The sequence below is a fragment of the Streptomyces sp. NPDC098781 genome (assembly GCF_044759995.1).
Classification (GTDB): Bacteria; Actinomycetota; Actinomycetes; order Streptomycetales; family Streptomycetaceae; genus Streptomyces.
Genome location: NZ_JBIWAK010000001.1, coordinates 598,449 through 655,920, shown reverse-complemented (window position 1 = coordinate 655,920; position 57,472 = coordinate 598,449). Strand labels below are relative to the sequence as shown.

Here is a 57,472-nt window from a genome sequence, read left to right as displayed (position 1 = left end):
CGTCGCGTGGTCCGGCGCGGGCAGTGCTCTGGCGTCGATCTTGCCGCTGGGGGTGACGGGCAGCGTGTGCAGGGGTACGAACGCCGACGGAACCATGTAGTCGGGCAGCCACTCGGCGGCGTGCGCGCGCAGCGTCCGCATCAGCGCGGTCACGTCACGGAAGGGCGCGGGGCGGTTGGCGTGGGGGTAGGCGCCCGCGGTCCGGTAGATGCCGGTGCGGGGCTCGTCGAGGGACAGTACGGCGTCGAAGGCGCCGTCGTCGGCACGGCCGTTCCAGGTCAGGGCGGCCCGGTAGCCGTGCCGGGCGGCCAGGGCGTGCAGCTCCCGCGGGTCCGCTCCCGCGGCCGTCTCGCCGCTGCTGCCCTCCAGCCGCCACAGGTCGGCCAGGTCGTCGGCGAGGCGGGCGTTGGGCACGCCGGTGATCCGCAGCCGGCCGGGGCGCTGCGCGAGCAGGGCGGCGAGGTCGCCCGCGTCGGCCCAGGAGACCTCGCGTTCCTCGGGGTGGGGAGCACGGGCCCCGGGGTGCAGGACGACGTCGTACCGGTAGCGACTCAGTTCGTTGTGGTGCTCGGCCGACTTGATCCTCAGGTCGGCGTCGAAGCCGTCGAGGGCGGCGAAGTAGTCGGGGTCCAGGAGCAGTTCGCCCTCCCAGCACACCGACTGCTCCACGGCCGCGCGCAGCGCGCTCTTGTCGTCCACGCCTGTGCGTGCGGCCTTCCGTGTCTCGACGGCCGCCCGCAGGGTGCGCAGCAGCCGCAGGTTGCGCACATCGCCCACGAAGATCCGCCCGCCGCGGGCGAGGAGTGCGGAGGCCTTGCGCAGGACGTCCGTGAGGTACTCGGCGTTCGGGAAGTACTGGGCGACGGAGTTGAGGACGACGACGTCGAAGTACCCGGCGGGCAGCCCGGAGACGTCGTCGGCGGGCTGGGCGCGCAACTCGACCTTGGCCGCCAGATCCGCGTCCAGTTGGGCGCCCAGGGCCGCGATGGCTTCGGCGGACAGGTCGGTGCCCCAGTAGGCCTCGCAGTCGGGGGCGAGCCGGGACAGGATCAGTCCGCTGCCGACGCCGATCTCCAGGACCCGTCGCAGGGGGCCGCTCTCACGGATGCGTTCGACGGTCGCCTCCCGCCACTCGCGCATCTCCTCGACGGGGATGGGCAGGCCGTCGTACATGCTGTTCCAGCCGGCGAAGTTCGCCCCGAAGCTCTCCGAACCGGCGGCGCTGTAGAGCAGTTCGTGGACCTGCTTCCACTCCCCCACCCGGTCGTCCGGTGCGTCGAGGGCGGGGACGACGTAGGCGGCGAGGCGCCGGTCGCCGGGGCGGTCCTCGCGGGCGACCACCGTGACCTGGTCGACCGCCGGGTGGCCGCGCAGCACCGACTCGATCTCACCCGGTTCGATGCGGAAGCCGCGGATCTTGATCTGGGCGTCCACGCGGCCGAGGAACTCCAGCCGGCCGTCGGACCGTCGGCGGACCAGGTCCCCCGTGCGGTAGAGCCGCTCGCCGGGCGCGCCGAACGGGTCGGCGACGAAACGTTCGGCGGTCAGGTCCGGGCGGCCGAGATAGCCGCGCGCCAGGCCCGCGCCGCCGAGGTAGAGCTCGCCGGTGACTCCGGCGGGGACCGGCCTGAGGTAGGCGTCGAGGACGTAGGCGCGGGTTCCCGGGTCGGGGACGCCGATCGGCACGATGGCTCCGGCGGGGATGTCCGGATCGCACAACCCCAGCGTGGAGTTGGTGGTGGCCTCGGTCGGGCCGTAGGCGTTGAACATCATCCGCCCGCGCGCATAGCGCCCCACCAGTTCCGGCGAGACACGTTCGGTGCCCGCCAGCAGGGTGGCGGCGGGCGGGAGCCGGACGTCGTCCGCCATGGCGGCGAGGAGGGCCGGCGGCAGGATCATGAACGTGATGCCGTGCGCGTTCGCGTAGTCGGCGAGCGGCGCTCCGGGTACGCGGCGCTCGGCCGGTACGACGACCAGCCGGCCGCCGGAGAGCAGGCCGAGGCACAGGTCCCAGAAGGCGACGTCGAAGCTGGGCGAGGCGAACTGGAGCACCCGGCTGTGCGGACCGATGCCGAACCGCTCGCTCTGGGTGGCCACGAGCTTGGCGACACCGCTGTGGGCGAGGACGACACCCTTGGGGCGCCCGGTCGAGCCCGAGGTGTAGATGACGTAGGCGGCGCTCAGGACGGTCAGGGGTGCGCCGCGATCGGCGTCGGTGGGGTCATGGGCGGGGCGGCGCGCCAGCTCGGCGGCGGTGGCGGACGCGTCGAGTGACAGCAGATCCGTCTCGTCGCTCTGGGGCAGGTCCCGCGCGGTCTCCTCGGTCGTCACCATGCAGACGGGGGCCGCGTCGCGCAGCATGTACGCGATGCGGTCCGCCGGGTAGTCGTGGTCGATCGGCAGATAGGCGGCGCCGGACTTGAGGACGGCGACCTCGGCCACGATCAGCTCGGCGGAGCGCGGCAGGGCCAGCGCGACGATGCGTTCGGGGCCGGCGCCCCGGGCGATCAGGGCGTGCGCGAGCCGGTTGGCCCGCTCGTCCAGTTCGGCGTAGGTGAGTTCCTCCTCCTCGAAGACCAGGGCGACCTCGTCGGGGCGCGTCCTGACCTGCTCGGCGAACATGGCCGGCCAGGTGTCCGGCGGGACGGTGTGCTCGGTGGCGTTCCAGTCGAGGACGACCCGCCGGTACTCCGCCGGGTCCATCAGGTCGAGCCGGGCCACGGGTGTTTCGGGCCGGGCGAGGGCATCGGTGAGCAAGGTGCGGTAGTGACCGAGGATCCGGTCGACGGTCGCGGCGTCGAAGAGGCTGGGGTCGTAGGTCGCCCGCGCCTCGCCCTCGTCCACCTCGATGAGCAGGTCGACGGGTCCGGGGAGCGTCCCGGCGGGTCGCCGGGCCGTGCCGAACGCCGTGTTGCAGAACAGCCCGCCGCCACGCGTCGCTCTGGGCCGCACCTCGTCGATCAGCAGGGCGAGGGGAACCCGATGGGCTTCGGCCGCTTCCCACGCTTCGGTGACGCGCCCCAACAGTGCCTGGAAGGAGGGCTCGTGGTCGGCGGACACCCGGACCGGGAGCCCGTCGTGGCCCACGGTCAGGTCCACCGCCGCGCTGTAGCGGTGCAGCAGGGCGACGAACGCCGTGAGCAGCACGAGGTCGGGGGCGTCCGGCAGGCCGGTCAGCGTGCGGGTCGCCCGGTCATGGACCGGCTCCGGCGGATGGGGCCGGTCGACGGGCAGCGAGAGTTCCAGGGGCAGCGGAGTGAGCAACCTCCGCCAGTGGACCAGGACTTCCTCGGAACCGCACACGGCAGTCCGCCTCCCCAGCAGGTCGGTCCCGGGCCTGCCGGGAATCGCGGCCATAGTAAGGTAAGGGTTACCTAATTTCACAGACTCATCACAGATTTCCGCAAGGGGATGGGCCCACAGACCCACTGGTCTTACAGTCCGTGACAGGTAAGGCAAGGCTGACCGAAGGAAGTTGATACGTGGGGACCTCGGCGGTCCGGGCGGCGAAAGGCCCCCGCGCGGTACTCCTGCTCGCGTTGTCCTGCGCGGCGCTCCTCGTGCTGTGCGCGCTGTCGATGGCCTTCGGCGCGCTCGGCGTTCCACTCGACCAGGTCTGGCACACCCTGCTCGGCGACCCGCCCAACTCCCGTATCGACAGTGTGATCTGGTCCGTACGGCTGCCGCGCACCGCCCTCGGCCTCGCCACCGGCGCCGCTCTGGGCCTGTCGGGGGCACTGATGCAGGCACTGACCCGCAACCCCCTCGCGGATCCGGGCATCCTGGGTGTCAGCGCGGGGGCCGCCTTCGCCGTCGTCCTCTCGGTCGGGCTGCTCGGAGTCGGCTCGGTGTACGGCTACATCTGGTTCGCCTTCGCCGGGGCACTGGCCGCGAGCGTCCTGGTCTATTTCCTGGGCGGGCTCGGGCGGTCGGGTACGACCCCGGTGAAACTCGCCCTGGCCGGCGTCGCGGTCACCTCCCTGCTGTTCTCGCTGACCAGTGCCGTCGCGCTCACCGACCCCGACGCCCTGAACCGCTACCGCTTCTGGTCGGCGGGTTCGCTGGCGAACCAGAACGACGAAGTGGTGCTGCGGGTGCTGCCGTTCCTCGCCGTCGGCGCCGTCCTCGCGCTGGCCTGCGCGCCCGCCCTCAACAGCCTCGCCCTCGGCGACGACGTGGCGAAGTCCCTGGGGCTGAAGCTCGGGCTGATCCGGGTGCAGGGCGTGGTGGCCGTCACCCTGCTCACCGGTGGGGCCGTCGCCGTGATCGGGCCCGTCGTCTTCGTCGGCCTGGTCGTACCGCACATCGCCCGTGTGCTCGCCCAGTCGGCCGGGGTCGGCCCGGACCACCGCTGGCTGCTGCCCCTGTCGGCGGTGCTGGCCCCCTGTCTGCTGCTGGCCGCCGACATCGCCGGGCGTCTGATCGCCCGGCCGGTGGAGATCCAGGCCGGAATTCTGGTCGCCTTCATCGGAGGCCCGTTCTTCATCGCGCTGGTCCGCCGGCGCCGACTCGCGGAGCTGTGAGCCATGACGGACGTTCCCCCACACGGGGCCTTGAGCCCGATCGCACCGGACCGCCCACCCCGACTCACGCAGCCGCGCCCCACCACGGACGCGCCCTTCCACGGAGCCGTGAGCCCATGACCACCGAACTTGCCGCCGCCCCGGGCCCGAAGGATCCCGCGGACCGGCCGCCCGGGCCCCGTGCGGCGCACCGGATCGCCTTCCGCCTCACCGCGCCGCCGGTCTCCGGGATCCTGCGGCCCCGCATGCTCGCCGTGTGCCTGGCGCTCGCCGTGCTCGCCTTCCTGGCGTTCTGCGTGGAGACGTCCGTCGGGGACATCTCCCTGCCCCTCGGCGACGTGATGCGGGCCCTGGTCGGCGCGGGCGACCCCGGCACCGAGCTGATCGTCCACGAACTGCGCCTGCCGCGCTCCCTGGCCGGACTGCTCGTCGGCATCGCGTTCGGCGTCTCCGGCGCCCTGCTCCAGGCCATGACGCACAACCCGCTGGCCAGCCCCGACATGATGGGCATCACCCAGGGCGCCGGAGTGGCCGTGGTCGCCGGCATCGTCCTCGGCTGGGACGGCGGCCTGAGCACCCAGGCGCTCGGGCTGCTGGGCGCGTTGACCGCGGCCCTGCTGGTGTACGTCCTGGCGTGGAAGCGGGGCACCACCGGCTACCGGATCGTCCTGGTCGGCGTGGGCATCGCGTGGATCTGCACCAGCGTCACGGACTACCTCCTGGCACACGGTCAGCGCTTCCAGGCCCAGGCCGCGCTGGGCTGGCTGGTCGGCAACCTCAACGGCCGCACCTGGCAGCAGATCACCCCGCTCGCCGTGACCCTGGCCGTGCTCCTGCCGGTCGCGCTGCTCCTCGGGCGGCTGATGCGGACCCTGGAGCTCGGCGACGACGTCGCCCGGGGGCTCGGCACGCGGGTGCAGACCGTGCGGGTGGCGGTGCTGCTCGTCGCCGTCGCGCTGGTGGCGTTCGGGACGGCGGCCGCCGGGCCGGTGGCGTTCGTGGCGCTCGCCGCCCCGCAGGTCGCCCAGCGGCTCACCGGCACGTCGTCCCCGCCGCCCGTGGCCGCCGGACTGACCGGCGCCGTGATGGTGCTCGTATCCGATCTGGCCGCCCGGAAGCTCATCCCGGACACCGAGCTCCCGGTCGGGATCGTCACGGGCGTGCTCGGCGCCCCCGTACTGCTGTGGCTGCTCGTCCGCGCCAACCGCGCCGGTTCAGGAGGCTGAAGACGTGACATCGAAGTACCAGACGGCGTACGGGAGTTCCGGCGAGGGCCCCGAGCTGCGCGCCGAGGGCCTGCGGCTGGCGTACGACGACCGGGTCGTCGTCGAGGATCTCGATCTGACGGTCCCCTCCGGCCGGATCACGGTGATCGTCGGCGCGAACGCCTGCGGCAAGTCCACCCTGCTGCGTGCACTCGCCCGGCTGCTGACCCCCAAGAGCGGCGCCGTCCACCTCGACGGACGCTCGATCCACTCGATCCCCACCCGGGCCCTCGCGCAGCGGCTGGGCATCCTGCCGCAGTCGCCGGTGGCCCCCGAGGGACTGACCGTCATCGACCTGGTGGGACGCGGCCGTTCACCGCACCAGACGTGGTGGCGGCAGTGGTCGTCCACCGACGAGGAGGCCGTGCACGAGGCGCTGCGTGCCACCGCGATGAGCGACCTCGCCCACCGGCCCGTCGACGAACTCTCCGGCGGGCAGCGGCAGCGCGCCTGGATCGCCATGGCCGTCGCGCAGGGCACCCCGGTGATGCTGCTGGACGAACCGACGACCTACCTCGACCTCGCCCACCAGATCGACGTGCTCGACCTGGTGACCGACCTCAACCGGCATCAGGGCCGCACCGTCGTGATGGTGCTGCACGATCTCAACCAGGCCTGCCGGTACGCCGACCACATCGTCGCCATGAAGGCGGGCCGTATCGTCGCCGAGGGCACCCCGGCCGAGGTCGTCACGGCGGCGACGGTCGAGGAGGTCTTCGGGCTGCGGTGCGTGGTCGGCGAGGACCCGGTCAGCCGTACGCCGATGGTGGTGCCGATCAGCCGCCACCACGAGGGAGCCGACCCGGCCGCCGTTGCCGTACCGGGTGCCGCCGGCTGATCCGGAGGCACCCCGGATTCGGGTGCCTCCGGACGACGGCCGCCGTCGGGCGTCGAGTGCCCTGCCGGACTACGGACGGGCGGTCAAGTAGCCGCCCATGGTGCGGAAGTAGTCCGTCGCGGCGTGCTCGGTCCCGTCCTCCGTGCGCACCCGCCTGACCACCAGGCCGGGCAGCCGCCCGGAGCGTGCCTCGGCACCGGCCACGATGACGACCCCGTCGCCCTCACGGATGAAGATCCGCCCCGGTGTGCCGCCGTAGCGTCCCTCGGAGACCGCTGCCGAGACGATCCGCAGGCGCTCGCCCCGGTGGAAGGTGAAGGCGTTGGGATACGGGTCGGACTGGGCCCGGACGAAACGCTCCAGGTCCTGCGCCGGCCACGTCCAGTCGATCCGGCTGTCCTCCAGCGACCGCTTGTGGAAGAAGCTCGACCTGGAGCGGTCCTGCGGGGTCCACACCGCCTTGCCGGAGGCGATCAGGTCCAGTGACTCCTTGACCAGCGGGCCGATGAGGTCGACCGTGCGGTGGAAGAGGTCCGTGGCGGTGTCGTCGGGGCCGACCGGCACCGAGCGCTGCACCAGCACGTCCCCCATGTCGAGTTCACCGTCCATGCGGTGGGCGGTGACACCCACCTCCCGCTCGCCGTTGATCAGCGCCCAGATCAGCGGGGAGAACCCGGCGTAGGCGGGCAGCAGCGAGTCGTGGATGTTCAGCGTGCCCTGCGGTGGCAGGTCGAAGATCTCCGGCGGCAGCCAGGTGCGCCAGTTGTTCGCCACGATGAGGTCCGGCGCGGCCTCCTTGAGCACCCGCAGCAACTCGTCGTCGCCCGGCCGGTTGCGCAACAGCACGGGTACCCCGTGCTTTTCGGCCAGGTCGGCGACCGAGTCGCTCCAGATCCGCTCGTACACGTGGTCGCTCTTGGGATGGGTGACGACCAGGACCACGTCGTGCTCGGAATCGAGCAGAGCTTGAAGAGTCCGGTGACCCCACGTCTGGTAGCCGAACATGACGACCCGCATATGAGCCCTCCTCAGCCATTGCTAGGTAAGGCTAACCTTATCTAGCATGTGCCTGCTTGGGGAGCCTGTGTTCCTTCTGAGGAAAACCTGTGCTCTCCCTCAACAGGAGGCGATGACGCGGTGACGAAGCTGCTCAGTGGGCCGGACTCCATCTACGACGTTCTCGGTATCGGCTTCGGCCCATCCAACCTCGCGCTGGCCATCGCGCTGCACGAGCACGGTGCGACACCGGCTGAAGGAGCGGGCCTGCGCGCCGGATTCCTCGAACGGCAGCCGCGGTTCGGCTGGCATCGCGGCATGCTGATCGACGACGCCACCATGCAAGTGTCCTTCCTCAAGGACCTGGTGACGATGCGTGACCCGGCCAGCGACTTCAGCTTCCTGTGCTACCTGCGCGACCGCGGGAGGCTGGTCGACTTCCTCAACCAGAAGACGCTCTTCCCCCTGCGCATCGAGTTCCATGACTACTTCGAGTGGGCCGCCGCCCGCGTCGACCACCTCGTCGAGTACTCCGCCGAGGTCGTCGCCGTACGACCCGTCACGGAGGCCGGCGAGATCCGCTTCTTCGACGTGACCAGCCGCGACCCGGCGGCCCCGGAGCGGATGACCGTACGCCGCACCCGCGCCCTGTGCGTCGCCACTGGTCTGGAGCCCCACCTGCCGCCGGGCGCCGCCCTGTCCTCACGGGTCTGGCACACCAGCGAGTTGCTGCCCCGTGTGGACGAACTCCTGCGCTCGGGTGCCCCGGTGCGCCGGGCCGTCGTCCTCGGCGCGGGCCAGAGCGCCGCGGAAGCCGTGGACTACCTGCACCGCAACTTCCCCGACACCGAGATCTGTTCCGTCTTCGCCAAGTACGGCTACACGCCCGCCGACGACAGCCCCTTCGCCAACCGGATCTTCGACCCCGAGGCCGTCGACGTGTACTACGACGCGCCGCGCGAGGTGAAACGGTCGCTGTTCGACTACCACCGGAGCACCAACTACTCCGTGGTGGACATGGAGTTGATCGAGTCGCTGTCCAGGACGATGTACCAGGAGAAGGTGCAGGGCAGGCAGCGGCTGCGGATGATGAACGTCTCCCGCATCCGCGAGGTCGACACCCGCCCGGACGACGTCCGGGTGACGGTGGAGTTCCTGCCCACGGGAGAGCGCGAGATCCTCGGCTGCGACCTGCTCGTCTACGCCACCGGCTACCAGCCCCAGGGCATCGGCGACCGGCTCGGCGAACTCGCCAAGCTCTGCCTGCGCGACGAGGAGGATGCCCTGCGCGTAGGCCGTGACCACCGTGTCGAGACCGCCCCGAACGTCACCGCCGCCATCTACCTCCAGGGCGGCACCGAACACACCCACGGCCTCACCTCGACCCTGCTGTCCACCACCGCGGTACGCGCCGGGGAGATCTGCTCGGCCCTCCTCGCCCAAGACTCGCCGCCCGTCGCGAGGGCGGCGAGTACGGAGGGGTAGGGGACGGGGACGCATCACCCTCGGTGAGGGAACAGAGCCCACCTGTCCGACGTGTCCCACGCGCTCAGCGCCACGCCCCCGACAGACACCGCGTGACAACGGCGCTGAGCGTGCGCACGCCCCGGGTCGAGCCGGGGTCGATGCCCGTGAGCTCGCGGACCCGGCGCAGGCGGTAGTCCAGGGTGCGGGTGTGGACGTTGAGCGCGGTCGCCGTGGCACCTCGGCGCATGTCGTGGCGGTAGTACGCGTCGAGGGTGGCGAGGAGGTCGGGGCCGGTCTCCAGGCGGTGGGACACCGTGCGAAGCCAGTCGTCGACGAACGGCACGTCCGCGACGGCGAGTTCGACGAACACGTCCGCCAGCGTGTGCGCCCGCAGCCGGACAACGGCCCGGCACAGCGGGGCTGCCCGGCTGATCCGCCGGGCGCGGTCCAGGGCGCCGGCCAGCTCCGGCTGCGGCGCGGTGGCCGTGCCGACGGCGCAGGGGCGGCCGAGCGCGCGGGCGAAGTCCCGTACGAGATCATGCAGGTGATCGGGGGTGAGGTCGGGCAAGAGATCGGAAGCGATGGGCGGCGGTGCATTTTCCGCTGCCGCGCCGACACCGAACAGGGGAATCAGGGCGATCAGCTCTCCGCCGCCCTCGCCGCCCTCCGGCCCCCACATGACCGGCACCTGGTGGCTCTTCGCCAGCGCACCGATCTCGCTTTCAAGGAAACGATCGACGGTGGGGCGGTGCGGAAGGCGGAACACGGTCACCGCCCAGTGATCCGGAAGTTCCATGCCGACGGCCTCTGCGAGTTCCGCCGAAATCGGATCTCCGTTCAGCAATGACCGGGCCAGCAGCGCGACCTGCACGGTATACGGAATTCGGCGGCGCAGTACGCGCACGAATCCCTGACGGTAGGCGCCGATACCGCGTTCGCCCTGCGGGGCGAACCAGGCCATCATGCGCATGAGCTCGTCGACATCGCCGCCGCGCTGGGCCTCGGTGGCCTCGTTGATCTCGCGCAGCATGAGCGCGGTGTGCACGCGCAGCACCCGCTGCCGGGCGTCGAGCGACATCCCGGCGCCGGCCCGCAGCTCCCCCATCGACGCGATGTAGCCGAGGTCATCTCCGCTTAACTCGTCGTTGTCCGGCGACAGTTCGACAGTGCGACGCCGGAACCACATCGAGTACTCCAGCGTCTCGGCCCGTGCCCGGGAATCCTTCTCCAGGAACCCGAACTCCGGGATCTCACGTGCGTATGTCTCGACCTCCCGGCGGGCGTTGGTCGACGCCTGCCGGGCCAGTTCGGCGAAGAGGCTCCCCATGGAGGCGAGCCTGCCATCGCGGACGAAGGGCGGGACAGAGGAGATCCGGACGGCATTCATCACTGCGCACAAAACGGCGGCAAACATATCGACCGGGCTTTTGTCACCGTGCGCAAAATTCCCGGATCGGGGCGTTCTCGTCAACCAACCTGCTTGTGAAGGAACTGTGAAGCGGCCTTAATGAGAACCGTGCGCAGGCTCCAGGAGGAACACGGCCGGAATCATTCCGACGCCACTCCGGCAGCACCGCGGTAATCAGCACGGGCAGCAGCACGGAATTCTCGGCCAGGCGCCTCGAACGGCGCCCGCCCAAACGGGAGGGAAACTCCGATGAAAACAAGCACGCGAAAGAGAGTCATGGCGGCGGTCGCGGTCATGGTCACGTCGACAGCACTGATGCTCGGCACCCCGGCCACCGGCTCGGCCGCCACCGCCGCCCCCACCGCCACGCCCAGCCTGCGCGCGTTCGGCATCAGCGGCGACGGCACCCTGATGGCCACCTTCTGGACCGACCGGCCGCAGGTCCTCGACTGGGTCAGGGTCGTCACCGGCCTCAGCGGCGACACGGGACTGATCGGGATCGACTTCCGGGTGCAGGACGGTCTGATGTACGGCGTCGGCAACAAGGGCGGCATCTACACGATCAAGACCCCGCCGGCCACCACGGACGTCGTGGTCACCAAGGTGTCCCAGCTCCAGTACGCGCTGAACGGCGCGAACTTCGGCGTCGACTTCAACCCGGCGGCCGACCGCCTGCGTGTGATCAGCGACAACGGCCAGAACCTGCGGCACAACCTCAACGACCACAGCACCATCCAGGACCTGAACCTCACCACCCCGCCGACCGAGGGCACGACCAAGGGCGTCTCGGCCGCCGCCTACACCAACAACGATCTCAACGCGGCCACCGCGACCACGCTGGTCGACATCAACACGACCACCGACCAGGTCGTCCTCCAGTCCCCGGCGAACAACGGCACGCTCGCCCCGACCGGCAGCCTCGGCATCGACGCCGGGATCAACGCCGGGATGGACATCTACAGCACCCTGTCCGGCGGGAAGACGGTCGACAACGCAGCCTTCGCCACCCTCACCCCGTACGGCGCCGGTACCCCCTCGCTGTACAGCGTCAACGTCTTCACCGGCCAGGCCACCTCCATCGGCCAGTTCCCGCTGAACATCACGGACCTGGCCATCTCTCTCACCGGATCCTGATCCCCGGCCGTCGGCCACCCCTCGCCGCGGCCCGGGCACCCGCCGGACCGCGGCGAACCAGGGCCACCGTCGACGGCACGCCTCGGACCGGGGCGAGGATGCCGCTGGCCACCTCCGAGGGCGGGCGGTCAGCCGGACGGTTGTTAACCTCGGCAGCGTCATGATCAGTGAGGGCCCGGATCCGTCCAGGCAGCGGCGGGCTCGCCCAACTTCCGCGCAAGAGCAGACAGTCCGGCGAGTGGTTGAGCAGACCTCTGTGCCGACGGGCGGCGGAGGTTGTGCATGGACGCGGTGACATCGCGCAACGACGGTGAGTTCCTGGAGGAGGCGGACCGCACCGTCGCCCCCTGGGAGGGCGTCGACGAACCGGCCCTCGCGCGGGCCGTGATGGCCCAGGCGGAGCGGTCGGTGCCGGGCGTCGACGACATGGCGTCGTACCTCGCCCGCCAGGTGTCGGACGCCTCCCATCGCGAGGTCCTGGGTCCGCTCCTGGACGGGCACGGGGCCTCGGGGGTCGTCGTGCGGCGCGGCGCGATCCTTGCCTCGTGGGGCGATCCGACCCGGGCGGAGATGGCCTTCAGCGCCACGAAGAGCGTGCTGTCGCTGGTGGCGGGAGTCGCCTTCGACGACGGGCTGTTGCGCCTGGACGAACCGGTGGCGCAGTCGGTGGATCTGCCGGAGTTCGGCACCGCCCACGGGCGCGCGATCACCTGGCGCCATCTGCTGGACCAGACCAGCCAGTGGGAGGGCGAGCTGTGGTCCAAGCCGACGTGGGTGGACGCGCAGAGCACCCGTGAGGGCACCGAGTCGGCGGGCGGAGCGCCCGGCGCCGGCTGGGCCTACAACGACGTCCGCGTGAACCTGACCGCGCTGGCCCTCACGGTTCTGTTCGGCCGTGCCCTGCCGGACGTGCTGCGCGAACGGGTCATGACGCCGATCGGCGCCTCCGCCGACTGGTCCTGGCACGGCTACGAGAACTCGGTGATCGAGTGGGCGGGCACCGAGATGCAGGTCGTCTCGGGTGGCGCGCACTGGGGCGGCGGCCTGTGGATCAGCGCTTCGGACCTGGCCCGCATCGGCCTGCTGTGCCTGCGCGGCGGGACCTGGGGCGGGCGTCAGGTCCTGTCGCGCCGCTGGATCGAGGAACTGTGGTCGCCCTGCCCGGTCAAGCCCGAGTACGGCCTGTCCTGGTGGCTCAACGACGACGGCACGGTGTGGCCCCGGGCCCCGCGCACGGGCCGCTGCGCCCGCGGCAACGGCGGAAACCACCTGCTGTGGGTGGACCCGGCCCGCGACCTGGTGATCGTCTCGCGCTGGGGCGCCGAGGTGCAGCGACTCCTGACCGAGGTGTCGTCGGCGGTCCCGCCCGGCGCGTGAGGACGTCTGGGCCACGTGCTCGAAGTTGGCCCAGGTCCGCGAGGACCCGACCCTGCTGCCCGCCGCGATCGCCGAGACCCTGCGCTACACCCCGCCGGTCCAGCTCGTACCCCGCCAGTCCGAGAGGGACGCAGAGTTCGCCGGCACCACCGTCCCAGCCCGGGGCCACCGTCTCCTGCATGATCGGCGCGGCCAACCGCGACCCCGAGGCCTTCACCGCCCCGGTGTGCCAGGTGAAGTCGGTGCCGACCGCCGCTGTCCCGCTGAGCTTGGCCTGGTCGATGCCGGCGTTCCACACCGGCCAGTTGTCGATGTCGGTGTTGCAGCGACCGGACAGTGGCGAGCGGGGCGTCGATGGTGGTCGTCAGGCTGACGACGACGGGGCGGTGGAATCGATGGTGTGCATGGGCTTCTCCTGTCGGTGGTGGTGGATCGGGTGGGTCGGGCGGTCGGAGTGCTGGATCAGGCGGTCGGTGTGCAGTGGGCCGCCTGGTCCTGTCGGGGCGGCGTCGTGGAAGCGGCCGCCGTGGTCGGGAGGACGCCCACGGGCTGACCATCACCTCCACCATCCACGAACTCCTCCCCGGACAGCGGATCGTCTGGGGCGGGACCGTCGAGGGCATCGTCGGCATCCACGCATGGGCCTTCGAGCAGAACGGCGACCGCGTCGTGGTCCGCACCGAGGAGTCCTGGAGCGGCGCGCCCGTCGACGCCGCGCCCGAAGAACTCGCCACGGCCCTGAGGACCTCCCTGGAGAGCTGGCTCGACCGTCTCAAGGCCCGCGCCGAGCAGACGCCCTGAGACACCCGACACAGCACCCAGCAGACAGCAAACACCACGCACGACAACGAAATTGGAGGGCCTGAGCATGAGCAACGAGCCGGGATCTGACCGGCCACTACACCCCCGTCGCCGACGAGATCACCGCAACCGGCCTCGCCGTGGACGGCACCCTGCCGCCGGAGCTGACCGGCCGTCTGATCCGCAACAGCCACAACCCCAAGCCCGGTGTCACCCTCCACCCACTGGTTCAAGGGCAGCGGCATGGTCCACGGGATCCGGCTCCGCGAGGGACACGCCGAGTGGTATCGCAACCGCTGGGTGCACACGCCCGCGCTGGAGGGCGCTCCCTACATGACCGAGCGCGGCCCGGACCTGACCGTGAGCACCGCGGGGACCCACGTCATCGAGCACGCCGGACGCCTGCTCGCCCTGTGCGAGGTCAACTTCCCCTTCGAGCTCACCCCGGACCTGCAAACGGTCGGCGCCCATGACTTCAACGGGCGGCTGCGCACGGCGATGACCGCGCATCCCAAGGAAGACCCGGTGACGGGTGAGCTCCACAGACGGCGACGGCCGAAGCCTGCGCGGCGTCCTGCGCCGCGGTGCGGACCTGGTCCATGGCTGAGGCGCAGATCGTCCTGTCGCACAGCCGGGAGTCGGGCTTCGTCGCCATCGCCGCGGGTGAACAGCACCCCTGGGCGCACACCGCCCTCTTTCAGACGGCCGGGCACTCCTCATGCCACCTTGATGACAGCCTTGCCCGAAGTGTGACCGTCCTCGACGGTGGCGAGGGCGGCCGGGGCGTCGGAGAGCGGATGGACCGCGGTGATTACGGGTGCGAGGAGTCCGTCGAGGGCCAGCCGGGCCGACCGCTCCAGGTTCTCCCGGTCGACGCGACGCTCGACGAAACGCCCACCGAGATCGGGCACAGACATATCTCCCACAGCGATGACGTTTCGGGGATCCTGGGCAAGCGGAGCGACCGTCCGCAGCGAGGTGCCTCCGGCCAGGTCGACGATCCCGTCGAAGCCGCCTGGAACCAGCTCGCGTGCCGCGGCGGCGACATCCTCGGCCGTGTAATCGATGAACCGCGCCCCGATGGCCTCGGCGTGCTCGCGTTTGGCGGTACTCCCGATGCCGATCACACGCAGCTCGCGCCCGATAGCCAGCTGGGCGACCGCGAGGCCGACCCCGCCCCCGACCCCGTTGACCAAGACCGTGGCACCGGCCGGGAGGCCGAGCTGGTCGAGCACGTCCACCGCGGTCGTCCCGGCCACTGGCAGCGTTGCCGCCACGGTCGCGGACAGCCCCTCCGGGATGCGCGCGGTGTTCGGCGCGGACAGCACCGTGGTCTCGGCGTAAGTGCCGCCACCGGTGAGTGCGAAGCCGAAGACCGCGTCACCCACATCGAGCCCGTCGACGTCCTCGCCCCGGGCGAGAACCGTTCCGGCTGCCTCCATGCCCAGCACGCGGGGAAACGGACGCCCGCCGTCGAGCCCGTCGACCAGACCCGAACGCAGAAGGTGGTCGAGGGGATTCACGCCGGCGACGTCGACCCGGATCAGCACCTCGCCGCGACCGGGGACGGGATCGGGACGATCGAACAACTCCTGCACCTCGGGCCCGCCATACCTACCGAAACCCCACGCCTGCCCCATCTTCCGCCGCCTCTCGTATACCGACCCGGTGAATCCGGGCGTTGTCGCCATCCTCACCTCTGACATCGACGTGAGGGGCAACCGGATGAGATGTAGATCACAGCATCAGGCCGACTGCGCCACCGGTTCCGGGGCCGTGGACAGCTCTGCCCGGTGCCCGCTGTTGGCCCTGATCAGTACGTTGAGTGCCTTCCGGGTCTCGATCAGGTGGGCGATGTCGGCGTCGATCCGGTCGCGCTCGCGCATCATCGCCGTGACCGTCTCCTCGGCGACGCCCAGGTCACCCCGGACGTCCACGCACGGCAGCACAGTCACGATCACCCGGCTTGGCATACCCGAGTCGAACGGCTGTCGGATGAGTGACACGCGCTGGACCGCAGCATCGGAATAGTGACGCTGCCCCGCGTCGGAGCGTGAGCTGGTCAGCAGGCCCTGCTCTGCCTAGTACCGCAATGAGCGCGGACTCGCGCCCGTGCGCTTGGACAGCTCGCCTATCCGCATCCCTGAGAGCCTGCGCCCGCGTGCTCCAGGTTCAGACCGCCGTCGAGTCATGGACGCTCGCGGACGCCCCCACGGCCGCAGGGTTGTCCTCCCGGTCCCGTAAGTCCGATGCCCACGGACCCGGCCGAAACAGGGAAGCGGGACAGGTTCTGATCTTTAAGCTAAGAGCGAGGTCCCCAGCGACGCTCTAATACTGGTCTCAGGTTGATCGGGGAAAATGAGCGGCAAAAGTATCGGCTGGAAGGGGGCGGGCCGGCGTGCGGATCATGATCGCGGATGATGAAGTGGCCATCCGTGAGTCGCTGGAGCGGGTGCTCCAGGTCGAGGGTTACGACACCAGCACCGTCGCCAACGGTCTCGCCGTGCTCGACGGGGTCGGTGGGGCCGGCGGTGACACGCTGGATCTGCTGATCCTCGACGTGATGATGCCCCGCCTCGGCGGGTTGGAGACCTGCCGGCGGTTGCGGGCCGCGGGTCGGGATCTGCCGGTGCTGATGCTGACCGCCCGTGACCAGGTCTCCGACCGGGTCGCGGGGCTGGACGCGGGCGCCGACGACTACCTGCCCAAGCCGTTCGCCACCGAGGAGTTGCTGGCCCGGGTGCGAGCCCTGCTGCGTCGGCGCACGCCGACCGACGGGGAGTCGCAGATCCTGTCGTTCGCCGACGTCCGGCTCGATCCCGACAGGTTCGAGGCGTGGCGTGGCGGGCGTCCGCTGCGCCTGACCCGGACCGAGTTCTCCCTCCTTCAGGTCCTCATGCGCAACGCGACCCGGGTCTTGACCCGCGACGCGCTGTTCGAGGCGATCTGGGGCTTCGACATGAGCGCCACTGCCAACAACCTCCAGGTGTACGTGAGTTACCTGCGCCGCAAGATGGAGGCCGAGGGCGAGCCGCGATTGATCTACACGCTGCGCGGCCTGGGATACACGTTGCGGGAGACTCCTCCGTGAGCGGGCCCGCCGGCCGGGAACCGCGCCGGCTGAACCGATGGTGGCGCCGGCGGTCCCTGCGGACCAGGCTGACGGTGATCGCGGCGACGGCCATCGCGGTCAGCGTGTTCGTGGCCTTCCAGGTGGCCAGCGAGCTACTGGACTGGGAGCTGCGGGACACCGCCGAGAATCAGCTACGCGCCGACTCCCGCGTCCTGGCGACGAACGCGCAGCGCGTCGGTCTGGCGCAGTTCCAGCTACCGCCGTATCCCGGATCCGGTCGGCTGGTGCGGGTCATCCTGCCCGACGGCTCGACCCGGACGCCGGCCGGCCAACCCGCGCTGCCCCCCGTCAGCGAGCAAGCCGGGCGCGTGGCGCAGGGCGCGTCGGCCGACCTGATGGAGTCGAACGACAGCGACGAAGAGGGCTACCTCATCTACACGCTGCGGGCGGGCGACGGCGCGGTCCAGGTGGCCCGCGTCACCGATGACAGCCCGATCAACCGGTTCGGGTTGGGCATGCTGCTGATCGGGCTGCTCTGCGTGGTCGGCGGCGCCCTTGTCGGGCGGACCGTGGCGCGGACCGGGCTGGCACCGATCGACCGGCTGACCGCCGCCGCGGTACGTGTCGCGCACACCCGGGATCTCGACGCCGACATCCCGGACGAGGGCGGTGGGGAGATCCGGCGGCTGATCCAGTCGATCAACGACATGCTCGCCGCGCTCCGGGACTCCCGGCGGGCCCAGCGGCTGCTCGCCGAGGACGCCGCCCACGAGCTCAAGACCCCGCTCACCAGCCTGCGCCTCAACGTCGAGCTGCTGATCCGGCTCGATCGGCGCGGCACCCTGGACAGCGCACTGCCGGCGGAGAGCCGGACCCGGCTCCTCAACGATCTCGGCGCCCAGGTGGCCGAGTTGAGCACCCTTGCCGCCGAGCTGACCGACCTGGCGCGCGGTGACGTCAGCGACGAGAACACCGAGCTGCTCGACCTCGCCGACGTGGTGGTGGCCGCCGTGACCCGGGCGCGTTCCCGCGTGCCCGACGTCGAGGTCGCGCTCGACGTGACCTCCGTGTGGGTGAGCGGCCGTCCCGCCGCGCTTCAGCGGGCGGTGCTCAACCTCATCGACAACGCCGGCAAGTGGTCCCCCGCGGACCAGCCGGTCCAGGTCCGGCTCCGGGCCGAGGGCGCGTCGGCGGTGCTCGAGGTCGACGATGCCGGGCCGGGCATCGACGCCGCCGACGTACCGCGGGTGTTCGACCGGTTCTACCGTGCCGACAGCGCCCGGGCGTTGCCGGGATCAGGTCTGGGGCTGTCGATCGTGCAGCGGGTTGTCGACGCCCACGGCGGCCGGGCCACCGTTGCCCGCTCCGCACGCGGTGGCGCGCTGCTTCGGGTCGATCTTCCGGCCGCGGCCCCGCCCGCCCCTATCGCGCGGCTCAGCGCCGGGGAGGACACCTCGGTGCGCTGACCCGCCCCGGCGGCGCGGCGCAGGACGAGGGACGGCGCCCCTCGGGCATGGCCCCGCGCGGCTCACCGTCGGGGCAGGACACCGCGATGCGCCGACCCCGGCCCCGGCGCATGGCGCAGGACCAAAGGGCGGCGACCGTCGGGCCCATGAAAAGATCCGGGACGGGCCTGGGGCCCCGTCCCGGATCTCGTCCGTGCCGCCGCGCTCACCGTTGCAGCGCGGGCTCCTCGTCGTCGGCGAGCGGCTGAGGGCCGTCCGGCGGCTCCGCCGCCGGCCGCGACAGCCGGCTCGGCCACCAGATCCGCCGGTCGATCAGCAGGGTGAGGGCGGGCACCAGGACCGACCGCACCAGCAGTGCGTCGAGCAGCACGCCGAAGGCGACCAGGAACCCGACCTCGATCAGCATCACCAGTGGAAGTGTGGCGAGGACCGCGAACGTGGCCGCCAGGACCAGGCCTGCCGAGGTGATGACGCCACCGGTGGCGGAGAGGGCTTTGAGCATGCCCGCTCTGGTGCCGAGGCGCACGGTCTCCTCCCGGGCCCGGCTGGCCAGGAAGATGTTGTAGTCGACGCCGAGCGCCACCAGGAACAGGAATGCCAGCAGCGGCACCGAATTGTCGACGCCCTTGAACCCGAGGATCGTGTCGAAGACGAACACGCTGCCGCCGAAGGCCGCGGCGAACGAGACGATCACGGTGGCCATCAGGACCAGCGGGGCCACGATCGCTCGGAGCAGCAGCCCGAGGACGATCAGGACGACGACGAGCACCAGCGGGATCACCAGCTTCTCGTCGCGGCTGGTGGTCACCTCCGTGTCGAGGTTCTCCGCACTCGGCCCGCCGACGATCGCCTCCGCCCCGCTCACCGCGTGCACGGCGGTGCGCACCCGCTTGATCGTGTCGTACTCGGCGACGGTGTCCGGCGCGTCCTTCGGGAACACGGAGATGTTGGCCCAGCCACCGCTGGTCTGCTCCGGGATGGCCAGGGCCACACCGCGAGTGTCCTTGACGATGTCGAGCACCCGCTCCTGGTGCGCCGGCCGCGTGAAGACCGTCATCGGCTGGCCGCCGAGCTCCGGGAAGTGCTGGCGGAGAACGGTGAAGCCGGTGACCGACTCCGGCGCGGACAGGAACTGGTCCTGCTCCCGCAGGTTGCCGGTGTTGCCCGCCAGCCCGATGGCGAGCACGCCGAGGACTCCGAGCGAGCCGAGCGTCGCCACCCACCGGCGTCGGCTGATGGCGGCGCCAAGCCGTCCCCACAGCCCCGGCTTCTCCTCCGTGGCCGTGCTGAACCGCGGGACGGCCGGCCAGAAGATCCGCCTGCCGAGCACCACGAGCACCGCCGGGAACAGCGTCAGCATGGCCACCAGCGCGCACAGGATGCCGGCCGCGCCGATCGGGCCCAACCCGCTGGTGCTGTTCAGGTCGGCGACGAGCAGGCAAAGCAGGCCGGCGATCACGGTGGCCGCGGACGCGACGATGGCCGGCGCCGCGCTGCGCAGCGCGCGGACCATCGCGACCCGGACGTTCTCGTGGTGGTGCAATGCCTCCCGATATCGAGCGATGAGCAACAGCGCGTAGTCCGTGCCGACGCCGAACACCAGGATCGTCAGCAGCGCCGAGTTCTGGTCGTTGACCACGATGCCGAAGCCCTTGACGAGCAGGTAGACGGTCGCCATCGCGGTCAGTGCGGCCGCGCCCACGACCACGAGCGGGACGAGCCACAACACCGGGCTGCGGTAGGTGATGATGAGCAGGAGCGTGACGACGACGATGGTGGTGAGCAAGACCTGCACGTCGATGCCGTCGAAGACGGTGTCCATGTCGCCGTCGATCGCGGCCGGGCCGGTCACGTCGAGTTCCAGGCCGTCGGGGCGGTCCTTCGCGGCGTCACGCAACGGGCCGACGATGTCCTCCGGTCCGCCGTAGGTCGTGCTCACCTCGAGGGTGAACATCATCGCCTTGCGGTCGGTGGAAGTGCTCGTCGGTGGGCCCTCGTCGGCCTCGTCGGCCGCCGCCGTCGCCTTCGGCGCGTACCGCTTGGCAAGGGTGTTGTAGTGGCGCTCGACCGTCGCGCGGTCGGCGTCGGTCATGCCGGCGGCGCGGTGGTACACGAAGACGAACTCGTTGTCGCCCCCCTCGGGGAGACTGTCGTCCAGTACCGCGACCTTGGTGGACTCGGCGCTTGCCGGCAGGGTGTCCGCGGCGCTGTCGGTGGTGACCGAACTCAACTTTCCGCTCAGCGGCACCATGAACGCTTCCAGCACCAGCCACAGGCCAATCACTAACCACGGCACCCACCGGCCTGCCAACCGACCGGCCGGCGCTTCCCCGGACGGCGCTGCGTTGACTGCCATCACTAGCCTCCTACATCTGGGTTGCATCGCTGATCTGATGCCTACTTCCTAATGAGCGAACCTGAGACGACCGTTAGAGGCTGTGAAGTAACCGGCGTCCGTTGTAGAGGGTGATGTTGATCATCGATGTGCTGTGGGTGCGTGCGTCGCGGTGAATCGTCCGCGCTGCACTCAGTCAGGGCCAACAGCAACGCTGTGCCAGCGCTGTCGCCGGTCCGGCGGCGCGACAAGGCGTGTCGTGTCGTCCTGGCAACTGCGCTGACTGGCATGTCGGCGGGCACCGCCGCACCCGGTTCGGCGACACCCCCGGAACCCCGCGCCCCCTGCCCCCTGCCCTCGAAGGTGAGCGTGGACGTCGCCGTTCGCCTCGCTGCTTGAGGTCTGCGAACTGACGCGATCGCTGAGGCCACTAGGTGCCACTGACCGAACCCGAGGTCGTCGTCCGCGAGATCGTGGCCCTACTGCCCGGCTGAGGTCCGACGTGCTCCACGCCCCGGAGCCACTGTCCGTCGCGCGTCAGCGCCCCGCCCGGACAACACTCATCCGAACCGATGACAGGCCAGGAGACAACGGGCCGGGCCTGGATCGGGCTCCGCCCAGTCGGCGCGAAATGTGGCTGCTTCGTTGCCCGAAGACGGTCCGGCGCCACCCTCACCTGTTCGCGCTGATGTGCTGCCCTGCTTGCCACACCGCCCACAGCCGGGCGTATGTGCCGTCGGCGGCGAGGAGTTCGTCGTGGGTGCCGGTCTCGGTGACGCGGCCGGCGTCCATGACCACGATCCGGTCGCAGGTGGCGGCTTGGGAGAGCCGGTGAGCGATCACGATGCCGGTCCGGCGGGCAAGGACCGCTTCTGAGGCGCGGTCGAGCCGCTCGGCATGGGCGGAACCGGCCTCGGCGGTGGCTTCGTCGAGGATCGCCAGTTCCGGGTCGGCGAGGAGCAGCCGGGCGAGGGCGAGCTGTTGCGCCTGTGCCTCGGTGAGCGGGTGTCCGCCGGTGCCGACCACCGTGTCGAGGGCATCCGCCGACAGGTCCAGCAGATCGGCCGCGCCGGTGGTTTCGAGCGCGGCGCGGATCTCGTGGTCGGTGGCGTCGGGGGCGGCGAGCGTGAGGTTCTCTCGTAGTGTCCCGGCGAACACGTGTATTTCCTGGGTGATCACCGCGGTGCGGCCGGGACGGGTCACTGTCCCGGCGTCAGGTTGGTGAACGCCCGCGATCACGGCGGCGAGCGTGGTCTTCCCTGCCCCGGACGGGCCGACGATCGCAAGGTGCTGACCGGCCGGGATGTCGAGGCCGATGTCGTCGAGCACGAGTGGACCGACGGCGTAGCAGAACGCCACCTCGCGGAGCCGGACGGCGGTGGCTGTCTCCCCCGGGTCTCCTGGGTCTGCCGGGTCTATCGGATCCGCCGAGTCCGCCGAGTCCCCCGGGTCCGTCGCGACTATCAGATCAGTCGGGTCCGCCGGCCTCGTCGACGCGCCGGCCGCGTCCATCGTCGGGATCGTGACGACTCCGATCATGCGGCTCAGCGAGGCGAGGGCCGACTGGAGGGTGTCGATGACGAACAGCAGCTGGTTGACCGGACCCAGCAGGCGCAGCACGAGCAGCATGGCGGTGGTGGCGCCGCCGACGGTTGAGGCTCCGTGGTCGACGAGGACGAATCCGACGACGAGCACGGCGGCCAGGCTCAGGCATTCGCCGAGGTTGAGCCGGGCGTTGAGCATGCTCTGCAAGGTGCGTGCCCGCAGCGACTGCACTGCGACGCCCCAGGAGTCCGACATCACGGCGCGATGGCGTCGCTCGGCGAGCCCGAAGCCGAGCACGGTGGCGTACCCGCGCTGGGACTCGAGGATCTGCTGGGCACGCCCGCTCATCGCCGCACGCTCGGCCCGGTACACCCGGGGCCCGATGCGCAGGTACCACCGCATGGCGAGCGCGTAGACGGGCAGTACGACGGCGAACGCGGCCGCATAGGGCCATTCCAGCGCCGCGAGCCCGCCCAGCGACACGACGATGGTGAACGCGGTGACGGTGAGCGCGGGGATCACCGCGGGGGCGGCGTCGGCGACGGCGGTGACGTCGTCGCTGGACCGGGATATCAAGTCCCCCGTACCGGCGCGCTCGACGAGGTGCTGCGGGAGCGTCATGGCGCGGCTCACCAGCCGCTCGCGCAGGGCGGCGAGGACGGTGTGGTAGATGCGGGTGGCGTGCACGATCGCCACCGCGGTGCCGGCGGCGCCGAGGACGCCCGAGAGCGCCATGACGGCCGTGGCCGTCAGGACGGTGCCGAGATCCGCGGTGCCCCCCTGCACCCGGTCGACGAGGTACCCGATCGCCACCGGCGGGATCAGGTCGACGGCGGTGCTGACGATCCCGACCGCGCCGACGGCGGCGAGCCGGAGCCGGTGTCCGCGGCTGAGTCGCAGGACCTCCCTGGCCGTCGCCCGGCCGCCCGCGACGGGCAGCGCGTGCCCGGTCGTAGCGGATGCCACGCTCATCCCACCGTCCTTTTGTGCATGGGTGCGTCCTCTAACAGGTCGACGACGCGGTCGCAGCGTCCGAGCAGCACCGGGGACGAGGCGATCAGCAGCGTCGATCGGCCCGCGCGGGCGCCGCGCAGACGCACCGCGATCGCGTGCTCGGTGACCGGGTCCACCGCCGTGGTCGGGTCGTGCAGCACAAGTACCGGCGCATCGCTCGCCAATGCGCGGGCGAGCGCGATCCGCTGGCGTTGGCCGCCGGAGAGGCGGTTGCCGTCCTCGCCGACCGGGAGGTCGAGATCGGCGGCGAAGTCGTCGCACGCCGCGGCTCGTACCGCGGCATCGACCAGCTCGGGTGCGACAACCTCACCGTCGGCGCCGGCGATGAGGTTGTCGCGGATCGTTCCGCTGAACAGGGTGGCCCGGTGCGGGGCGACCGTGACCCGGGAGCGGTACTCCTCCGCGGTCAGCTCCCGCGCCGGGTGTCCGTCGAGCCGCGCCTCCACTTCGCCGCCGGTCCGCGGGTCCAGCAAGGCCCGGGCGATGCGGGCGGCGGTCCGGTCGTCGGCGCGCACGCCCACGAGTTCTCCGGGGTCCACCCGGATCGTCGTACCTGGTGCGGACACCTCCACCACCGGCAGCTGCGCGACCTCGGCCCCTGGCCTGTCGTCCTGCCCGGGGCCCCCGCCACCGTTGCCGCGCAGCACGTCGATGACGCGCGCGGACGCGGCACGCGCTCCGGCGAGGTTGGGGATGGAGGCGCTCGCGATCGACTGGATCTGCGGCAGCAGCGCCTGAGTGAGGCCGACGGCGGCGATCAGCTCGCCGATGCTCAGCCGCCCGTCCACGGCGAACCAGCCCGCCAGCCCCATCACCGCGGCGACGAACGTGCCGCTGACCGCACCCGAGCCCGCGAGGAACCTCCCCAGCAGCCCCGCATTGCGCTTGGCCCCGACGAGGGTCTCCTGACTCGCTTGCCGGTACCTCCTGGTCGCCTCGCCCTCGGCACGTATGCCCTTGACCACCCGGTAGCCGGCGACCAGATCGGTGGCCCGCCCTACGGTGGAGGCCAAGAGCTCCTGGTAGGCGCGGGTGTCCCGGGAGAGCCGCTCGCTGAGTACGCCCATCAGCCACACCGCGGCAGGTGCTCCCAGCAGCACCACAAGCCCGAGCAGCCAGTGCGTCGCCAGCAGCGATACGGCGATGAAGCCGATGGCCGCGATCCTCGAGACCGGCATGATCACCAGGATCACCCCGTTGGCCAGGCGGGCGACGTCGCTGGTCATCACCGAGACGACGCTGCCGTCCGGCGCCCGGGCCGCGCCGCCGACCGGATGCAGCACGGCGGTCGAGAGGGTGCTCCGCAGCCGGTGCTGCACCAGTTGCACCGCGTACGAGGTCAGCCGGTTCGCCAGCTTCGCCGCCATCGTCAACGCGACGTACAGCCCCATCAACACGCCGAGCCACAGCACCAGTTGCCCCGCGTTCCCGGTCGCCAGCGCCCGGTCGATGGCCACACCCATCACCACGGGGACCGCCGACTCGCCCACCTGCCACACGACCGCGAGCAGCATCGCCGGAACGGTGACCCGCTTCACCGAGAGGATCGCGCGCAGCAGGAACCGACCCGGCGTGACCCCCGCCCCGGCTTCGTACGGAGGAGCCTCGACCGGTTCGGGAGGCGCCTGCAGCAGCACGGGCAGCCGGCGGGTCAGAGGTCCTCGCCCGAGTCCTGCGGTGTCGTCGCCGAAGAAACGCGAAGTGCCGCTCACGCCTGGCTCCCGTCCCTGCTCCTGAGCGGGAAGAGCGGGAAGCACCAGAGCAGGGCATCGGCGAAGAGTCCTCGCCACCACGCGTAGTCGTGTCCGCCGGCGAACTCCCGGTAGAGGGTGTCGTAGCCCTTGCCGGTGAGCACGTGGTCGAGCCAGCGGCTGTGGGTGAGCGAGCCCTCCAGCTCACCGACGTCGTGGAAGATGCGGATCGGTGCCGTCTCCTCGGCCAGGAAGTCGGCGATCAGTGTCGGTACGGGGGTGCGGCGCAGCAGCTCACCTGCCCCGGTGCCCCATGTGAGGTCGGGGTGGTATCCGCACGACGGGGACTGGAGGATGGCGTTGCCGAACGTCGTCGGGTGGTGGAGCGCTGTCCAGCCGGCGCACAGACCGCCGAAGCTCTCGCCGGCCAGCGCGACGTCGGCGGGGTCGTGCGAGAGCGGATGGCGGTGGTGGAGCCACGGCAGCAGTTCTTCGACCAGCATCCGGGAGAACGCCGGGTCGCAGCGCAGCTCTTCGGCACGCCGCAGGGCAGGCTGCTCGACGAGGACCACCACGCAGGGGCGGATGAGTCCCGCCCGGACCAGGGCGTCACGAACGCTCGGGGCGCTGTGGTCCGGCGTCCCGTCCAGGTGGATCACGAAGGGCAGTGCGCTCTCGTCCGAGAACTCTCCCGGGGGCATCGAGACCCAGATGCGGCGTTCGTCTCCCAGGAACTCGCTCGCCAGCACGGCAGGTTCCACTGCCGGGGCCGGTAGCGCTTCGGCCTGATCGAGCCAGGGCAACGGCACCGCCTCGGGCAGCACGGCCACCGAAGCCCCGGAGAACCGCGCCACCGAGCACTCCGAGAACCTCGGCGGCGGGTTGAACGGGTCCGGAACCTGTTCAACCTCACCCGTCGGCCCACGGCGTACGAACACGTACGAGAAGCGCAGGTCGGAACGCATCCGCAGGGTCAGAACACGGAAAGGCGTCCCCGCGACCGGGGCGAACTCCGTGTCGATCGGGTTGAATCCGATTCTGGGGCCGATCACCACCGAGAGGGTGACCGTCGTGCCGTCTCCGGGCTCGTCGAAGAAGTCGACGAAGGTGACGTCCACCTCGTCCGCGGAGACCCGCTCGACAAGCGGTGCACCCTTCTCCTGGAGATGTCGTCTGAACCTCTCCTGGCTCCATTCACCGGTCGACAGCTTCTCGACAGACGGATCGACAGACGGATCAGACATGTATCGCGCTCTCCGCATCAGTGTTGCCGTCGGACCTGTGCCGGGTTCGTTCGCGGCCGAGCGGCACCACCTGGGGGCTGCCGGCCACCGGATCGCTCGTCACCAGGCAGCGCAGACCGAACACCTCCTCGACCAGCTCGGCCGTGACGACCTCGTCCGGAGTGCCTTCGGCGACCACGGCTCCGTCCTTCATGGCGATCAGGTGGGTGCCGTAGCGGGCAGCGTGGTTCAGGTCGTGCAGTACGGCGACCAGGGTGCGGCCGGCGTGGTGCAGGTCGGTGAACAGCTCAAGGAGCTCGATCTGGTGGGTGATGTCGAGGAAGGTGGTCGGTTCGTCGAGCAGCATGATGTCGGTGTGCTGCGCGAGCGCCATCGCCACCCACACGCGCTGGCGCTGCCCGCCCGACAGCTCGTCCACCGGGCGCCCGGACAGGTCGGTGACCGAGGTCTGGCGCATCGCCCTGAGCACGGCCCGCTCGTCGTCCTCGGTCCACTGCCGGATGAACCCCTGGTGGGGGTACCGTCCCCGGGCCACCAGGTCTGCGACGGTGATCCCGTCCGGGGCGATCGAGGTCTGCGGCAGCAGTCCGACCCGCCGCGCCACCTCTTTGGTCCTGTACGAGTTGATGTCGGCGCCGTCGAGGACGATCTGCCCGGCCGACGGCTTCAGCAGTCGGGACAGGCCGCGCAGCAGGGTGGACTTGCCGCACGCGTTGGGACCGACGATGACCGTGAACGACTCGTCGGGGATCGTCACCGAGAGGTGCTCGGAGATGATCCGCTTGTCGTAGCCGATCGTCGCCGACTCCACGCTCAGGCGCGCGGTGTCGGTCGAGACTGCGCTCACAGGCGTCTCCTTGCTTCGGTGAACAGCAGGTATCCGAGGTATCCGCCGCCGAGCACGACGGTGATGATGCCGACCGGCAGCGGGGTGGGGGCGACGTGCTGGGCGAGGTAGTCCGACGCCAGGCACAGCAGCGCCCCGACGAAGGCGGCGGGGGCGAGGGTGATCCCGGCGGTGCGGGCGAGTCGGTGTCCGATCTGCGGGGCGACCAGGGAGATGAACACGATCGGCCCCGACGCGGCCGTGACCGTGGCCGTCAGCGCCACCCCGACCAGGATCAGGCCGAGGCGTACGTGCGAGACCCGTACCCCTTGCGAGGCGGCCGCGTCGTCGCCCAGCTGCATCTGCCGCAGCGGCCGGCTCAACATCGCGGCCAGGAGCAGGAGTACGGTGATGCAGGCGCCGCCGATGGCGACCTGGTTCCAGGACACGCCGTTGAGTGACCCGGCACCCCACGCGGCCGCGGACATCGCCTGGTCCAGGTCGGCCTTGAGGATCAGCCAGGTGTTGAGCGACTCGAGCATCGCCGAGACGCCGATGCCGACGATGATCAGCCGGAACCCCTGCACCCCTCGCCGGTAGGCGAGCACGTACACGGCCACGGCGGTGGCCATCCCGCCCAGCAACGCCCCGCCGACCATCTGCGCGTACGTGCCGTTGACGACCAGGATCACGACCAACGCGCCGGTGTAGGAGCCTTGGGAGAACCCCATGATGCCGGGGTCGGCGAGCGGGTTGCGCAACAGTGACTGGAAGACCGCCCCGCTCACGCCCAGAGCCGCGCCGAACACCAGCGCCGCGGCGACCCGGGGCAGCCGCCACTCGACCACGATCTCGCCGACGAAGCCGGTTTCCCGGCCGGTCAGTGCGGAGAGCACCTGCCCGGGACTCAGCGCGTACGAGCCGGTCATCAGCGCGAGCACCGCCGTAGCGGCGATCGCGACCGTGAGCACCGCGCAGACGACGACCGAGCGCCACTGGAGCCGGACCGCGATCCGCCGGCGCCGCAGCACCAGCACCCGCCGGCCGAAGTCCACGCGAGGAATGTGCGTGTTCACAGTCCGCTCGCCTTCTTCCGCCGCACCAGTACGACGAGGACGGGAGCGCCGACGAAGGCGGTGACGATACCCACGGGGATCTCGCCGGGTCTCATCACGACGCGGCCGAGGATGTCGGAGGCCAGCAGCAGGCTCGGGGCGAGGAGGATGCTGTAGGCGAAGATCCAGCGTTGGTCCGGGCCGACGATCCAGCGGGCCACGTGCGGCACCATGAGTCCGATGAATCCGATGGGTCCGGCGATCGCGGTGGCGCCACCGGCAAGGAGGGTGAGTGCGATCACCGCGAGCACACGGGTGCGTGCCAACCGGACCCCTTGCGCGACCGCCAGCTCGTCACCCAGAGCCAGGGCGTTGAGCGGGCCCGACACCGCGAAGGCCAGGACGAGCGCCACCGCGAAGAACGGCAGGACCGGCCAGACGACATCGAGCGGGCGACCCGCGATCGACCCGGCGTTCCAGTACCGCATCGCGTCGAAGGCGTCCGGGTCGGTCAGTTGGAGCGCTTCCCTGGCACCGCCGAGCACGGCACCGACGCAGACCCCGGCGAGCACCATGACCACCGGCGAGGAGCCCTTCCGCGTCGACCCGAGGACGAGCACCAGGAGCGTGACGATCAGTGCCCCCACGAACGCGAACCACATGTAGCCCTGCGATTCGCGGACGCCGAGCAGGCCCACGGCGACCGTCACCGCGAAGGACGCACCGGCATGGACGCCGAGTACACCCGGATCGGCCAGCGGGTTGCGGGTGAGCGCCTGGATCAGCGCGCCCGACAGACCGAGTGCGACGCCGACGACCAACCCCACGATCGTGCGCGGCAGCCGGAAGTCGCGGATCGCGAACTGGTCAGGGTGGGAAGACGGGTTGAACAGTGCGTCCCAGACCACCGGGACCGGTATCGCTTTGGAGCCGACCATGACGCTGAGCACCATCAGCACGATCAACACGGCGAGGGCCGCGACCAGTCCGATGACACGGCGGCGTCGATGCGAGACCGGCGGCTGCCGCTCTGCTGCGAGAGCCGCCGCTTCCGTTGCGTCCACGAGCTTCATGTTGCGAGTGAGGTCTCTTACTTGGAGAGCGTCGCCAGTTCACGGTCCAGCGAGTCCAGGTACTGGAGGACGGGCCCGTAGGAGTTGTTGCCGGGGCAGAAGACTCCCAGAGCGCGACCGGAGTTCACGGCGGGCAGCGCCTTCCAGGTGTTGGTCTCGACCACCGGCTTGAAGGGCTCTGTCGGCCGGCCGTCGGAGTCGACGGGGTAGGTGATCACGTCGTACTTGGACAGCTCGCTGATCTGCTCGAACGGCAGGGACTCGTAGGCCAGGGGGTCCTTGCCCTCGGCCGCCTCGGGCAGGTCGAGGCCGATGTCGTCCCGGGCGATCTCGGAGCAGCCGATGTCCGCGATGTAGAACGTTCCGGGATCGCTCCAGTCTCCGCGGGAGATGTCGACGAACGAGGTGTCGTCGATGGTCTTGCGGTAGGTCTCCTGGATCTTGGCGACCTTCTTCTTGAACTCCGCCGTCTGCCGGCTGAGTTCATCCGTGACGTTGCCGGCCTCCGCGATCTCGCCGGCGAAGGCCTTCCACTCGGTGTCGAGCCCCCAGAGCACGGTCGGGGCGATCGACTCGAGTCGCTTGCCGACCTTGTCCCAGTCATTCGTGTGGAACTGGACCAGGATGAGGTCCGGCTTGAGGCCGGCGAGCTTCTCGAGGTCCACCTCACCCCCGCTGCCGCCGATGACCTCGGCTGCCTCGTACGCGGCCTTCTGTTCCTCGGGCAGCACGGCGAGTTCGGAGTCGGACACCTCGGTGACGCCCACCGGCTTGCCGCCCAGATCGATGAAGGGGAGGTTCGTGTTGCCGATCGTGACGATCCGCTGGGGGTCGGCGGGAATCTCGACGGTGCCGTTCTCGGCCTTGACGCTGTGGGTCTCGGCGGCCTTGTCGCCGGTGTCGTCGCCTTCACTGCCGCAGGCGGTGAGGACGAGCGACGCGCTCATCAGCGCGGTGGCAAGGGCCGTGCCGCGTCTCGTTCTGGGGGTGCTGCTCATGGTGGTTCTTCTTTCTCTTCTTCCCTGGGGGAGGAGTGCCTGGGTGGAGGGGATCAGTCAGCAGTGGAGCGGACGAGTTCGTGGACGGTGGTGCCCAGGCCGACGGTGCGCGCCGATCGGCGCGTGAGGCCGGCCCGGGTGATGACGGCGTCCAGCTCCGCCGCGGTGCGAAGGCCGGAGCCGTGGCAGACCAGGCCGATCAGGTCTGCCTCGCCGTCGTGCTCGTCGAGGTCGTCGGTGTCGAAGACCTCCTCGATCAGCAGCACTCGTCCGCCGGGGATGAGGTTCTCGGCTGCCCGGCGCAGTGCGTGAACGGCGTCGGCGTCGGGCAGGGTCTTGAAGGCGCGGCTGATGAGTACGGCGTCGGCGGCCGGGCCGGCCTCGAAGACGGACTGCTCCAGCACGCTGACCCGCCTGCGTTGCCGCTCATCGGGAATCGTGGCGGGCAGGTCGCGGCGCAGCCAGTCGGCCTGGGCGGGCAGGGCGCAGATCGTCACGCGCAGGCTCTCGTGGGCAGCGACGTACTCACGGGCGTGAGCGCCGGCACCACCGGAGTGGATCACCAGGTGCCGGACTCCGGCGAGCAGGCCGGACGTGGCGATCGGTCCGGCCAGTGCGGGCTGGAACTTCGCCAGGCGCTCCAAGTGACGGTCCTCGTAGTCCTGTTCGGCCCGTACGTCGGCGAAGGTCTGGCCGGTGACCGAGGCGTAGGAGGACCGGCCCGTGCGGACCGACTCCGTGAGTCCCTGGATGCCGAGCATCTCGCGACCGACCACCCCGGCGGAGTGGAGCGCGTCGGCGATGAACTCGAGGGTGAGGACATCACCGACCGGCGTCAGGGCGTAGTGACCCGGTTCCGTCTCGGCCACCACGTCCAGGGTGTGCAGGTAACGCAGCAGTTTGCCCAGAGCGCGCTCGTCGGCGCCGGCCTTGGCGGCCAGTTCGGCCACGCTGGTCACGCCGCGGGAGAGCAGATCGGGAACGCCCAGTTCGACGGCGGTGCGGATCGCGATCGGCGCGACGAGCTCCGTCAGGTCGTGGAGCTTCTGGAACGGGGTGACCGTCCGCTCCGGGTCGGGTACCGCCCCGTCGGTCTCCAGGGCGACGACCGAGGAGCGACGCCAGTAGCCGGCGAAGTCGATGTCCTCCTTGGCCACACCACGGTCCTCGACCAAGTGCCGGCGGATGTCCCGGACGGCCGTGTGCTCGCCGGCCAGCCACACGAACGCCTGGCCCGGCCACCACCGCGTACCGCGGACGGCCTCGGTGAGCGGCGAGGCCGTCCCGGCCGTCACTCCGGGGCGGACCAGCCACGTCACGTCCACCCCGGGCAGCTCACGCAGCTCCTGGCGGTGGGCTTCCTCGGCGATCTCGATGAACACCTGCGCCCGGGCGTCGGGCGGGAGCTCGTCGAGCAGGCGGCCGATCGCGGGGAGTGCGGTGTCGTCGCCTGCCACGAGCCACCAGTCGGCGCCGACCGGGAACGCCTTCGACGTGCTCGGGCCGCTGAGGTGGATCCGGTCACCCGGCCGGGTGCGGTAGGCCCACGTCGTTCCCGCGCCCACCCCGTGCCTGACGAAGTCCACGTCCAGCTCGCCCGCCTCGGGGTCCCACCGGCGGACCGTGTAGGCCCGCGACAGCGGTCGAGGATCCTTGGGCACGGTCAACTTGGCCTCGCCCTGGACCGGGAGCACCGGGTCGCTCTGACCGGGGTACGGGAAGTAGAGCCCGAGGTCGTCGTCGAAGCCGTTGGACTCGAAGGCCGGCCGCGCGAAGCCGGCCGCGGTGGTGAAGGCGCGCAGCTGTTCGCCGCTCAGCGTGACCCGCCTCATCCCCGGGGTGATGTCGACGGTCCGGACCACCTCGACCTCACGCAGGGTCGGCGGGTGCACGGTGAGCCGGCGCGAGGTTTTGGGCATGCGGGAAACCGAGCTCTCTCATCGCTTCGAGGGAGGAGCCGCGCGCCGCTATCAGGAGGGCACGCACGGGTAAGGTTAGGGGAACCTTACCTCGGGTTGCGTGCGCAGACTGCCGTATGGTTAGGACGTGGTCATGCCCTCATCGTTCGCCGCGAGTTCCGGCTGCCCTCCGCCGATTCCGGGGGCACGGTGGAGCGCGGCGGACGCGCCCGTTCGACCGCTCCTGCTCTGGGTACGCACCGGCACGGCACACGTGCGCATCGACGGCGGCCCGATGCTCCACCTCAGGGCCGGCGAAGGCGCCTGGATTCCCGCGGACGGCCGGGCGGAGCGGGCGATCACCACCGAGCCGGGCACGGTCGCCTTCCCGCTGTGTCCCCACGCGGGCGTCGGCGCTCGGGGGTTGTCGGAACTGACGCGGTTCGACGTTCCCAGCGGCTGGCAGGACTGGTTGATCCAGCTCTTCAACCTGCAGGTCACTCCGTTCAGCGGCCGCGGGTACTCCCCCGAGGCGATCGAGGAGCTTCTACGGCGTCCCGGCTCGCGCCCGCCGACGCCCGCCGTGGCCGGGCGAGAGGCAAGCCCGGAGGGGTTCGCCTCGCCTGCGATGCCGCGAGCCCGCGGCGCCAGAGCGGTCGCCGAGGAACTGATGCGCGACCCCGGGCTCGCCCTCACCGTCGAGCGATGGGCATCGCGGGTGCTCTGCAGCGCGCGCACCCTTCGCCGTGACTTCCTCGCCGACACCGGGCTCACGTTCGAGCGGTGGCGGCTGCTCTGCCGGCTCGGTGCCGCCGTGGAGTTCCTCGCCGCCGGTTACGACGTGGACCAGGTGGCCGCTCTGGTGGGCTTCGCCAGCCGCAACGGCCTCACGCGGGCCTTCAAGGGACAGTTCGGACTGACCCCCCACGAGTTCGGACGGGGACTGTTCGCCGGGCCTGGCGCCGGTGGGCTGACGCAGCGGGCGGCGGCGGCACGGCAGACCGACGACCTGATCCGGATGATGCGCGACACGGACACTCCCACCGCGCCCGAGACCCTGCCCGCGGCCAGCACGCCGTCACATACCAACGACATCCACGTCCTCAGCTGGATGTACCGGGGCAGCGGGTACCTGGACATCGGCGGCCGGCGCTACGAGCGGGAGCGAGGCGTGGCGACCTGGATCCCGGCGGACATGGAGCATGTCACCGGCCTCCGCGAGAACTCCGTCTCCCTGCCGCTGGGCAACGCGAGTACCGCCGACCTCCACCTGACCGGGCCGCTGCAGGTGCGGTTTCCGCCCACGTGGGACGACTACTTGATGTTCTGTTCGATCAGCGCCCGGTCCGGACTGCGTCCCGACGATCACGACCCCCGCCACATCCTCGACCTGTTCGCGGACCAACTCGCCGCGCAGCGAGCGCTGTCGGTGCCGATGCCGACCGATCCGCGCGCGCGTGCTGTCGCGATGGAGTGCTTGCGTCGTATCGGCGAGCCCGGCGGGACGCAGGATGGCGATGTCCGTGATACCGATGTCCGTGATGCCGATGTCCGTGCCGAGATCCACCGCGCCTTCCGCGACGAGACAGGTATGACACTCGGTCGCTGGCGTTACGCCGCCCGCATGCGCATCGCCCGCGACCTGCTCGCCGGAGGCGCCCCGCCCAGCGCCGTCGCGCGCCGGATCGGGTACGCCCACCTCCCCACGTTCAGCGCCGCCTTCTCCCGCTTCCATGGACTCTCCCCACGCGAATACCAAGAACGCGAGGTGGCCAACAGCCGCTGAGAGGACGTTCGCGCCACCTTCGCCCAGCCGGACATGCAGCAGGCGTTGACCGTCCCGCCGTGGCGTGCCGCAGTTATGCCGGGCCGTCAGGCTCGGCATGCGCGTCACGAGGGATCGTGATGCTGGAGGGGATCCGGATGGATTCCAGCTCGGTCAGGGCCTGACTCCATCCGTCCAGGAGAGCCTCGGGGCGGGGCAGCCCGGCGTCTGTGTGGAAGCAGATGGTGGCGCGTTGACCGTAGGGGCACAGCGGCGTACAGGCTGCGAGTTCCCGGCCGGGCGCGCTGTTGTGGCTGAGTGCGTCCACGGTCGCGAGAGTCCGTTTCAGTCCGCCCAGGTCCGACCCTGTCGGCTTGCCGGTCTTGGCTTCATCACCCCAGATCCCCAGCAGGTCATTGGCGAATTGGAAGGCCACCCCGGCCGTGGTGAACGCCTCGGTCAGCAGCTAAACGCGCAACACAGACAGGGCCTGTTCCGGCACCGACCAAGCCGGCAGGGTGGCCCCGAAGCACTGACATAGGCGCAACACGCACACCCCGCCCCCGAACTATGTAGTCCCACCACATGTGCCCCTGACCAGCAGATTCCTACCGTGGGCGAACACCTACCCGTCCCCACCGCAACGAGGAAGTGGCGCACATGGCCTCCGCTACAACCGCTCCCCCACCACCAGGCAATCTCAAGCGCATAGTCGCCGCCAGCCTCATCGGCACCACCATCGAGTGGTACGACCACCCACTTATTCAGGGCTAGGACCTGCGGCTTTGAGTGATCGCGGGCGTCCGAGTCAGCACCGAACCAGCACCGGAAACTTCCCCTGCTGCTTGAGAACCTCCCGACGACCGGCGTCGCCCCCTCTGACGCTCCAGCTAGGCTCGGCCGGCCGTTACAGACCGTACTCAAAACCGGGAAGTCACCTAAGGGTGCCCGATTCCCCGGCACACGGCACACGGCACACGGCACCGACCCCGAGGTCCGGACAGGCCCTGGCTCCCGCAACTCCCATCCGGAGGACCTGACACTCCGGACGCCCGCCCTGGACGGCCCCGCCGAAGTCCGCCACTGGAATCCCGCACCCGGCACGAGCGCTCACCCCGGCCGTGTACAGGTCGACGTCGGTTCCGGTGACCGACGTCCTGTGAACTCCGGGACGGCTCTCCGAGGTCTTCAGGGTCGATGCCGAAATCGGCCCCCGAAGCTGATAGTCAGCCGAGTTCGGGAACCGTTGCCCGGTCCCCCCACTGCCGAGTCCGGTAGGTACCCGCCAGTCGGCACACGATGTAGATCGCGAACGAGATCGTGGTGACGTACGGGCTGATGGGGATGGAGCTACCCAGGGCCAGCAGGATGCCGCCCTCGATGGAGACCACCGCGAACACCACGCTCAGCACGGGCAGCAACACCGGCGAGGCCGTGATCCGAGCAGCCGCCGCAGCGGGCGTGACAAGGAGGCTGAGGACCAGCAGCGCACCGACGATCTGCACGGACAACGCGACTGCCAGCCCCAGCACGAGCATGAAGCCGAACGACAGCGCCCGCACCGGCACACCCCGCGCCTCGGCCACATCCGGGTCGGCACTGGCGAAGGCGAGCGGCCGCCACACCACCGCCAGCGCCACGAGCACCACTGCCGACGTGCCGAGCAGCCACGACATCTGCGGAGTGTCGACGGCCACGATCTGTCCTGTGAGAATGCCGAACTTGTTCGCCGCCCGGCCCTCGTACAGGGCGAGGAAGAGCACGCCGAGGCCGAGGCCGAAGGGCATGAGGGTGCCGATCACCGAGTTGCGGTCCCGGGCACGGGACCCGAGCAGCCCGATCGCCCCGGCGGCGATCAGCGAGCCGACGATCGAGCCCGCCACGATGTTCACCCCCAGCAACAGCGCGGCCGAGGCCCCCGCGAACGACAACTCGCTGATGCCGTGCACCGCGAACGGCAGGTCCCGCATGATGACGAACACTCCCACGAGTCCGCCGATCAGGCCGAGCGCGGCGCCGGCGATGAGGGAGTTGCGGACCAGGTCGAGCAGTTCGCCGTAGTTGTCGAAGTTGAAGATCTGCTGCCAGACACCGTCGGCGATCGTCATGGCCGTACTCCGCGGGGTGGTTCATGGTGATGTGCCGGTGCCGTCGCCTCATTCGGTACGCCGACGACGGTGATGCGGTCCCGGACCCGGAGGACGTCGACCTGGGTGCCGTACAGCTGTGACAGGGACTCGGAGGTGAGGACCTCGTCGGGTGTGCCGATCCGGTAGCCGCCGTGAGCGAGGTACAGCACGCGGTCCACCATGCCCAGCACGGGGTTGATCTCATGGGTCACGAAGACCACCGCTGTGCCGTGGGAGCGGCGGCGGGCGTCGACCAGCTCCGTGACGGCCCGTTGGTGGTGCAGGTCGAGGGAGAGCAGCGGCTCGTCGCAGAGCAGGATGCGCGGGTCGGTCGCCAGGGCCTGCGCGATGCGTACCCGCTGCCGTTCGCCGCCCGAGAGCAGACCGACCGGGACGTCCGCGTACGCGGCGGCGCCCACCGCCTTGAGGGCCTCATCCACCTGGTGACGCACCGCGCGCGTGCGCCACCGGGGCCCGAATCCATGCCCGTCGATACCGAAGCGGACCAGGTCCCGGGCGCGCAGCATCGCATGCGCGGAGAGCGTCGCCTGCTGCGGGACGTAGCCGATGTGCCGGCTGCCGTTGCCGGGCGGGTGGCCCAGGACCGTCAACGTGCCTGCGGACAATTGCCGTTGCCCCAGCAGGGCACGTACGAGGCTGGTCTTGCCAGAGCCGTTCGGGCCGAGCACGGCCAGGAATTCCCCGGGCCGCACGTCGAGGTCCAAGCCCTGCCACAGCACACGGTCCCCGTACGACAGGGCCGCTCCCCGCAGGCTGACCACCGCCGCGCCGGCGCCAGGATCGTCGATCCTGGCCTCTCGTGCACGGGGCAACGACGCCACAGTGGACCTCACTTGCCCAGCGCGCTCGCGAGCGCGTCGACATTGGCGGTCATCCAGCCGATGTAGCCCTTGCCCTCGGGCAGGGTCTCGGTCACGGGGACGACGGGGATCCCGGCGGTTTTGGCCGCCTGCTCGACCTTCTCGGTCTGCGGGCCGGTGGTCTGGTCGTTGTAGACCAGCGCCTTCACCTGCTCACCGGTGAACAGCGCCAGCGTTTCCTGCAGGGTCCTCGGGGAGACGTCGTCGCCTTCCTCGATGGCCTCGCTGAACTCCTCCGGGGTCTTGTTGACCAGTCCGCTCGCCTCGGTCATGTACAGCGGTACGGGCTCGGTGATGGCCACCGGCTCACCGCCGTGGTCGGCCTTGATCTGCGCTTCCTTCGTCTCCAGCGGCTTGAGCTCCGCCTTGAAGGTCTCGGCGTTCTTCGTGAAGGTGGCGGCGTCGTCGGGTGCCGCCTTGCCCAGGGCTGCCGCTATTCGGTCGGCGAGCTTGGCCACGGTCGGGAAGTCGTACCAGACGTGCTCGTTGAGCTCCCCGCCCTCCGGGGCGGTCTTCCCGGAGACCTTGACCGCGTTGATCACCTCAGGGGACGCGTTGTCACCACTCTTGAGCATGCGGTCGATGAAGTCGTCGTATCCGCCGCCGTTCTCGATGACGACCTTCGCCTTGGACAGCGCCAACTGGTTCTGGGTGTTGGCCTCGTAGGAGTGCGGGTCCTGGTCGGGATCAGTGATGATCGAAGTGACCTCCACCTTCCCGCCGCCTATCTGCTCGGCGATGTCCCCGTAGACGTTCGTCGAGGCCACCACCGGGACCGCGGACGAGGCGGCGGGACTCTGCGAGGCGTCGCTGTCATTCTCCGCGTCGGACGAATTGCCGCAGCCGGCCAGGAGGATCAGGGAGACGCCGGCGGTGAGCGCCAGAGAGCGGGACGAGGACACACGCATGGGATTCCTCCGCGACACGATGATGTATCCGCCGAGATCGACCCGTCCCGGCTTCGGCATCACGCTAGGTGAAAACGAGTGTCAAGACCATCTTCAGCCATACAACATGGAATTCATTACCGAAAAGTTTACTCTCGGCATACGCTTCCGGCTCGGGGTGAGACTGCTGCGCAATGTCGCCCATGGGGCGACAATTGACCTACCGCGTCGAAGACGGCTGAATCCGTTCCGCGGAAGGAGACCACGATGCATCCCGCCGCTCTCGCAGGTGCGGTCGTGGGCCGCATCGCGCACTACGCCCTGTCCGGAACCGCCGGCGTACTGGTGCTGCGCGGCGCGGCCAAGGCCGCGCCCAAGGCGAAACCCGCAGCCCGGAGGCTTCTGGTCAACGGGATCGCCGGCGGCATCACGACCGGGCGGCGGCTCGGGGAGGCCGCCGAGGAGGCCCGCCTGAAGGCAGGGGACCTGCTGGCGGAGGCCAGGGAGCAACTGGGCGAGGAGGCGGCGCCTCCTTCGGCGGTCGGTGTCGAGGGGCACGACCACGATCACGAGCACTGACCGGTCACTGACACTGCTTGATCACGAGCGCTGCGAGGCGATCGTCATGTCCGCACCCGGGGACGTTCCCCTGCCCCGTTCCGGCTCCGGTGTCGTAGTACGGTCCGCCGCCGCAGGCCGGGTCCGGCTGACGGTTCCGTGGCTGCGGGCGCGGCCCGGCTGCGCCGGGATCGTCGACGAGCGGTTCACCGATCTGCCGGGGTTCCGGGCGTTGCGGATCTTCCCGCGTACCGGTGCCGTCATCGTCTGGGTGCAGCCCGACCTGGTCGACGTCGACCGGCTGATCGCCGCTCTGGACGAGGCGCCGCCGCCGGGCGTGCCCGCTAGGGCGAGCCGTTCCGTGCCCGACTCCTCCACAGGAGAGGTCGCACGGCTGGTGGTCGGCGGCGCGGTGCTCGCTCTCGTGGGCGTACGACGACTGCTCGGGCGGCCCCCGTGGACACCGGCGGGCTCGGCCGGCCTCCTCGGCGCGGTCACCGTCTTCACCGGGCTGCCGTTCTTCCGCGGCGCGGCACGCACCCTCGGCGGCAGACGCCACGCGGGCACCGACCTGCTGGTCACGACAGCGACCGTGATCTCACTCGTCCTGCGCGAGAACGTGGTCGCCCTCATGGTGCTGTGGCTGCTCAACATCGGCGAGTTCCTCCAGGCCATCACCCTGCGGCGGACCCGGCGCGCCATCGAGGAACTGCTCTCCATCGGCGAGGAACGGGTCTGGCTGGTCCGCGACGGCGTCGAGGTCGAGGTCGACCTCGACGAAGTCAGGACCGGAGACCTCGTCGCGGTCTACGAACACCACCGCATCCCGGTCGACGGCACCGCCGCCTCCGGCGAGGCCCTCGTGGACCAGGCCGCTATCACCGGCGAAGCCCTCCCGGTGTACGTCCAGCCCGGCGGCGAGGTCTACGCCGGCACCCTGGTCACCAACGGCTCCCTGGCCATCCGGGCCACCTCGGTCGGGCAGGACACGGTCGTCGGCCGGATCATCACCCGGGTCGAGGAGGCGCAGGCCGACCGGGCCCCGATCCAGACCGTCGCCGCCGCTTTCACCCGCCGCTTCGTGCCCGTCTCGTTCGCCCTGGCCGGCGTCACCTACGTACTGACCCGCGACGCCAGGCGGGCGATGACCATGCTGCTGATCGCCTGCCCCTGCGCCGCGGGCCTCGCCACCCCGACCGCGATCAGCGCGGCCATCGGCAACGGGGCCCGCCGCGGCACTCTCATCAAGGGCGGCACCCACCTGGAGGGGATCGGCCGCGTCACCGCCGTGGTCTTCGACAAGACCGGGACCCTCACCCTCGGCCGCCCTCTGGTCACCAGTGTCGTCACCCTTGACGACGCGGTCACCGCCGATGAGGTCCTCAGCCTGGCCGCCTCCGGCGAACTGCACGCCCGCCATCCGCTCGCCGAGGCCATCGTCCGGCGCACCGAGGAACAACACCTGCACATCCCCATCCACCAAGCCTGCGAGGTCGTCCTCGGCATGGGCGTCCGCGCCGAACTCGACGGCACCCGCCTGCTGGTGGGCAGCCCCGCGTTGCTGCGCCGCCACGGTCTGGAACTCTCCGAGGTCGCCCAGGAGTGGACGAGCCGACTGCGCGCCGGGGGCGAGACCGTCATCTGCCTCGCCCACGACGAGAGGCTGATCGGCATGCTCGGCCTGTCCGACGCGGTCCGCGGCGGCGCCGACATCGTCGTCCGCCAACTCACCGACCTCGGGGTGACCCGCATCGTCCTCCTGACCGGCGACGCACCCGAGACCGCCCAGGCCGTGGCCGACGCCCTCGGCATCACCGAAGTCCACGCCCACGCCCTGCCCGAGGCCAAACTCCAACTGATCCGCGACCTCCAGGCCGAAGGACACAGCGTGGCAATGGTCGGCGACGGCACCAACGACGCCCCCGCACTCGCGCTCGCCGACGTCGGCATCGTCATGGGCGCGCACTCCTCCCACGTCGCGCTGGAGACCGCGGACATCGCCCTCGCCGGAAACGACCTGCACCAGGTCGCCGCCGTCGTCGAACTCAGCCGGCACACCCTGCGCGTCGTACGCCAGAACTACACCCTGGCCATCGGCGTGAACCTCGCCGGCCTCATCGCCGGCGCCGGCGGCTCCATCAACCCCGTTCTCGCCGCCCTGCTCCACAACACCAGCAGCATCGCCGTCGTCGCCAACTCCGCCCGCCTGGTGGGCCACACACCACATCTGCCGAGCGACACGGCGGGACGGCTGCGGGCCGCACCGCTGGAGGAGCGGCGAGTGCGCTGACGCGGGGGCCCGTGCCTGGAGTTCATCACCAGCCACCGCCGAAGCCCAAACACATGCAGTAATCGCTATCGGTCACACCCTGGGGGCACTGGGGCCGCCCGGCCTCCCGCTGGGCAGCCGGGCAAGTACACATAGGGAGGCTCCCACACCCGGCCCCGCCGTTCACGGCACATCGGGGCCGCTGAGCAGGGGGGCGGGGATGGCGGCCCAGCCCTCTCGCCCCAGCGACAGATCGGCGTCAGTGAGGAGGGCTGCGTCAAGCGCCGATCGGATGCAGGGCGGGTCCAGGCCGACGCCGGTGACAGTGAGCTCGTTGCGCCGCTCACCGTAGTAGTCGTGCCGTCGTGCCAGAACCAGGAGGCGAGCGGGCGCCGCTGCGGGGAAGCGGCCTCCCAAGCGCGGCGTTTCCCTGCTCCAACCAATGGTCGGCCTCGGCCAGTTCCAGATGCGCTCCTGCCGAGCGCCGGGCAACGACGGAGTCGGGTCAGCCTGCCAGCCACAGATGACCGCAGCTTCGTACGACACCGAACAGCACGTCCGCGAGAACGTCGGCCATGCGCTGCGGATGCACCGGGCGGCGAGCCCGCCACAATACGGACTCCGCGCCCTGGCTGACGCCGCCCGGCCGACGGATGCGCGGCACGGTAACCGGCTCCAGCCGGGCCCGCCCCACGTCGTCGGCCGCTCAGGGAACGGGCTGGATCGAGAGAGGCGGAAAGTTCCTGGTCCGGCAGATCCAGGAGCAGCGCCTGGGCATTGAGATGACCGACCAGCGCCCCGACCCGCGCCGCACGGCGGTCCCGGTGCGGCGCATGCGGCACGAGCAGCACATCCCGCCGCCTCCACCTGACGCACCGACGTCGGCGGGAGTCAGTGGCTCACCGCGTCCGTCCCCGTTCCACAGGCGCACGGCCCAGTGCGCAGGCACCGCGCGCGGCAGCACTGGCCAGCTTATCGCCGGGCGCCACATGGACATGGCTTTCATTTTCATCTATCCTTCACTGCACGTCCGCCTCGATCCGACACGACCGGGGGTGATCTGCTGTGAGCGGCCGGATCACACGTCAGCGCGCGGCCGTCCTCAATGGGCTGACGCGCTGTCATGAGTTCGTGTCCGCCCAGGAGTTGCACGCCCGGTTGACGGCCGACGGCACCCAGATCGGGCTGACCACCGTCTACCGCGCCCTGCGCGATCTTGAGAGGACCGGCGGCGTCGACGTCGTACGCGACGAAGTCGGCGAACGGCTCTACCGCCCGCGGACCGGCGACGAGCACAGCCACTACCTGATCTGCCGCAGCTGCGGCCGCAGTCGTCCGGTGGACTCCGAGGTCATCGAGGAGTGGACCGAGCGCATCACCGCCGAGACGGGCTTCGCGGCCGTGGAGCACACCGTCGAACTCACCGGCGTCTGCACCGGCTGCCAGCCCGCAGCGGACGAAGGAGGCAGTCGACGATGGCCCTGGGATTCAGATCGCACTGCTCATCGGGACCGGCGACCCAGCCGCGCCGGCTGACGGAGACCGTCCGATCGGTACTCGGCCCGGAAGACGACACCGCCCGTCGTGATCGCCCGGCCGGCCTCCGCCGGGCCCGGCTGTCCGCCCGTGCAGATGGTCGTCGCCGCGCCCTGCCACTCCACAACAACGGCGCGCCTGCCGCGCCTTGGGCGCAGACCTCGCCTGCACCCATGAGACGGCTGCCCACCTCTGATGGCCACGAACCCGAACGAGCTCTCCGACGAAGGTAATGGGCCACCCCATCCCGTACACACACAAGCCAGGGAGACAGTCATGGCAGAGAACACGGAATACGGCGTGCGACTGGGGTCGGTCCAGGAGACCCTGCTGATCCCGCTGTACGGCCGGGCCGTGGAGAACAGCAAGCCGGAACCGGCACTGCGCGATCCGCGGGCCGACGAACTCGTCGCGTCCATCGACTACGACTTCACGCGCTTCGACGGCCTGCCCAGCCTGACCGGCACGGTGCTGCGCACCGGCCTGTTCGACCGCTGGGTCGCGGACTTCCTGGCCGCCCACCCCGCCGGCACTGTCGTGGAGATCGGCACCGGGCTCAACACACGATTCGAACGCGTCGACAACGGCCGGGTCCGCTGGTTCGACCTCGACCTGCCCGATGTCGTCGACCTGCGCCAGACCTTCTTCACCGACTCCCCGCGACGCACGATGATCGCGTCGTCGGTGACGGACGGCGCGTGGGCCGACATCGTGACCGCGCACTCGGACGGACCGTACTTCCTGGCCGCCGAAGCCGTGCTGCCGTTCCTGACCGAGAGCGAGGTCCGCGGCGTCATCGACCTCGTCGCCGACCGCTTCCCTGGCTCCCTCCTCGCCCTGGACACCGCCGGGCCCAGCATCGTCGACCACCAGGACCAGCACGACGCCTTGAGCAAGGTCGAAGCACGGATGGCCTGGACATGCGCCGACCCGTCCCGGCTCAGTGACTGGCGGGCCGGCACAGAGGTCCTCGCCTCGCACACGCTCAGCAGCCTCCCGCCCCGGATGTACGACGAACTACCGCCCGCCTACCAGGACATGCTCTCCGGGCTCGCCACGCAACGCCTGCCCCAGGTCGAGGAGTACCGGCTCAACCTCGTCCGCTTTTCCTGATCTCCGCCCCGACCGGGTCGCGGAGACCGGCCGAGCCAGCCGCGCGTCCCGGTCGGGCTGAGCCGTCCGGCCACGATCGAGTGGCTCAGTTCAGATGCGTTACCTGCCGTGGAGCGGGGGCGGCGCGGAGCCGCTCGGGCAGCGTGCCGTCATCAGGCATCCCGGCCCGCAACCACGCCCCGACCATCTCGGCGTCGGCCTCGTTCAAGAGCGGGCCGAGGCGTACGACCGCCCCGGTGGGCCCGCGGTCCACCGCGCACGGCTGCACGGCCGCGTGCACCCCGCGAGCACCCCGGCAGCGCAGCACCTTCCCCAGGCAGCCGGCGGAGACCATCACCCCGTGCGGACAGGCCCGGACCGCGCTCCGCAGTCCGTCCCTCACCCGTTCGTCCGCGCCGCGACACGTACCGCAGACGACCAAGGTGAAGGGGCGGCTCCGAGGGCCGCGAGCGGCATCGTTCACACCCACATCTCCTCCCGACCGCGCAAAGGGATTCCCTTGCTCACGCCACGAGATCCCCAACTCGCGCCCATGAGCAGCCAGTTGAAGCGGAGCCGATTTGACAGCACCCCACCGCACCCCCAGCCTATGCTCATGACATCCATTTCCAATAGGGGTCGTTAGATGCGCGTTGCCTTCGTGGGCAAGGGCGGCAGCGGCAAGACCACCCTGTCCGCCCTCTTCACCCGTCACCTGGCACGCGCGGGCGCCCCGGTCGTCGCCATCGACGGTGACATCAACCAGCACCTGGCGTACGCCCTCGGCCTCGACGAGGACGAGCTCTTCACCGCGCCGCCGCTCAGCGCGCGGACCGGCGACATCAAGGACTACCTGCGGGGCACCAACCCCCGGATCCCGTCCCGCGACGCCATGGTCAAGACGACCCCGCCCGGCCGTGGCTCCCGGCTGCTGCGCCTGCTGGGTGACGACGAGATCCACGCCCACCATGTCCAGGAGGTGGCCGGGGTCCCCCTGATGGTCACCGGCGCCTTCGACGAGAGCGACCTCGGAGTGGCCTGCTACCACTCAAAGCTGGGCGCGGTGGAGCTGTACCTCAACCACCTCGTCGACGGCCCCGGAGAGTACGTCGTCGTCGACATGACCGCCGGTGCCGACGCCTTTGCCTCCGGCCTGTTCACCCGCTTCGACATGACGTTCCTGGTGGCCGAGCCCACCCGCAAGAGCGTCTCCGTCTACCGCCAGTACCGCGACCACGCCGCCGAGTTCGGCATCCCGGTGGCCGTCGTCGGCAACAAGGTCACCGGCGAGGACGACCTCGACTTCCTGCGCACCCATGTCGGCGACGACCTGGTCGCCCACTGCGAGCAGTCCTCGTACGTCCGCGCCCATGAACAGGGCCGCGAGCACGGTGAGTTGGAGCCGCACAACGCCCGCACCCTGGACCGGCTGCACGCCGCCGTCGACGTCCGACCCAAGGACTGGACCGCGTTCCAGCGGCACGCCGTCAACTTCCATCTGCGCAACGCCACGGCCTGGGCCAACGCCGCCACCGGCCAGGACCTCGCCGCCCAGGTCGACCCGCAGTTCCAGCACGGTCCCGAGGCACTGGCCGCCCTCGCCTGACCGTCACCACGCCCAGCAGCCAAGAACAGAACCCCAGAACAGGACAGCACCTCATGTCGCTCGACGTCTCCCCGCAACTGCTCGCCGAAGCCGAGAAGGGCCAGGTGCGAGAGCAGGACTTCGTGGAAACGGTCCGTACGTCCCTGCCGTACGCCTATGACCTCGTCGCCCGCCTGGCCGACCAACTGCGCTCCGGAACCGCGGAGTTCGCCGACAATCAGACCCCGCCCTCGGAGAAGGAGCGCGGCCAGCTGCTGCGGGCCCTGTCCAGCGACGCGATCCGCGGCAGCCTGGAGCGGCACTTCGGTGTCGCCCTCGCCTTCCAGAACTGCCACCGCGTCGCCGTATTCCCGCCCGAGGCGCGCGGCGGCGAGACGTACACCCGCTTCACCTCCCTGCGCGCCCAGATCCTGAACCAGTCACCGGAGTTCCGGGACTGCTGAGGCCGTCGGTCTCACGCCTTCACCTCACCGGCCGGTGCTGTCGGCGCGGCGGCGTCCTCGCGCGACAGCTGCCCGCGCCCGGCGGCACGCCCGCCGGCGACGAGCGGCGCGGCGCACGCAGACGTCGCCATCGCCGAGATGCGGGCCGGCGAACCCGTCAGCACCGGACAGCTCGACGCCGAGTGGGGAGCGCAAGGTGCTGGAGAACAACCGGCCTCGGATCGAGGATCCCGCATTGTTAGCCGCCACTGAGCAGCGGTGAGCCGAAGAGGGGGCACCAGCGGCAGAGTACATAATGACATCCATTTTCATGTATCGTTGTTGCCCTCACCCGTCGCACCCGGAGGTGTCCCCATGGCCGTACCCAAACGCAAGATGTCGCGCAGCAACACCCGGCACCGTCGCGCGCAATGGAAGGCCACGACGCCTCAGTTGGTGACGGTGACGGTGGACGGCGTGCCGTACCTCGTCCCCCAGCGGCTGGCGAAGGCGTACGAGCGCGGTCTGCTCCGCCCCGAAGGCTGACGGCCGCATGACCTACGCCCCTTCACCGCGCCTCCCCGTCACCGTCCTCTCGGGATTCCTCGGCGCAGGCAAGACCACCCTGCTCAACCATGTCCTCGGCAACCGTGAGGGCCTGCGTGTCGCCGTCATCGTCAACGACATGAGCGAGGTCAACATCGACGCCGCCCTGGTGCGCGGCGGCGAGGCAGCACTGTCTCGTACCGAGGAACGCCTGGTCGAGATGACCAACGGATGCATCTGCTGCACCCTGCGCGACGACCTGCTGGAGGAGGTGGACCGGCTGGCGCGCGAGGGGCGTTTCGACTACCTACTCATCGAGTCCTCCGGCATCTCCGAGCCCATGCCGGTTGCCGCGACCTTCGCCTTCGCCCGCGACGACGGCGCCACCCTCGACGACCTGGCCCGGCTGGACACGATGGTCACGGTGGTGGACGCCGCCAACTTCCTGCTCGAGCTGGCGGGCGGTGACGAACTGGCCGAACGGGGCCTGGACCAGTACGAGGACGACGAACGCACGGTCAGCGACCTGCTGATGGACCAGGTCGAGTTCGCCGACGTCATCGTCCTGAACAAGCTCGATCTCGTCGACGCCGCGTCCGCCGAACGCCTACGGGCCACTCTCGCCCGGCTCAACCCGGCCGCCCACATCGTGCCGGCCGTGCGGGGCCGTGTACCCGTCGGCGAGGTCCTGGGCACCGCCCGCTTCGACCTGGAGCGGGCGCAGCAGGCCCCGGGCTGGGTCAGGGAACTCAACGGCGACCATGTTCCCGAGACGGAGGAGTACGGCATCTCCTCCACCGTCTTCCGCTCCGGGACGCCCTTCCACCCCGGGCGGCTGTGGACGTTCGTGACCGAGGCACTCGACAGCGGCGCCTACGGGCAGGTCCTCAGATCCAAGGGCTTCTTCACCCTCGCGAGCCGCCCCCATGTGACGGGACTGTGGTCGCAGGCCGGCTCGGTGGCACGCTTCGAGCCCTCCTCGGCACGGGACACCGACAGCCCCTTCACCGAGGAACTCGTGTTCATCGGCACCAACTTGCGCTCGGAGCCGCTGCTGGCAGCCCTGGCCGACTGCCTCATGCGGGAAGACGAGCGACCGCCGGCTTCCGACCCCTTCCCCGCATGGGACACCTACGGCATCGACGAGGCCTGCGCACACGAGCACGATCCCCTCACCGCTGCGACGGGGCACTGAGACTCCGGGCCGGACGGTGGTCGCAGCCACGGCACCGTCCGGCCCGGTACGCGATGAGATCGTCGCCTCGACCGACTACAGCTCGGCGCGCTGCGGCGCCCTGAAGCGCCCCGGTCGTCGATCTCCGGGCAGCCCGTTCCCAGAGCTTTCCGCCGGCCCTCGACACAACTGGGGCCGGCTTCTTCGGCTCCCGGGCACAGCGCGACTTCCTCAACGAGTTCGGGCCCCGCATGCCACGGGTACCGCACCGATCCGCTGCTGGTGCCCGGCTGAACTCCCGCTCCGCCATGAGCAGATGGTGCCCGCACATTCACCACGCGGCGGCTTCCACCTCCAACCTCCAACAGCCGGGAGGCACCGGCTCAATCTGCTGAGCCCGCCCTGAAAATTCGGGCACACGTCCGGGAACACACCTTTGGCCGTGACCCCGCCGAGTCACGGCCAAAGACTCCGCCCGCCACGCGAGCGGCACGGCCACCAGGAGGACTTGGTGGCCCCGCTGATGAGGCCTATTGGGGATCGAGTTGCATCGCTTTCGTGGCAGCAGTTCTTGTGGCGGTGGCGGCCAGGTAGGTGATGCGGAGGGTGCCGGTGGTGTGTTCGCGGTCGACGAGGACGTTGACGCCGTAGACCGACTTGATCAGGTCCGGGGTCAGCACGGCCTCCGGGGCGCCCGCCGCGGCGACCTGTCCGTGGTCGAGGACGACGATGTGGTCGCAGTACCGGGCGGCGAGGTTGAGGTCGTGCAGGGCGACGACGCAGGTGACGTCCAGTGATGTCAGCAGGTCGAGGAGTTCGAGCTGGTGGCGTATGTCAAGGTGGTTGGTGGGTTCGTCGAGCAGGATCTCCTGCGGTTCCTGGGCCAGGGCGCGCGCGAGTTGGGCGCGCTGCTTCTCCCCTCCGGACAGGGTGTGCCAACTCTGGTACTGCTTGCCGGTGATGTCGGTCCGCTCCAGGGCCGCGTCGACGATCCGCCGATCGTGCTCGGTCAGCGCGTCGAAGCGGCCGCGGAACGGTGTGCGGCCGAGTTCCACGACCTGGCGGACGTTGACGTGGTTGTGGGCGGACACGTCCTGTTCGACGACCGCGAGCCGGCGGGCCCGCACCCTGCGGCTGAGGTCGTGCAGGCTGGTGTCGTCGAAGTGGATGGTTCCGGTGTCGGGGCGGCGCAGTCCGGCGAGCAGGCGCAGCAGTGTCGACTTGCCCGAGCCGTTGGGGCCGAGGAGGCCGACGATCTTCCCGTCGTGGGCTGCCATCTCGATGTTGTCCAGCAGCCGGTGGCCCTTGACCGACCAGGAGAGTTGGGTGGTGGTGATGCGGCCCATCAGGACTCCAGACGCTTCAGGACCAGCGCGAAGGCGGGCGCGCCGAGGAGCGCGGTGATGACGCCGGCGGGCAGTTCGTGGGGCGAGAACGCTGTCCGCGCGAACACGTCCACCCAGATGAGGAAGATGGCGCCGACGATCGCGGACAGGGGTAGCAGGGAGCGGTGCGTCGGGCCCGCGAGGATGCGGACGGCGTGCGGGATGAGCAGCCCGATGAAGCCGATCGCGCCGGATGCCGCCACGGCGGCCGCCGTCATGACCGAGGTCAGCACCATCAGCCAGACGCGGGCAGCGGTGACGTTGATCCCCAGGGCTTCGGCGGAGTCCCACCCGAACGTGAAGGCGTCGAGGGCGGGCGCGAAGAACTGGACGGCGATCACCCCGATCAGGATGATCACGACGGTGACGGTCACCCCCTCCCACCGGGCGCCGCCGAGGGTGCCGAGCAGCCAGTAGGTGAAGCCGCGGGTGGAGTTCGCGTCGCCGCTGACCATGAGGATGACCGAGGTGACCGCCGCGAAGAACTGCGACACGAGCACGCCGGTGAGCACCACTCGGGAAGGGCTGGCGACACGCCCCCCGCCGAGCAGGACCAGCAGCAGGGCGAAGGAGACCAGCCCGCCGACGAACGCTCCGGTCGACAGGGAGATGCTTCCGCCGATGCCCAGCAGGAGGACGGCGACCGCGCCGGTGGAGGCGCCGGAGGAGACTCCCAGCAGGTAGGGGTCGGCCAGGGGATTCCTCGTGACCGCCTGCAGGACCGCGCCCGAGACCGCCAGGGCCATGCCGACGGCGCAGGCCAGCAGCACCCGCGGGAAGCGCGACTCCCAGATCAGCGCGTCCAGCAGCCCCGGCAGTGGCGGGGTGGGGGCGATATCACCCAGGCCGATGTGCCGGAGGATCGTGGAGACGACGTCCAGGGGCTGGATGTTCGCGCTCCCGAAGAGCGACGCGGCGACGACCGACACCAGCAGCCCGGCCACGGCCAGGATGAAGAGTGCCACCGTCGAGGCGCGCCGCGCGCCCACTGGAACCTTGTCAGGGCTGTTGACCCTAGTCCCGGTGGGCGCGGCAGTCGTTTGTGAGCTCGTGGTCATGGCGGTTGACGACTCAGCCAAGCTTGTTCAGGCCGTCGACCAGCGCGGGGACCGCGGACGCGCTGCCGTAGCTGGGGTCCATGTGGGTGCCGGGGATGGTGACGAACCGGTCGCCCTTCACGGCGGCGAGCTTGCGGGTGAGGGGGTCCTTCTTGAGCAGCTCGATCTTCTCCTTGGCGGTGTCGTTGGGTTCGCCTCGGTTCAGGTCGGCCAGGATGATGACGTCGGGGTTCCGGGCGGCGACCTCGTCCCAGCTCACCTCCGCCCACTTGGTCTTCGCGTCCTCGAAGATGTTCTCGACCCCGACGCGCTCGGAGATGTGCTGCGGCAGACCACCGGGACCCGCGGCCCACGGGGTGCCGTCGTAGGTGGAGTAGAACCACATCACCTTCAGCGGCTTGTCCGGCTTCTTGTAGCCGCTCAGTGCCTTGTCCACCACGGCCTTCTGCTCGGTCGCCAGCTTCTCGCCGGCGTCCGGCACGCCCATGATCTTGCCCAGGCGGCGGTACTCCTCGTAGAGCATCTCGAAGTCCGCGTCGGCCACGCTCTCGTGGTACGAGCAGTCGAACTCGGTCAGGTAGGTCGGCACGCCCAGGTCGTGCAAGTCCTTGCGGTCACCGGCCTCCTCCTTGGTGAGGAAGCTCGCGAAAGAGCTGTAGACGAAGTCCGGCTGTGCTTCCAGCAGCTTCTCGTGCTTGATCGTCTCGCCCTCCCCGGACAGGATGGGAATCTTCTTGTACTGCGCGGCGATCGCGTCCGGCGCCTTCTCGATCTCATAGCCCGATCCGGCGATCCGGTCCCCCACCCCCAGGTGGATGAGGATCTCGGCGGCGGTCTGGTTCAGCGTCACGACCTTCTGCGGCGCGGCCTTGTAAGTCACGTCGGTGCCGCAGTTCTTGATGGTGAACGGGTAGGTCGTCCCGCCCTTCGCCGCCGTCGTCGCCTTCCCGGCCGCATCGGAGGCCGAGTCGCCGCCGCACCCGGCCACCGCGAGCATTGCCGCGGCAGCCGTAAGCATTGTGGTAATCATTTTCGTTTTCATCGGCTGATCGTTCCAATCCGTAAGTGGTGCCAGAAGGGCATCGCGTCGCAGTGATCGGCTCGTCGGCCGGGTGTTACTGCAGCATCGCGGCCAGCCGGTGGACGACCTGCTCGTCGAACAGGCCGTTGGCTGCCATCCAGTCGTCGTTGAACACGGTGTCCAGGTACTTGTCGCCGCCGTCGCAGACCAGGACGACGATGGTGGTCCCGGGCCCGGCGCTCCGGGCATGCTCAAGGGCCTTGTAGACCACGCCGCCGGCCGAACCGCCGATCAGGATCCCGAAGTTCCTCGCCAGGTAGCGGCAGGTCTCGAAGGCCTCCGAGTCGCTGGCCTTGACTCCCTTGTCGATCACTTCGTAGTCGACGACGCCGCCGATCTCCGAGCCCTCGGGCGTACCGGTGCCGGACTGGTGGTACGGCGCGCCCGGTCCGCCGAAGACGACCGACCCCACCGGCTCGACACCGATGATCTTCAAGTCCGGGATGCGTTCCCGAAGGACGCGGCCAGTGCCGCAGAGCGAACCACCGGTGCCGACAGCCCCGTACAGGTAGTGGATGTCGTCGCCGAGGTCGTCGTGGAGTTCGCGGGCGAGCGGCCGGTAGCCGTTGGGGTTCCCCTGATTACGGTGTTGGGCGGTCCAGTACGCGCCGTGCTCGGCCGCGAGTCGCTCGGCCACGGTGTCGCGTTCGGCGGTGGCGAGGCCCTCCTCGTCCCCGGCGACGTTGAGTATGTCGGCGCCGTAGGCGAGCATGCCGCGCAGCTTGTCCGCGCTGGAGTGGTTGTCCACCACGGCGGTGAACTTGTATCCGCGTTCGGCGGCGATGAGTGCGAGGCCGAGCCCGGTGTTGCCGGAGGTGGACTCGACCAGCCACCCGCCTGGGGAGAGCAGCCCCGCCTCCTCCGCCTCGTCCACCATGTTCCGCGCCATCCGGATCTTGGCGGTGCCGGTGGGGTTGAACTGCTCCAGCTTCAGCAGGACGGTCGCCGAACTCTCCGCAACCGACAGTTTGAGCAGGGGTGTTCGGCCTATCAGGTCGGATACCTTGCTCTTGATCACAGCTTTCCCTTCGCACAGATCTCCGTCAGACACCGCACGAACACGTCGTTCTCCTCGGGCGTCGACAGGGAGGCTCGGATGTAGGTCTCGTATCCCGGCTCGCGCCACGCCTTGACGATGATTCCGGCGCGGTGCAGCTCCTGGGCGACTCGGTCGGAGCGGTAACCGGTGTCGATGAACAGGAAGTTGGTCGAGGACGGGACCACACGCAGTCCCGCGCCGCGCAGCCGGTCCGTGACCCTGGCGATCTCCAGACCGGTCAGGCGTACCGTTTCCGCCAGGTGCTCGTGATCGCCCAGCGCGGCAATGGCGGCGTCCTGGGCGGGTTGGTTGACGTTGTACGGAGTACGGACCCGGTCCAGTGCCTGGATCAGGGCGGCGTCGGAGGCGATGCCGTACCCGACCCGGAAGGCTGCCAGGCCATATGCCTTGGAGAAGGTGCGCAGTACGATCCACGGCCGGTCCTGGCCGCGCAGTGCCTCCAGCCCGTCGGGGTACTCGGGGTCGGTCCGGGCGAACTCGCCGTACGCCTCGTCGACGACGAGCAGGGCCGACTCCGGCATGGCGGCGACGACCTGCTCCAGTTCGCCGGCGCTGAGCATCGCGCCGGTGGGATTGCACGGGTTGGCGAGGAAGACGAGCTTCGGGCTCGCGGCCAGCGCGTTACGCCAGGCGGCCGCGTCGAACCCGAACTCGGCGGTCACCGGGACCTTGACGACCCGGGCGCCCATGACGCGGGGGAAGATCTCGTGCAGGGCGAACCCGGGCGCCTGGGTGACCACCAGGTCACCGGGATCGAGTACTGCCTGGCACAGCAACTCCAGAATGTTCTCCGAGCCGTTGCCCAGCACGACGTGCTCGGCAGGCACGTCCAGGCTCGTCCCGATGGCCTCGGCCAGCCGCTTGCCTGTGGGATCGGGGTAACGGGAGACGCCGCCGGCCAGGCTGAGGCGTACGGCTTCGGCGACGGTGGGAGAGATGCCGTACGGGTTCTCGTTGTTGGAGAGTTTGATCACGTGGCCGCCGCTGAGGGCGGCCACGTCGTCCGGGTCGGCACCGGGATCGTAGAGCGGCAGGCCCGCCACTTCGCTGCGTATCAAGGACGCCGAAGTGGCTGGTGCGAGGACGGGGTTCATGACGGCTCCGGTTGCGGGACGGGGGCGCCGGACGTCTCCCGGTGGAGCCGGTCGACGCGGCGCAGGAACGCGACCAGCAGGATGGCGGCGGTGGCCGCGAGGCCGATGGTCTGGCCGATCCAGACGCCCTCGACGCCGAAGTCGGCGGTCACTCCGAGCAGGTAGCCGGCGGGCAGCCCGATCAGCCAGTAGCCGACCAGGGAGATCCGGAAGGGCCCGGCGGTGTCGCCGATGCCGCGCAGGATGCCGTTCCCGATGTTCTGCGTGGCGTCGAAGACCTGCATGAGGGCGGCGATCAGCAGTCCGGTCACCGTGAGCGCGACGATGTCCGAGTTGTCGGCGTGCTCGGCCGAGATGAACAGGGACACGATCGGGTTCGGGATCGCCAGGTACAGGACGGCGATCACCAGCGTCGCGATCACTCCCCAGGCCGTGCCCAGGAGTCCCATGTGGCGTGCTGTCGTGTAGTCGTTGACGCCGTCGGCCTCACTGATGTGGATCGACGCCGCGTGGGACAGGCCGGCGGAGATCATGAAGACGATGTAGACGATCTGGTTCAGCACCGTCTGCGCGGCGAGGGCGTTGACGCCCAGGGAGCCGATGATGAGAGTGAGGACGCTGAAGAACCCGGCCTCCGAGGCATACGTTCCCGAGATCGGCAGGCCGAGTCGCCAGACGGACCGGACCGCGTCCTCGTTCCAGCGCCGCGCGTCGGGCGAGGTGAGGTACGGGCGCAGGACGCTGTCGCGCAGGATCACCGCGATGAACGCCAGGAAGGACAGCAGGAACACCGTGACGGTGGCGATCGCGACGCCGACGAATCCGAACTCCGGCAGGCCGAACTTGCCGTAGATCAGTGCGTAGTTCAGGCCGATGGTCGCGCCGACCGAGGCCAGTGTGATCGCCAGCAGCGGGCCGGGGCGCTTGAGGCCGGTGGTGAAGTGCCGCAGGTTCTGGAACCACAGGCAGGGCAGCATGCCCGGGGCCAGGACCACCAGGAAGTCACCTGCCTTGTCGACCACCTTCGGGTCCTGGCCCAGCAGGATGAGCAGTGGGCCGATCAGCAGCAGCACCGCGCAGAACGCCACACCGCAGACGGTCGCCCAGAAGAAGCCCGCGAACAGCAGGGCGCCGATCCGTTCCCGGTCGCCTTGCACCCGCGCCTCGGCCACCAGGTTGCTGACCCCGGTGACCAGGCCGGTCCCGGTGGTACGCAACTGGTTGAACAGCGCGATGGCCAGACCGGCGGCGGCGATCTCGACCGCGCCGAGCCTGCCCAGCATCACGATGTCCACGGTGGTCAGCGCGACATAGGCGAAGTTGGTCAGGATCAGCGGAAACGCGAGCTTGAGCAGCGCCCGCGAGTTCTTGACCCACCAGCCGACGCCGGCCTCTGTCATGTCGGTCGTGTCGGTTGTCCGGGAACTGCTCACCAGAAGTTGACCTTTTCCCCGCGCTCGCTCGCCTGCGCGAGATCGGCTATGTACCGGCCCAGCGCGGCGTCCGTGACCGCCATGCCGCTGTTGTAGGCGAAGACCACGTCGTCCGGAGTGCGCCGGGCGGGTGCCCGGCCGAGCAGGACGTCGGGCAGTTGGGCGTCGACCGACGGCAGGCTGCCGTCCTCGCCGCGCAAGTCGTCGCAGGTGGCGTGCATCTGGGCGGTGTCGGTGGCGATCCGGTAGTCCGCGCCGTGGCACACGTCGGCATGCACGCCGTACCCGAGGAGTACGGCGACCGAGCCCGGCTTCATCCAGTCCCGCCGGACCTCCTCCGTGGCCGACAGGCCAGCGGCGCCGATCACGATGTCCGCCTCACCGGCGGCCTCCCGGAGATCCTTCACGATCTCGACCTCGCGTCCGTCGACGCTGTCCTGGACCGCGCGCAGACCCTCGGGGTAGGTGCCGAACACCTGCAGGCGCTCCAGCTTCGGCAGGGCCGCGACCAGCATCGGCAGGGCCGCCTGCCCCTGGACGCCGGTGCCGACGACCAGGGCGGTTCGAGCGTCGGGGCAGGCCGCGCGGGCGAACAGCGCGGTGGTGGCCGAGGACCGCAAGGGGCCGAGCTTCACCACGTCCATCAGTGCGATGGGCGCCCCGGTGGTGTCGTCGACGAGGAAGATGAACGAGTGGAACCGGTAACTGTCCCGGGTGCGGCGCGGGTCGAACTCGTAGACGGCCTTGAAGCAGACCGTGCCGCTGCCCGCGTCCCTGGCCACCATCGAGTAGCTCAGCGAGCGGTGGTCGGGATCGTCGATGATCGTCTTGACCGGGTTGTTCGAGCCGCCTTCGCGCAATGCGCGGTAGGCCTGCTCGACGACCTCGATCACCTGGCGGTGGTCAAGGTCGAGACCTTCTTGCTGGGACTGTGGCAAAAGCCACAACTGCCCTGGCGGGGCGTAGCTTTGTGACATGCGGGGCTTCTCCTTCATTCGAGGTCGCGTCGGATCGGTTCGAGGTCGCGTCAGATTCCGTCCAGGTGCCAGCGCGGCCGGGCCCCGCCGTCACCGAGCCGGAGGACGGCTTTCAGGGGCAGCGCGGCGTCATGGAACGGTGATTCGTTGGAGTCCATCTGGTAGCCCGCGGTGTTGAGGTAGACCAGGTGGTCGCCGCGCCGGACGGGCCGCGGGAAGCCGATCTTCCGCCAGGTCACCAGGTCGCTTTCCAGGCAGGTCGAGCCCGCGACGCAGGCCGGGAACATCTCGTCGGCGGTGGACTGGGCGGACATCAGCAGCGGGTCGGGGAGGTAGTCACTGTTGAACCACTGCTCGGAGAGGCTGAAACTGCTGCCGGCGACCGTGACGATCGCGTACCCCTCGGTGTCCCGCCGGTCGTCCACCTGCCGAACGCGGTACATGGTGAATCCGGCCTGGTCGAGCAGGGCCCGGCCGGGCTCTACGACGAACCGGATGCCGGTGCGTCGTGCCTTCGCCGACAACGTCTCGGCCCCGTCGACCGGGTGCGACATGATCGCGCGCACCGCCTGGGCGGCCGTCTGCCCGCCGTACGGATAGAAGTCCTTGAAGTTCTTGGCCGCGTGGTAGTGGGCCGGTTCGTTCTGCTCGATGAACTCGTCCCAGAGTCGCGGCTCGACATAGCGGACCGGCAACCCGCCGCCGATGTCCACCAGTTCGGCGGAGAGCGAGCCGCGCCGCCTGGCGTCGAGGCAGTGCTCGATCATCTCGTTCGCCGCCGTCGCGCGTGCCGCGGTGGAGTAGCCGTTCAGGTGGAAGGAGAAGCCGCGGAGGCTGATGTGATCGGCGAGTTCCGCGCACAGACCGACGGCGGCGTCACGCTCGGCGGCGGACAGCCCGAAGCGGCTTCCCGGTTGACCGGCCGTCCGGGACCTCAGCAGGACACTGGCCTGCCGTCGCGCGAGCCGCGCGGTCGCGGCGAGACGACGTAGCTCACTGATCGAGTCGACGGCGACCAGGCAGCCGTGCTGAACGGCCAGAGCGTGCAGGGTGTCGTCCTTCTCCGGGCCGGAGATGCCGATCCGGTGTCCGGGCACCCCGCCTGCCAGGGCCTTGACCAGTTCGGGGGTGCTGGCGGCGTCGATCCCGACACCGAGGGCAGCGGCCGACGTGACGTAGCAGTCGGCCTTGTTCGCCTTCTTGGCGAACAGGATGTCGGCGGTGGTGCCCGACTCGGCGAACGCCCGCCGGAGTTGGGTGACGTTCTCCTCGAAGATCTCGGGCAGCACGACGTGCAGCGGCGATCCCAGGCCGTCCAGAAGGTCGGCGAGCAGGGCGCGGTGATCCGTCAGGAGGGTGGAGACGGTGGGATGGCGGAGTGCGGTGAGCGCGAAGGGCCGCACTCCGGCCATCGGAGGCGCCGGCGCCTGCGGTGAGATAAACACACCAGATTCTTACACGATGATGACACTCATTTTCAATAAGTGGTAGCGACGGTGCCCTGCCCGCTCGGTGCGGACGGGCATCAATGCCACTAATCGGGCGCCCGGTCCGGCGAATCCTTCGAGTTGGGAGGCCAGCAGTTCGACTTAGCTGCTGTCGAGGGCGAGAAACTCCTAGTGAGTTTTGAACAGGAAGGTGTCCTGGGGGCGCCAGCGTCATGAGGCCGCGCAGGTCCTCCTGCGGGAAGTCGCGGACGCCGTGCCCGCCCACCGAGATCGACCCGGCGGTGACGTCCCACAACCCCAGCCAGGTTGGCGCAGGTCGACATGCCCGCTCCCGACTGTCCCACCAGCGCGACCGTCTCGCCGGGACGGATCTCGACTGCCCGGCCGTCACGGCATCAGCGCGACCAGCACCCGCTCCTCGAGGTCCTGCCACACGACGTCGACCTCGGCGAAGCCCGCCTCCCGGAGCGCGGCCTCGTGATAGTCGATGCCCGCGGAGGCCCACTTGCCCTTGGTGCCCTCCGGCCAGATCTGGCGTCGGGTGTCGACGGCCTCGCCCAAGGCGGGCACGGACTCCGCGCTCTTCCACCAGGTCCCCCAGTCCTCGGCGCCGCGGGCGAGCGCGGCGGACTGCCGGCGGGCGTTGACGGCGGCGCAGGCCCCCCTGATCCGCTTGTTCCGCGGCCCGGCCGGGAAGTAGTCGGCGTTGATCAGCACGCCACCGGGCTTGAGCAGAGTCGCGGCGGCGCGGTACACCGCGACCAGCTCCGGCGGGCCCAGCCAGTGCAGCGCGGTGCTGGACAGGACCGCGTCGAAGGTGCCTGGCCTGCCGTCCTCGTCGAGGGCGGTGACCCAGTCGGGGGTGCGCAGGTCGGTCCGGACCCAGCGAAGCCGGCCGCCGTGGTCCCCGCACGCACCCTGCCCGATCGTCAGGAGCACCGGGTCGACATCGACGGCGACGGCGCGTGCCCCGGGATACCGGCGCAGCAGCCGGTCGCTGATCGCGCCGGGGCCGCAGGCGAGGTCGAGCACGGCGGGGGCGGG

49 protein-coding genes and 1 pseudogene (2 of these 50 only partly in view) are annotated in these 57,472 nt (G+C 70.2%); 20 read left to right on the top strand and 30 right to left on the bottom strand.

Annotation, left to right across the window (positions count from 1 at the left end):
• On the bottom strand, nucleotides 1-3,303 hold the beginning of the coding sequence (locus ACIQWG_RS02900; RefSeq protein ID WP_404089517.1) for an amino acid adenylation domain-containing protein. 15,573 nt of this gene lie to the left of the window's left edge; the window shows 3,303 of its 18,876 coding nt (coding positions 1-3,303); the start codon lies at nucleotides 3,301-3,303; the stop codon falls past the left edge of the window.
• Between the two features lie 179 nt (nucleotides 3,304-3,482).
• On the opposite strand from ACIQWG_RS02900, the gene ACIQWG_RS02895 reads away from it, so the two are divergent.
• The 3 genes from ACIQWG_RS02895 to ACIQWG_RS02885 all read left to right on the top strand — a co-directional run bounded on the left by ACIQWG_RS02895 (nucleotide 3,483) and on the right by ACIQWG_RS02885 (nucleotide 6,626).
• Nucleotides 3,483-4,523, top strand: a complete 1,041-nt coding sequence (locus tag ACIQWG_RS02895) for a FecCD family ABC transporter permease (protein ID WP_404089515.1) — start codon at nucleotides 3,483-3,485, stop codon at nucleotides 4,521-4,523.
• A 116-nt stretch (nucleotides 4,524-4,639) separates the two neighbouring features.
• Complete coding sequence (locus ACIQWG_RS02890; protein WP_404089513.1) at nucleotides 4,640-5,749, top strand: FecCD family ABC transporter permease; 1,110 nt, start codon at nucleotides 4,640-4,642, stop codon at nucleotides 5,747-5,749.
• Nucleotides 5,750-5,753: 4 nt separating this feature from the next.
• On the top strand, nucleotides 5,754-6,626 hold the full coding sequence (locus ACIQWG_RS02885) for an ABC transporter ATP-binding protein (RefSeq protein WP_404089511.1): 873 nt from the start codon (nucleotides 5,754-5,756) through the stop codon (nucleotides 6,624-6,626).
• A 69-nt stretch (nucleotides 6,627-6,695) separates the two neighbouring features.
• Here the strand turns inward: ACIQWG_RS02885 and ACIQWG_RS02880 are convergent, their stop codons facing one another.
• A complete protein-coding gene (locus tag ACIQWG_RS02880; protein ID WP_404089509.1) occupies nucleotides 6,696-7,643 on the bottom strand; it encodes a methionyl-tRNA formyltransferase in 948 nt (315 codons plus the stop codon).
• A gap of 120 nt (nucleotides 7,644-7,763) precedes the next feature.
• On the opposite strand from ACIQWG_RS02880, the gene ACIQWG_RS02875 reads away from it, so the two are divergent.
• Nucleotides 7,764-9,107: a lysine N(6)-hydroxylase/L-ornithine N(5)-oxygenase family protein gene (locus ACIQWG_RS02875; RefSeq protein ID WP_404089507.1), complete on the top strand. Its 1,344-nt coding sequence runs from the start codon at nucleotides 7,764-7,766 to the stop codon at nucleotides 9,105-9,107.
• Between the two features lie 64 nt (nucleotides 9,108-9,171).
• Here ACIQWG_RS02875 and ACIQWG_RS02870 read toward each other — a convergent pair whose 3' ends face one another.
• Nucleotides 9,172-10,416, bottom strand: a complete 1,245-nt coding sequence (locus ACIQWG_RS02870; protein ID WP_404089505.1) for a PucR family transcriptional regulator — start codon at nucleotides 10,414-10,416, stop codon at nucleotides 9,172-9,174.
• A 357-nt stretch (nucleotides 10,417-10,773) separates the two neighbouring features.
• Here ACIQWG_RS02870 and ACIQWG_RS02865 point away from each other — a divergent pair, with 357 nt between their 5' ends.
• The 5 genes and pseudogenes from ACIQWG_RS02865 to ACIQWG_RS02845 all read left to right on the top strand — a co-directional run.
• Nucleotides 10,774-11,631 (top strand): DUF4394 domain-containing protein, encoded by an 858-nt coding sequence (locus ACIQWG_RS02865; RefSeq protein WP_404089503.1) that lies wholly within the window; start codon nucleotides 10,774-10,776, stop codon nucleotides 11,629-11,631.
• A gap of 282 nt (nucleotides 11,632-11,913) precedes the next feature.
• A complete protein-coding gene (locus tag ACIQWG_RS02860; RefSeq protein WP_404089502.1) occupies nucleotides 11,914-13,008 on the top strand; it encodes a serine hydrolase domain-containing protein in 1,095 nt (364 codons plus the stop codon).
• Nucleotides 13,009-13,033: 25 nt separating this feature from the next.
• A complete protein-coding gene (locus ACIQWG_RS02855) occupies nucleotides 13,034-13,381 on the top strand; it encodes a cytochrome P450 (RefSeq protein ID WP_404089500.1) in 348 nt (115 codons plus the stop codon).
• A 107-nt stretch (nucleotides 13,382-13,488) separates the two neighbouring features.
• Nucleotides 13,489-13,809 (top strand): hypothetical protein, encoded by a 321-nt coding sequence (locus ACIQWG_RS02850; protein ID WP_404089499.1) that lies wholly within the window; start codon nucleotides 13,489-13,491, stop codon nucleotides 13,807-13,809.
• Nucleotides 13,810-13,895: 86 nt separating this feature from the next.
• Nucleotides 13,896-14,352, top strand: a pseudogene (locus tag ACIQWG_RS02845) (carotenoid oxygenase family protein); the annotation flags it as partial.
• Nucleotides 14,353-14,525: 173 nt separating this feature from the next.
• On the opposite strand, the gene ACIQWG_RS02840 reads toward ACIQWG_RS02845, so the two are convergent.
• The gene (locus ACIQWG_RS02840) at nucleotides 14,526-15,500 is read right to left on the bottom strand and encodes an NADP-dependent oxidoreductase (RefSeq protein ID WP_404089497.1); all 975 of its coding nucleotides are present in this window, start codon (nucleotides 15,498-15,500) and stop codon (nucleotides 14,526-14,528) included.
• 54 nt (nucleotides 15,501-15,554) lie between these two features.
• On the bottom strand, nucleotides 15,555-15,875 hold the full coding sequence (locus ACIQWG_RS02835; RefSeq protein WP_404090774.1) for a MerR family transcriptional regulator: 321 nt from the start codon (nucleotides 15,873-15,875) through the stop codon (nucleotides 15,555-15,557).
• 332 nt (nucleotides 15,876-16,207) lie between these two features.
• On the opposite strand from ACIQWG_RS02835, the gene ACIQWG_RS02830 reads away from it, so the two are divergent.
• Together ACIQWG_RS02830 and ACIQWG_RS02825 are read left to right on the top strand one after the other, a co-directional pair.
• The gene (locus tag ACIQWG_RS02830) at nucleotides 16,208-16,900 is read left to right on the top strand and encodes a response regulator transcription factor (protein ID WP_404089495.1); all 693 of its coding nucleotides are present in this window, start codon (nucleotides 16,208-16,210) and stop codon (nucleotides 16,898-16,900) included.
• Entirely contained in the window at nucleotides 16,897-18,348 is a 1,452-nt protein-coding gene (locus tag ACIQWG_RS02825; protein WP_404089493.1) for an ATP-binding protein, read from the top strand. The genes ACIQWG_RS02830 and ACIQWG_RS02825 overlap by 4 nt, the downstream gene beginning before the upstream one ends.
• Nucleotides 18,349-18,553: 205 nt before the next feature.
• Here ACIQWG_RS02825 and ACIQWG_RS02820 read toward each other — a convergent pair whose 3' ends face one another.
• From ACIQWG_RS02820 to ACIQWG_RS02780, 9 genes are all read right to left on the bottom strand, one after another.
• Nucleotides 18,554-20,704, bottom strand: coding sequence for an MMPL family transporter (locus ACIQWG_RS02820; protein ID WP_404089491.1), 2,151 nt, complete (start codon nucleotides 20,702-20,704; stop codon nucleotides 18,554-18,556).
• Between the two features lie 651 nt (nucleotides 20,705-21,355).
• Complete coding sequence (locus ACIQWG_RS02815; RefSeq protein WP_404089489.1) at nucleotides 21,356-23,200, bottom strand: ABC transporter ATP-binding protein; 1,845 nt, start codon at nucleotides 23,198-23,200, stop codon at nucleotides 21,356-21,358.
• Nucleotides 23,197-24,954 carry an ABC transporter transmembrane domain-containing protein gene (locus ACIQWG_RS02810; protein ID WP_404089487.1) on the bottom strand — a complete coding sequence of 586 codons (1,758 nt, stop codon included), beginning with the start codon at nucleotides 24,952-24,954 and terminating at the stop codon, nucleotides 23,197-23,199. The genes ACIQWG_RS02815 and ACIQWG_RS02810 overlap by 4 nt, the downstream gene beginning before the upstream one ends.
• Nucleotides 24,951-26,177 (bottom strand): alpha/beta hydrolase, encoded by a 1,227-nt coding sequence (locus ACIQWG_RS02805; RefSeq protein ID WP_404089485.1) that lies wholly within the window; start codon nucleotides 26,175-26,177, stop codon nucleotides 24,951-24,953. Before ACIQWG_RS02805 ends, ACIQWG_RS02810 begins: the two co-directional genes overlap by 4 nt.
• Entirely contained in the window at nucleotides 26,170-27,024 is an 855-nt protein-coding gene (locus ACIQWG_RS02800) for an ABC transporter ATP-binding protein (protein ID WP_404089484.1), read from the bottom strand. Before ACIQWG_RS02800 ends, ACIQWG_RS02805 begins: the two co-directional genes overlap by 8 nt.
• Nucleotides 27,021-28,058 (bottom strand): FecCD family ABC transporter permease, encoded by a 1,038-nt coding sequence (locus ACIQWG_RS02795; protein ID WP_404089482.1) that lies wholly within the window; start codon nucleotides 28,056-28,058, stop codon nucleotides 27,021-27,023. Before ACIQWG_RS02795 ends, ACIQWG_RS02800 begins: the two co-directional genes overlap by 4 nt.
• A 17-nt stretch (nucleotides 28,059-28,075) precedes the next feature.
• On the bottom strand, nucleotides 28,076-29,131 hold the full coding sequence (locus tag ACIQWG_RS02790; protein WP_404089481.1) for an iron chelate uptake ABC transporter family permease subunit: 1,056 nt from the start codon (nucleotides 29,129-29,131) through the stop codon (nucleotides 28,076-28,078).
• Nucleotides 29,132-29,148: 17 nt separating this feature from the next.
• A complete protein-coding gene (locus ACIQWG_RS02785) occupies nucleotides 29,149-30,129 on the bottom strand; it encodes an ABC transporter substrate-binding protein (protein WP_404089479.1) in 981 nt (326 codons plus the stop codon).
• 53 nt (nucleotides 30,130-30,182) lie between these two features.
• Nucleotides 30,183-32,048, bottom strand: a complete 1,866-nt coding sequence (locus tag ACIQWG_RS02780; protein WP_404089477.1) for an SIP domain-containing protein — start codon at nucleotides 32,046-32,048, stop codon at nucleotides 30,183-30,185.
• 133 nt (nucleotides 32,049-32,181) lie between these two features.
• Between ACIQWG_RS02780 and ACIQWG_RS02775 the strand changes: the two genes are divergently transcribed.
• On the top strand, nucleotides 32,182-33,813 hold the full coding sequence (locus ACIQWG_RS02775; RefSeq protein ID WP_404089475.1) for a helix-turn-helix domain-containing protein: 1,632 nt from the start codon (nucleotides 32,182-32,184) through the stop codon (nucleotides 33,811-33,813).
• 73 nt (nucleotides 33,814-33,886) lie between these two features.
• Here the strand turns inward: ACIQWG_RS02775 and ACIQWG_RS02770 are convergent, their stop codons facing one another.
• The 4 genes from ACIQWG_RS02770 to ACIQWG_RS02755 form a co-directional block, all read right to left on the bottom strand.
• Nucleotides 33,887-34,255, bottom strand: a complete 369-nt coding sequence (locus tag ACIQWG_RS02770; protein WP_404090771.1) for a polyprenyl synthetase family protein — start codon at nucleotides 34,253-34,255, stop codon at nucleotides 33,887-33,889.
• Nucleotides 34,256-35,018: 763 nt separating this feature from the next.
• Nucleotides 35,019-35,900, bottom strand: coding sequence for a metal ABC transporter permease (locus ACIQWG_RS02765; RefSeq protein ID WP_404089473.1), 882 nt, complete (start codon nucleotides 35,898-35,900; stop codon nucleotides 35,019-35,021).
• Complete coding sequence (locus ACIQWG_RS02760; RefSeq protein ID WP_404089471.1) at nucleotides 35,897-36,763, bottom strand: metal ABC transporter ATP-binding protein; 867 nt, start codon at nucleotides 36,761-36,763, stop codon at nucleotides 35,897-35,899. The genes ACIQWG_RS02765 and ACIQWG_RS02760 overlap by 4 nt, the downstream gene beginning before the upstream one ends.
• Before the next feature lie 8 nt (nucleotides 36,764-36,771).
• Entirely contained in the window at nucleotides 36,772-37,710 is a 939-nt protein-coding gene (locus ACIQWG_RS02755; RefSeq protein WP_404089469.1) for a metal ABC transporter solute-binding protein, Zn/Mn family, read from the bottom strand.
• Nucleotides 37,711-37,956: 246 nt separating this feature from the next.
• On the opposite strand from ACIQWG_RS02755, the gene ACIQWG_RS02750 reads away from it, so the two are divergent.
• Nucleotides 37,957-38,268 carry a DUF1490 family protein gene (locus ACIQWG_RS02750; protein WP_404089468.1) on the top strand — a complete coding sequence of 104 codons (312 nt, stop codon included), beginning with the start codon at nucleotides 37,957-37,959 and terminating at the stop codon, nucleotides 38,266-38,268.
• A gap of 46 nt (nucleotides 38,269-38,314) precedes the next feature.
• Entirely contained in the window at nucleotides 38,315-40,537 is a 2,223-nt protein-coding gene (locus ACIQWG_RS02745; protein WP_404089466.1) for a heavy metal translocating P-type ATPase, read from the top strand.
• 162 nt (nucleotides 40,538-40,699) lie between these two features.
• On the opposite strand, the gene ACIQWG_RS02740 is transcribed toward ACIQWG_RS02745, so the two are convergent.
• Both ACIQWG_RS02740 and ACIQWG_RS02735 read right to left on the bottom strand, forming a co-directional pair.
• Nucleotides 40,700-40,933 (bottom strand): hypothetical protein, encoded by a 234-nt coding sequence (locus tag ACIQWG_RS02740; RefSeq protein ID WP_404089465.1) that lies wholly within the window; start codon nucleotides 40,931-40,933, stop codon nucleotides 40,700-40,702.
• Between the two features lie 88 nt (nucleotides 40,934-41,021).
• Nucleotides 41,022-41,180 (bottom strand): GTP-binding protein, encoded by a 159-nt coding sequence (locus tag ACIQWG_RS02735; RefSeq protein WP_404089463.1) that lies wholly within the window; start codon nucleotides 41,178-41,180, stop codon nucleotides 41,022-41,024.
• A 401-nt stretch (nucleotides 41,181-41,581) separates the two neighbouring features.
• On the opposite strand from ACIQWG_RS02735, the gene ACIQWG_RS02730 reads away from it, so the two are divergent.
• A complete protein-coding gene (locus ACIQWG_RS02730; RefSeq protein WP_404089461.1) occupies nucleotides 41,582-42,052 on the top strand; it encodes a Fur family transcriptional regulator in 471 nt (156 codons plus the stop codon).
• 276 nt (nucleotides 42,053-42,328) lie between these two features.
• Entirely contained in the window at nucleotides 42,329-43,165 is an 837-nt protein-coding gene (locus tag ACIQWG_RS02725; protein WP_404089459.1) for a class I SAM-dependent methyltransferase, read from the top strand.
• Nucleotides 43,166-43,250: 85 nt separating this feature from the next.
• Here the strand turns inward: ACIQWG_RS02725 and ACIQWG_RS02720 are convergent, their stop codons facing one another.
• Nucleotides 43,251-43,628 carry a hypothetical protein gene (locus tag ACIQWG_RS02720; RefSeq protein WP_404089457.1) on the bottom strand — a complete coding sequence of 126 codons (378 nt, stop codon included), beginning with the start codon at nucleotides 43,626-43,628 and terminating at the stop codon, nucleotides 43,251-43,253.
• Between the two features lie 162 nt (nucleotides 43,629-43,790).
• On the opposite strand from ACIQWG_RS02720, the gene ACIQWG_RS02715 reads away from it, so the two are divergent.
• The 4 genes from ACIQWG_RS02715 to ACIQWG_RS02700 all read left to right on the top strand — a co-directional run bounded on the left by ACIQWG_RS02715 (nucleotide 43,791) and on the right by ACIQWG_RS02700 (nucleotide 46,913).
• The gene (locus tag ACIQWG_RS02715; RefSeq protein ID WP_404089455.1) at nucleotides 43,791-44,750 is read left to right on the top strand and encodes an ATP-binding protein; all 960 of its coding nucleotides are present in this window, start codon (nucleotides 43,791-43,793) and stop codon (nucleotides 44,748-44,750) included.
• Nucleotides 44,751-44,803: 53 nt separating this feature from the next.
• Complete coding sequence (locus ACIQWG_RS02710) at nucleotides 44,804-45,193, top strand: SCO5389 family protein (protein WP_404089453.1); 390 nt, start codon at nucleotides 44,804-44,806, stop codon at nucleotides 45,191-45,193.
• A gap of 354 nt (nucleotides 45,194-45,547) precedes the next feature.
• A complete protein-coding gene (gene rpmF / locus ACIQWG_RS02705; RefSeq protein WP_007387878.1) occupies nucleotides 45,548-45,718 on the top strand; it encodes a 50S ribosomal protein L32 in 171 nt (56 codons plus the stop codon).
• Nucleotides 45,719-45,725: 7 nt separating this feature from the next.
• Nucleotides 45,726-46,913: a GTP-binding protein gene (locus ACIQWG_RS02700; RefSeq protein WP_404089451.1), complete on the top strand. Its 1,188-nt coding sequence runs from the start codon at nucleotides 45,726-45,728 to the stop codon at nucleotides 46,911-46,913.
• A gap of 509 nt (nucleotides 46,914-47,422) precedes the next feature.
• Here the strand turns inward: ACIQWG_RS02700 and ACIQWG_RS02695 are convergent.
• The 9 genes from ACIQWG_RS02695 to ACIQWG_RS02655 all read right to left on the bottom strand — a co-directional run.
• Entirely contained in the window at nucleotides 47,423-48,238 is an 816-nt protein-coding gene (locus ACIQWG_RS02695; protein WP_404089449.1) for an ABC transporter ATP-binding protein, read from the bottom strand.
• Entirely contained in the window at nucleotides 48,238-49,266 is a 1,029-nt protein-coding gene (locus ACIQWG_RS02690) for a FecCD family ABC transporter permease (protein WP_404089447.1), read from the bottom strand. The genes ACIQWG_RS02695 and ACIQWG_RS02690 overlap by 1 nt, the downstream gene beginning before the upstream one ends.
• An 82-nt stretch (nucleotides 49,267-49,348) precedes the next feature.
• Nucleotides 49,349-50,353, bottom strand: a complete 1,005-nt coding sequence (locus tag ACIQWG_RS02685; protein WP_404089446.1) for an ABC transporter substrate-binding protein — start codon at nucleotides 50,351-50,353, stop codon at nucleotides 49,349-49,351.
• 97 nt (nucleotides 50,354-50,450) lie between these two features.
• Nucleotides 50,451-51,434, bottom strand: a complete 984-nt coding sequence (locus tag ACIQWG_RS02680; RefSeq protein ID WP_404089444.1) for a PLP-dependent cysteine synthase family protein — start codon at nucleotides 51,432-51,434, stop codon at nucleotides 50,451-50,453.
• Nucleotides 51,431-52,570 carry a histidinol-phosphate transaminase gene (gene hisC, locus ACIQWG_RS02675; protein ID WP_404089442.1) on the bottom strand — a complete coding sequence of 380 codons (1,140 nt, stop codon included), beginning with the start codon at nucleotides 52,568-52,570 and terminating at the stop codon, nucleotides 51,431-51,433. The genes ACIQWG_RS02680 and hisC overlap by 4 nt, the downstream gene beginning before the upstream one ends.
• A complete protein-coding gene (locus ACIQWG_RS02670; protein WP_404089440.1) occupies nucleotides 52,567-53,970 on the bottom strand; it encodes an MATE family efflux transporter in 1,404 nt (467 codons plus the stop codon). Before ACIQWG_RS02670 ends, hisC begins: the two co-directional genes overlap by 4 nt.
• 29 nt (nucleotides 53,971-53,999) lie before the next feature.
• Nucleotides 54,000-54,980 (bottom strand): ornithine cyclodeaminase, encoded by a 981-nt coding sequence (locus tag ACIQWG_RS02665; protein WP_404089438.1) that lies wholly within the window; start codon nucleotides 54,978-54,980, stop codon nucleotides 54,000-54,002.
• 50 nt (nucleotides 54,981-55,030) lie between these two features.
• Nucleotides 55,031-56,392 carry an alanine racemase gene (locus tag ACIQWG_RS02660; RefSeq protein WP_404089436.1) on the bottom strand — a complete coding sequence of 454 codons (1,362 nt, stop codon included), beginning with the start codon at nucleotides 56,390-56,392 and terminating at the stop codon, nucleotides 55,031-55,033.
• Between the two features lie 423 nt (nucleotides 56,393-56,815).
• On the bottom strand, nucleotides 56,816-57,472 hold the end of the coding sequence (locus tag ACIQWG_RS02655) for an oligopeptide/dipeptide ABC transporter ATP-binding protein (protein ID WP_404089434.1). The gene runs 1,146 nt beyond the window's last position; only the last 657 of its 1,803 coding nucleotides appear in the window; its start codon lies beyond the right edge, outside the window — the gene reads right to left on this strand; the stop codon is at nucleotides 56,816-56,818.

Coding starts and splice junctions, on each gene's coding strand:
- ACIQWG_RS02890 (WP_404089513.1), top strand. CDS start 4,640: ATGACCACCGAACTTGCCGCCGCCCCGGGCCCGAAGGATCCCGCGGAC.
- ACIQWG_RS02880 (WP_404089509.1), bottom strand. CDS start 7,643: ATGCGGGTCGTCATGTTCGGCTACCAGACGTGGGGTCACCGGACTCTT.
- ACIQWG_RS02870 (WP_404089505.1), bottom strand. CDS start 10,416: ATGGGGAGCCTCTTCGCCGAACTGGCCCGGCAGGCGTCGACCAACGCC.
- ACIQWG_RS02865 (WP_404089503.1), top strand. CDS start 10,774: ATGGCGGCGGTCGCGGTCATGGTCACGTCGACAGCACTGATGCTCGGC.
- ACIQWG_RS02860 (WP_404089502.1), top strand. CDS start 11,914: ATGGACGCGGTGACATCGCGCAACGACGGTGAGTTCCTGGAGGAGGCG.
- ACIQWG_RS02840 (WP_404089497.1), bottom strand. CDS start 15,500: ATGGCGACAACGCCCGGATTCACCGGGTCGGTATACGAGAGGCGGCGG.
- ACIQWG_RS02820 (WP_404089491.1), bottom strand. CDS start 20,704: ATGGCAGTCAACGCAGCGCCGTCCGGGGAAGCGCCGGCCGGTCGGTTG.
- ACIQWG_RS02815 (WP_404089489.1), bottom strand. CDS start 23,200: ATGAGCGTGGCATCCGCTACGACCGGGCACGCGCTGCCCGTCGCGGGC.
- ACIQWG_RS02805 (WP_404089485.1), bottom strand. CDS start 26,177: ATGTCTGATCCGTCTGTCGATCCGTCTGTCGAGAAGCTGTCGACCGGT.
- ACIQWG_RS02790 (WP_404089481.1), bottom strand. CDS start 29,131: ATGAAGCTCGTGGACGCAACGGAAGCGGCGGCTCTCGCAGCAGAGCGG.
- ACIQWG_RS02785 (WP_404089479.1), bottom strand. CDS start 30,129: ATGAGCAGCACCCCCAGAACGAGACGCGGCACGGCCCTTGCCACCGCG.
- ACIQWG_RS02780 (WP_404089477.1), bottom strand. CDS start 32,048: ATGCCCAAAACCTCGCGCCGGCTCACCGTGCACCCGCCGACCCTGCGT.
- ACIQWG_RS02775 (WP_404089475.1), top strand. CDS start 32,182: ATGCCCTCATCGTTCGCCGCGAGTTCCGGCTGCCCTCCGCCGATTCCG.
- ACIQWG_RS02765 (WP_404089473.1), bottom strand. CDS start 35,900: ATGACGATCGCCGACGGTGTCTGGCAGCAGATCTTCAACTTCGACAAC.
- ACIQWG_RS02755 (WP_404089469.1), bottom strand. CDS start 37,710: ATGCGTGTGTCCTCGTCCCGCTCTCTGGCGCTCACCGCCGGCGTCTCC.
- ACIQWG_RS02750 (WP_404089468.1), top strand. CDS start 37,957: ATGCATCCCGCCGCTCTCGCAGGTGCGGTCGTGGGCCGCATCGCGCAC.
- ACIQWG_RS02745 (WP_404089466.1), top strand. CDS start 38,315: ATGTCCGCACCCGGGGACGTTCCCCTGCCCCGTTCCGGCTCCGGTGTC.
- ACIQWG_RS02725 (WP_404089459.1), top strand. CDS start 42,329: ATGGCAGAGAACACGGAATACGGCGTGCGACTGGGGTCGGTCCAGGAG.
- ACIQWG_RS02715 (WP_404089455.1), top strand. CDS start 43,791: ATGCGCGTTGCCTTCGTGGGCAAGGGCGGCAGCGGCAAGACCACCCTG.
- ACIQWG_RS02710 (WP_404089453.1), top strand. CDS start 44,804: ATGTCGCTCGACGTCTCCCCGCAACTGCTCGCCGAAGCCGAGAAGGGC.
- rpmF (WP_007387878.1), top strand. CDS start 45,548: ATGGCCGTACCCAAACGCAAGATGTCGCGCAGCAACACCCGGCACCGT.
- ACIQWG_RS02700 (WP_404089451.1), top strand. CDS start 45,726: ATGACCTACGCCCCTTCACCGCGCCTCCCCGTCACCGTCCTCTCGGGA.
- ACIQWG_RS02695 (WP_404089449.1), bottom strand. CDS start 48,238: ATGGGCCGCATCACCACCACCCAACTCTCCTGGTCGGTCAAGGGCCAC.
- ACIQWG_RS02685 (WP_404089446.1), bottom strand. CDS start 50,353: ATGCTTACGGCTGCCGCGGCAATGCTCGCGGTGGCCGGGTGCGGCGGC.
- hisC (WP_404089442.1), bottom strand. CDS start 52,570: ATGAACCCCGTCCTCGCACCAGCCACTTCGGCGTCCTTGATACGCAGC.
- ACIQWG_RS02670 (WP_404089440.1), bottom strand. CDS start 53,970: ATGACAGAGGCCGGCGTCGGCTGGTGGGTCAAGAACTCGCGGGCGCTG.
- ACIQWG_RS02665 (WP_404089438.1), bottom strand. CDS start 54,980: ATGTCACAAAGCTACGCCCCGCCAGGGCAGTTGTGGCTTTTGCCACAG.
- ACIQWG_RS02660 (WP_404089436.1), bottom strand. CDS start 56,392: ATGGCCGGAGTGCGGCCCTTCGCGCTCACCGCACTCCGCCATCCCACC.